Below are 57,671 nucleotides of genomic sequence, written 5' to 3'. Positions count from 1 at the left end.
ACCGATATCCGGATGGTGCAGACCGGCATCCTGAAACGCGGCCATGGAAGCGAGGTCCTCTGCGCCCTCGATTACGGGGCGGATATCGCCCGGGATCGAGGGATCACCCGGACGTCCGCGGGGTTCTTTGCCCTGCGCGACCGGATGGAGGATGCGATCGTGGTGATCGGGAACGCCCCATCGGCGCTCCTGGTCGTCTGCGATATGGTCCGTGAAGGGGTCCGGCCGGCGCTGGTCATCGGGACCCCGGTGGGGTTCGTGAACGCGGCGGAGTCCAAAGAGGTTCTTCGTAGCCTCGACGTGCCGTCGGTCTCGAATGCCGGGACCCGCGGCGGCACACCGGTTGCGGTGGCGGCGATGAATGAGATCGTGACGATCCTCGCCGAGCGTGCAGGTCATGCGGGACCCGGTTACTGATTTTGAGTACCCCGATGCGTGGGTTGCGGCCTGCCGCTCCCCCGACCTCCTTCCCGACGTCGAGCGGGGCTTAGTGGTCCTGACTGCGTCGGGAACCGTCCTCCGCCGGGGGTTCACTACCGGGACGACCGCGGCCGCGGCCTGCAAGGCGGCGGTCCTCTCGCTTTCCGGGGGTGAGGTGACGGAGGTGGGGATCACCCTCCCCTGCGGGATCACGGTCAGGATCCCGGTGGACGCCTACCAGGGGCGGGCGTCGTGCTGGAAGGACGCCGGGGACTACCCGTCGGACGTGACCGCCGGGCTCGAGTTCGCTGCGATGGCGGTCCCTTCCCTCTCGGGGGGTGTCCAGTTCGTCCCCGGCGAGGGTGTTGGGAGTTTCTCCCGCGACACGCACCGCCACCTGCAGGGGACGCCGGCGATCAGCGCCCCGGCGCTCGACTGCATCCGGCGCTCGATCGACGAGGCGGTGGAGGAGGCGGACCTCTCCGGGACAACGGTCATCCTCACGATCCCCCGGGGGGCGGAGGTGGCCAGGAAGACCCTGAACCCGAAGGTCGGGGTGCACGCCGGGATATCGGTCCTCGGGACGACCGGATTCGTAGAGCCCTGGGACGATCACATGGAAGAGGGGGTGCTCGACCGCATCGACCGGGCTCCCGGCGGCGTCGTGCTGACGACCGGCCGGCTTGGCTTGCGTTACTCCCGGCTCCTCTTCCCCGAGCGGGAGGCGATCCTGGTCGGGAACAACCTCGCAGAAGCGCTCCGCGTCGCGGGCGACGATACTGTTATCTGCGGGCTTCCCGGCCTGATCCTGAAGTTCATCAACCCGGACGTGCTCGAGGGGACCGGGTATGCGACGGTTGAGGAACTCTCGACGACCCCGCTCTGGGAGGAGGCCGTCCGCCGGGAGCTTGCCGCGTTCCGGACCCGCCACCCCCGCGTCCGGGTGGTGATCGTCGACCGCGACGGCCGGGTCATCGGGGAGTCGCCGTGAAGATCGTCGGCGTGGGCTGTGGCCCGGGGATGCTGACCGCGGAGGCGGCGCGTGTTATCGCGGGCGCGTCGCTCATCTACGGCTCGGACCGGGCGATCGCGCTTGCCGGGGAGGCCATCACCCCGGGGTGCGAGGTCCACGAGATTGCGGATTACCGGGGCCTCCGACTCCTCCCGGACCATGCCGTCGTCCTCTCGACGGGGGACCCGATGCTTGCGGGCCTGGGCTACCTCCCCGGCGATGTGGTCCCGGGGATATCCTCCCTCCAGGTCGCCTTCGCCCGCCTGAAGGTCCCGCTGACGAAGGCGGCGGCCGTCTCGGCCCACGGAAAGGACCATGCCCGGTCGATCGCCGAAGCCTGCGATGAGGTCCTCCGGGGCAGGGTGGTCTTCCTCATCGCCGACCCGGCCTTCTCGGTCGAGGCGCTCGCGGCCGCCCTCCCGCCGGAGACCCGGCTTGCCGTCTGCGAGGACCTCGGCTACCCGACAGAGCGGATCGTCGTCGGGACAGCGGCAAAACCCCCGGCCCCCCGGGGAGATCTCTTTGTCGTGGTGGCGGGGGAGTTTTAGGGGTTACAGCGCGGGAGACTGCAGATCTCCCACAGCGCACCGGCCCGGCTCCTCCTTCCTGAACTCATAGCCCGACCGGAGGAGGTCGAGGAAGATCGCCTGGTATATTCCCCGTTCGCAGAGTTCGAGGTGGTAGCGGTGCACCGTCGACTTCGTCCCGTACTCCGCCGGCACATCGCTCCAGGCGCACCCGGTGGTGAGGACATACAGGATCCCGTTGAAGAGGTGCCGGGGGTCCCGGCGGGGTCTGCCGATGTGCGGTTTCCGGGGCGGGAGGTGTCGCTGAACGATCTCCCAGAGGTCGTCGTCGATCTCCCGGAATGCCATAGACCTCGCATAGAGTTTGGAGAATTTATAGTTTTGGGATGGGCGGAGCCTGCTCCTTCTGCGTCATACCGTGCCGTAGTTCGTGACGATGATCTCGTGGATTTTGCCGCGTCTCATCCCGTCGCAGTTGATCATTCTCCTCGCCGGAACCCGGTCGATCTGGTATCCGGCATAGAGATCGTCGAAGAACCCGTCGTCCGGGTCGGTGTTCCTCGGGTCGGAGTTGCTCAGCATAAGCCTCGCGCCTCTCGTGTTGCATCCCCGGTAGAATGCGGCAAGACGCCTCTGATCCTCGTCGGTAAACTGGTTTCTTGAGTACTGCGTGAACGAGGATGTCCGGTTCAGCGGCCGGTAAGGGGGGTCGAAGTAGACAAAGGCTTCTTCTGATATGTACGGTTCTGAGAGCGTGAAGTCGCCCAGGTGGATGGTTGTATTCTGGAGCAGAGCGGCGTCGGCCCGGAGCACGTCTTCATGCAGGATCTTTGGATTCTTATACCTGCCAGACGGGACATTGAACTCGCCGCGGGAGTTGACCCGGTAGAGGCCGTTATAGCATGTCCGGTTGAGGAAGATGAACCGGGCGGCCCGTTCTATCCAGTCCGCGTCGTACCGGTTGAAGTCGATGCCTTCTTTTGTGCGGTTGAACCGATCCCGCGTAGCATAATAGTACTCTTTGCGTCCCGCGTCGTCCCGGGGGAGGAAGTCGTCGGAGAGATCACGCAGGCAGTCGATGAGGCGCTCGACATCGTTCTTCACCACACGGTATGCGAGGACCAGGTCCTCGTTGATGTCGAAGAGGTGGCACTCCCGAAACCCGAAGATGCTGTTGAAGTAAAAGTAGACCGCTCCACCGCCCATGAACGGCTCGACGAAGACCGGCAGGGTTCCCTCGCAAAGTTCCCGGGGAACCCTGCTCGCGAACGCATCGAGCAGCTGCGCCTTTCCGCCCGCCCACTTGAGGAACGGTCGTGCGCTGGTCGGGGGTGTTGGTCTCATTCCGTAGTTACTTCGCGATGCCGGCAAAAATGTGTTTTGGGCGAGCGAATAATCATCTCCTGCCTCTCCGTTCAGCCTGCTCCGACCCGAAGAGTCCCTGTTCCCCCCGTGAACAACCGGCACCGGCGAGGAGGGTAATGTTAATACCGGTCGGGTTGACACCTGTTGAGGTGCAGATAGAACTGCTCCGGTTTTTCAGATGGCGGCGTATTCCGGGGAGAAACAGCCCTTGCCCTGCTCAAGGACGGGTGAGGGCGAGCAGGAGGCCTCTGTGATGAGAGAGCTGCCGGCAGACGGGCGCCTGGCGGCGCTCCTGGCAGAGAACGAGGCCCTCCGGGCCGAGAACGTGACCTTGCAGTCTACGAAGAATGCTCTGCTGGAGAGCGAGGTACGTTATCGACGGCTGTTTGAGAACGATCTCACCGGCGACTTCGTCACCACGAAGGATGGCCGGATAATCGCCTGCAATCCCGCATTTGTCAGGATCTTCGGGTTTGCCTCCGTAAATGAAGCCCTGAACACCAGCATCCTGGACCTCTACGAGGACCCCGGCGACCGGGAGGCGCTCCTTCTACGCCTCCGGCAGGAGGGAAAGATCGAGAACCAGGGCCGAACCCGAAAACGCCGGGACGGCACCCGTATCCACGTCGTCGAGAACCTGGTCGGGCGCTTCGATGCGAACGGAGAACTGATCGAGATCCAGGGCTACACCTACGACGACTCCGAGCGAAAAAGGGCGGAGGATGCCCTGCGGGAGAGCATGGAGTGGTTCCGGCAGACGCTCGATAACCCGCTCGTTGGCTACGCTCACTGCCGGATCATCACCGATGCTTCCGGGCGGGCTGTTGATTTTGTTTTTCTAGAGGTTAATGGGGCATTTGAAGCGTTCTCCGGGAGATCCCGGGGGGTCGTCCTGAACCGGCGGATAACTGAAACCTTTGACCTGGTGGAGGTGGCCGATCTCATTACCATCTACGGAGATGTGGCGTTGACCGGCAGGTCGGTGACGTTCGAGTACCGGATGCCCTCTCTTGAGAAGTGGCATGAAGTCACCGCCTTCTCGATCCGGCCGGGATACACCACAGCGTTCTTCACCGACATCACGAAGCGGAAGCTTGCAGAGAATGCCCTGCGCGAGAGCGAGGAGCGGTTCCGGGCGGTCCTCGAGAACTCGCTCGATGCAGCCTACCGGCGCAACCTGCAGATCGACCGATACGACTACATGAGCCCGGCGATCGAGGAGATCCTCGGCTTTACCCCGGAGGAGATGGCCGCGATGGGGATCGAAGAGGTCATGGACCGCATCCATCCCGACGATCGCCCGCTGGCTGAAGCAACGATCAGCGACGCGATCGCATCGGGAAGGGGGCTTCTCGTATACCGTTTCCGGGCGAAGGACGGCGAGTACCGCTGGCTCGAAGACCATTTAACGGTGACCTGCGACCCGGCCGGCCGGCCGCTCTACCGGGGCGGCATCGTCCGCGACGTCACCGGGCGCAAGGAGGCAGAGAAGGAGCTTGAGTCCGCCCATCGGGAGGCGAACCTCTACCTCGACATCCTGACCCACGACATCGGGAACACCGAGAACGTCTCGAACCTCTACGCCGAGCTCCTCCTCGATTCCCTGGACGGGGAGGCGGCCTGCTACATGGCAAACCTGAAACGGAGCATAGCAAAGAGCATCGGTATCCTCGGCATTGTCTCGAAGATCCGGCGGATTCACGCAGGTCCGCCCGACATCCGGCCGGTCGACCTCGATGCGGTCATCCGGGGGGAGATCGCTCATTTCCCGGATCTTCCCATCCGGTACGAGGGAGCCCCCTGGCAGGTTCTCGCCGACGACCTCCTCTGCGAGGTCTTTACGAACCTGATCGGCAACGCGGTCAAGCACGGAGGTCCCGGCGTCGAGGTCTCCATCCTGACGGAGGATGCGGGGGGGGTTGTCCGGGTGATGGTCGCGGATACCGGCCGGGGTGTCCCGGACGCCCTAAAAGAAGAGATCTTTCACCGCTATGAGAAGAAGCAACGGGGCGTGGGCGAGGGCCTCGGCCTCTACCTGGTGCGGATCCTCATCGAGCGCTACGGCGGCAGGATCTGGGTCGAGGACCGCATACCGGGCCGCCCGGAGGAAGGAGCGGCGTTCTCCTTCTTGCTCCCGGAGGCGGTTGGGTAAGCCGTACCGGCTCGCCCCCGTCGCAGCATGGGAAGCCGGGAGTCCTCTCCGGCGCCTCTCCCTGCTGTCCTGCGCCCTGTCTGTTGCTCCTCAGGTTCCGGGACGCATGCCCGCCAGTTGCATTGCCCCCGGTCGTGTTCTCCTCTCCCATGTAGGAGATCCGGTAGATCACGCCGTTCGTGTCGTCACCCACGAGGAGAGAACCGTCCTCTGCGATCGCAAGGCCGCAGAGCCTTGTGGAGAAGGCGGTCTCGTTCTCATGCAGGAACCCGGTCATGAAGTCCTCGAACCCCTCTGGCTCACCTGCGTCGTCGAAGAGGACCCGCACCACCTTGTAACCAATCGGCGGGCAGCGGTTCCATGATCCGCGGAGGGCTAAGAAGGCATCGTTCTGGTCCTCCTTCGGAAGCTGCGTCTCATTGTAGAAGACAAACTGCATCGGCGGGCTGTGCGCCTGGTACTCGAGCACCGACGGGACGCTTATGGCGCAGAACTCCTCCCGCGTCATGTTCGGCGGGTCCTGTGCGATGATCCTGTCGATCTGCTGCTTCCCGCAACGCCATGGCCATCCGTAGTTTCCGCCATCCTCGATCCGGTTCAGTTTTTTGGGAGGCAGGTCCGGGCCCCGCCAGTCGGATCCCTGGTCGATCCCCCAGAACTTGCCGGTCTCCGGGTGCCAGCCAAAGCCGATGGTGTTCCGCAGCCCTTCGGCATAAATGCGGTACTCGCTGCCGTTGACCTGCACTGCGCCGTCAGCCTGGGCGAGCACCCCTGCCGGGAGAATGCAGAGGAGGGCCAGAACAGCCGCGAGCACAAGATGTTCCGGTGCGTATTTCATCTCTCAAACACCCGGGATGCCGCAGGCTGGCGCCCGCATCGTCGGCCCGAGAGTCCCTGGCGGATCCGGTGTTCTGTGCCGGCAGAGCAGAATCTCCCACCTGACCGGCCGCGCCGGTGAGAATACGGGATCGGTCATAGGTTTGGATGAGTGGGGACCTCGCTTCCTGCTGTAGCCGGATGCCCGTTGCGGACCTCGCATCGCTCCGGGATCGGCCCGCCCGGCCACGATGGGGAGGATCGATCCGGTGGGTCTTATCTCCTCTCCCGGAGCAACCTTTTAGTGATGAGCGAGAGCGGGCCGGAGCGCCGCCGGGTCAGGATCCCGGTCAGGACCAAGTTCCTCCTTGTATTCCTGGGACTGTCTACGGCCGCCCTGCTTCTCGCCGGTTCACTTGCTTTCGTCCAGATGGACGATGTCAGCCGGTACGCGCTCGAGCGGAGCACCGACCTCGGGGTCCGCGCGGTGAATGACAGCACCGCCGCGCTCGAGCGCAATACCGGTGAGTCGCTCCTCCGGCTTGCCCAGGACCAGGCCTACATCAGCAACATCCTCTTTGAGCAGGTGAGCGGGGACCTTGAGGTCATGGAACGCTACGCCGCAACCATCATAGCAAATCCATCCATGGTCCGGCAGCGCCACTTCTACCTGCAGGATGAGGAGCCGGCGGACCGCCGCGCCACCTCCGTCCTCTTCCTCTCGCCCGGCATCGATGCCGGCCGTCTTGCCGAGGAGCGGAACGCCGCGGGGATGATGGACGACATCTTCATCCCCATCGCCGCAACGAACCGACACCTTGCCGGTGTCTACGTCGGGACGGGCTCCGGGATGGCGATGATCTATCCCTGGACGACCGGGCTCGACGCCACGTGCGATCCCCGGCTCAGGAGCTGGTTCGTGCAGGCGAGTGAGACGGGAGGACCGGTCTGGTCCGAGCCGTATGTCGACCTCATCGGACACGGCCTGATGGTGACCTGCTCGCGGCCGGTGTACAGCCCCGACAGGGACTGGGTCTGGGTGGTCGGTGCGGACGTCACGATCGAGACGATCAACCAGCAGATCATTGGGACGCAGGTGGGCGACCGGGGGTATGCCATGCTGGTCGACCGGCACGGGAACGTCATCAGCCGTCCCGGTCTCACCTCGGGTGACCTCCGGTGGGACGAGTCGTTCGTCACCGAGAACCTGCTTTTGAGCTCGAACCCGGACCTCGCCGCGGTCGCCGGGAAGATGATCGCGGGGGAGACCGGGATCGCCCGGGTCGGGCTTGACGACGGCGAGCGCTTTGTCGCGTATGCCCCTGTCCGGAGCGTGAACTGGAGCGTCGGGGTGGTGATGCCGGTCGACGAGGTGCTCGCGCCGATAGAGGAGACCCGGGCGAGCATCCTCTCGGCATCGGAGGATACCGCCCTGCATATCGGCACCCAGCAGGACCGGATGAAAGCCGTCTTTACCGGGGTGTTTCTCGTCCTGCTCGTTGTCGTGGCCCTCCTGACCCTTGCCGTCACCCGGTACTTCACCCGGCCCATCGAGGAGCTGCAGAAGGGTTCAGAGGCCATAGGCCGGGGCGAACTCGAACACCGGGTGGAGGTGGCGACCGGGGACGAGTTTGAGGATCTTGCCCACTCCTTCAACAGGATGGCGGCCGACTTGCGCGGGCACATCGAGGACCTCCGGCAGACAACCGCGGAGAAGGAGCGGATAGCAAAAGAACTTGAGATCGCAAAGGAGATCCAGCAGAGCATCCTCCCGGAGTCGGCGCCGGTGCTCCCCGGGTTCGACCTCGCGGGCTTCAACCTGCCTGCCCGGGAGGTGGGGGGGGACTTCTTCGACTACATCCCTGTCGGCGAGGGCTGCTGGGGCGTCGAGATCGCCGACGTGTCGGGGAAAGGTGTTCCGGCGGCCCTCTTCATGGCTCTCTCCCGCACCCTCGTCCGGGCGAGTGCCTCGGCGAACCCGGACCCCGCCGGGTCGATCCTGGAGGCGAACCGCTACATCTGCATGGACTCGAAGACCTGCATGTTCGTCACGCTCTTCTATGGTATCCTCGACACCCGGAAGGGGACGTTCACCTACGTCAACGCGGGCCACAACCCTCCCCTCCTCTTCAGGGCGGGATCGAGCGCGGCGGTCCTCCTCCGGGGGAAGGGGATTGCTCTCGGCATCTTCGACGATATCGAGCTCGAACTCGTGGAGCTCCGGCTGAACCCCGGCGACACGGTGGTCTTCTACACCGACGGGGTGACCGAGGCGACAAACGAGCGTGACGAGGAGTACGGGATGGAGCGGCTCACAGCGCTCATCCCGGGGCTGCTCGATCGTGGGGCACGGGAGATGATCGACGCGATCGTGAGGGATGTCAACGTCTTTGCCGGGGACCGGCCGCAGTTCGATGACATCACGCTCGTGGTGCTGAAGGTTGGGTGACGGGAACCAGGGGCGAGATCCCTCCCGGTCCCTGTATTTTACACCTCCCTGCCCCTCCTGCACCGGACAATAACGGCACGTTTATTATGACCAACGTTAGAAGAACTTCTGTGGGCTGGAAGGCGGTTCGTAACAGTTTAGCATTCTCTATCCTGTTCAAACCATCCGCAGGCAGCGGATCCTGCCGATTTTGACCTCCTCCGGTAACGCATCATGCGGAATGGGGATCTATCATGATCAAGCGAACGGCATTTCTGGCGGCGGTTGCCGTGGTCCTCATGGTCGTGCTGGCTGCTTTTCCGGCTACGGCACGAAGTGTTGACAACGGCGGTACCATCTATGCGGGTGAAGAGAACCTTGACCTGAGCGCGGTCTTCAATGCTGCTCCGGTCATTCTTTCCGAAGAGGGAACTCCGCCCGATCATCCGGGAAGTGAGGTAGGGGCATCTTATGAAAGCCAGAGCGTCTCGTCCGGAACCCTGGTCTACTACAGCAGCATCTCGACTCCGACATCCGGAACTGTCGGACAGACTATCGCGGTAGCCGATGTCTCGAACTTTGAACTGACCGCATCTGCGGTTGGAACGGCGACCGGTACCTGGTATGCGTTCACCGACGGCACCCCCTTCTTCGATCCAGGCCGGGCTGCCGGTGTTGTCGTCATCGCGACCCCCACGGCCGATCTTGATGTTCTATTGAACGGCACAATCACCTCGGTGAACTGGCAGTCCGTGTCCCGGGCAAACGACATTCAGTTCCGGATCACTCATAATGTCGGACCCCTCCCCGGGGCTGCCATGGAGGTCAGGGTTACCACACCTGCCGGAGGTACATTGACGGTATTTGAGGGCGTGGATCTCAGAAGTGTGGTTCTCGCCGGCAACCAGCAGAGCACCACCGCCCCTATACCGCTACGAGGCGCCGGGGAAGGAACGTATGTCGCACAGGCTGTCTGGCCCGCTGCTTCCGACTTCTATGGGAAGGGTTTCGACACCAATACCGTGACCTTCGAGGTCATCACTCCGCACCTCTCTCTATCAACTAATAAGGAGACCGTCATCCGCGGCAACAGTTTCACTGTGACCGTCGTCGGTGAGCTGAACCGGGAGTACCGTCTCTCTGTCAGGGATGTCGGCGGCTTTGCCCCCGGAGAGTTCCCGGTGATCGCACCCGGTCAGGTCGGTGTCACCGCCATCACTCCCGCGGAGGCAGAACTCATGACCACCGCCGCCGGCACCCGATCCGTCCTGTTCAACACCAACCAGAGTACCAGGGATACGAGTTACACCATCTGTGTCACCGACCCCCTTGATACAACCCTCTACGATGAGGTCACGGTCTTGGTCGAGAAGGGCTCTGTCACCGTCACGGCATCCGGTACCGGTGCCTACGCCATCGGCGAGGAGATCGTCCTCTCCGGGACCAACACCGACAGCGACACCACCTACCTCTTCCTGACCGGCCCGAACATCGATCTCAACGGTGCCAGGCTTGAGAATACCAGCGTGAAGGCCCGAACCGGGGACGAAAGCACCTTCACCCGGGCTACCGTCCAGGCTGACGGCACCTGGTCTTACCGGTGGAACACCGCCGAAGTCGACCAGATCCTCGATGCCGGCATCTTCACCATCTACGCCGTCTCGCAGCCCTGCGCCAGGGAGAGTCTCGACGTCGCCCGGTCCTCGACGACCACATTCCTGCTCCGGTCCCCGACCCTCACCGCCGAGGCCTCCGGCGCCACCCTTGTTCCGGGCGACAAGTACCGGATAGGTGGAACGGCGACGGGAGCGCCGGGTTCTGTCCAGGTCTGGGTCATCGGGCCGGGCTGCCGGATACTCGGAGACCGGACGCCGGTTGAGGGCGACGGCACCTTCGAGTATGTCATCGATGGTGCACGGACCCAAAAATTCATCCAGAGCGGTCCGTACTACGTTGTCGTCCAGCATCCGGGGACCTACGGAGGATTCGGGGTTGTTGCCAACGAAAGCGGTTTTCTGTCTGGACCCGGCATAAACCCCGCAGATCTCTCGAAACTTTCAGAATCTGACGCGGTGAACGCGCTGCTCGGCGCCTTTGACCTCCGGTACGTCGATGATTTCTACACCAAGCTCTCTTTTAGTGTGGTGAAGGCGTCCTGGATCTGGATTGATCCGATCGACGATCGGGCATACGGGGAGATTGTCACGGTCGCCGGCGATACCAGTTACCCTGCAGGCACGGTGCTGGCCTACCATATAACCGCAGAGGAGGGTGGGGCTCGTATCCTCACCGGGGAGGTTGTCGTAGCCGACAGGGGTGCGTGGAGTTTCGATCTGGAGGCTGTGCTCAAGCCGGGCGCTTACAGCGTCCGGGTTCTCTCCCCTGACGGACAGGTCTCGGAGACCATGTCGTTCAACGTCTGCGACGACATCATCCACCCGACCACCCCGGCAGGCGCCACCTACACGATAGAGAGTATCCGGACGACCCCTCCTCTCGATGAACTCTCTTTCGGTGAGAGCCTTGCCCTTGCCGTCGTCATCGATACTCCCTGGGCCGAACACCTGGCGGGCCTTGAGTTCTCCACCGATCTCGAAGACCCGTACTGGTCCTATGATATCGAACTCGGCGGGGCGATGGTCTCTACCGGGTCCCGGTACTCCCGGTCGTTCGGGCTCTCGGCGTTCGAGCTCGATTACGGGCAGGATGTCCGCCTCCGTGTCTTCCTCGACGGCATCGTGCCGGCGGGGGGAGCGGAGAGCCCGGTACTACTCGGTGTCCTTGAACGCGGCGCTAAAGGGGAGGTCGTGCCAAAGAGCGATTACCGTCTCCTCTTCATCCCCGGCGTAGACCAGCCCGGCCTCACCCTCGTCCCGGGCTGGAACTTCGTCTCGATCCCCCGGCCGCTTGCGGCCGGGAACGACACTGCGGGGATCTTTGCTGGTGTCAATAGCGGCGGCCGCTCGATTCTCCGCTACGATACGGCTGCGGGGAGTTGGACGAGGCTCGAGATGGAGGACCGCCTCGCTCCCCTTGAGGGATTCTGGATCTACTCGACAGAACCCGCGACCATCCCGCTCACCCTCTCGACAGAATTACCCATCCCACCGATGGAGCGCGGCCTCGTTACCGGCTGGAACGCTATCGGAACCACCGGCACGGGCCCGGTGACGGCGAGGGATGCCCTCCTCTCTGTCCGCGGGCAGTGGACGACCCTGATCGGGTTTGATGCCGGGACGCAGGCCTTCGAGACGGCGGTCATCAACGGCGGGAGCGGCGCATATGCCGACAGCCGCCAGGTCTATCCCGGCCGGGGCTACTGGCTCTACATGACCGGGCCGGGCACCCTCTGCGCCGTAGGAGCGTGATGCGAGTGAGACGGATCCTTGTGGTGCTCCTCCTCGTCGCGCTCGCCGGGACGGCGTCGGCTGTCCCCCTCCTCCCCGCGGAGTTCTGGGGCACGGTCAGCGTCGGCGAAAGCCCGGCACCGGCCGGGACCATCATCACTGCCCGGATCGATGGCCGCGACTGCGGAGAGTTCACGACGACGGCCGCCGGGGTCTACGGCGGTGAGACACTCTTTGATGAGCGCCTGATCGTCAGCGGGGGGGAGGGAGATGCCGGGGAGACGATCACGTTCCTTGTCGGCGGCGCTGCCGCCGGGACGGCAGTCTATGCACCCGGGACCTCTACGCACCTCGATCTCATGACCGCGGGTGTCAAGGGCGATTTCGATGGGGACGGCGAAGTGGATATCGGCGATGTCGCCCATGTCGCGTATATGATCGTCGGGAAGTCGGCGGCCAGCCCTGCCGCTGACTTCAACGAGAACGGCGCGGTCGACATCGGCGATGCGGCAAAGATCGCTTATTACTACGTCGGGATGGTCCCGGCGCTGTGAAGAGCGCGTCTGCGTCCTCCTGGTGCAGGACATTTCCTGGTTTTTATGAACAGCAAGCATCTCCAACATCGTGATGCGCTGGATCTGAGAAATATCCGTTCTCTGCGGTGTCTTCGGGGGAAACGGTCCGGAAATGCAGGCAGTAAAAGGGAAACGCTTTTCATAACCGGAAGTTACTGTTATTCAAGGATACCCGATGCCGATCCGGTGCCCTGCGAGACTGATCACCCTAGACGAGAAGCATTCACCGACCCGCCCCTGATTCACTTCAGGTTTCAATATCACCTGCTCAGCGACCACTCTCTCGTTTTCCTGTGAGCGGGAGCGCATGACCCAAGGCGGCACCGCGGATGTGATGAACATGAAGCAGACGGTCTTTCTTGTAGTAGTAATGCTGGCCGCGATGGTGCCGGCGGCGCTTGCCTCGGATGATTGCCAGGTTGAACGAGTGGACTCACCTATGGTGCCCCTGGCCCCAGATGCCGGGTTGGGTCTGAATTTTCAGCAGGATTCGGGCACCCTGGAGTACACCTTCGTGACGAGCTGGGGAACGAAGGCCTATGTGAAAGATGGTGCTTTAGATAGGCCGTCAGGTATTGCGGTTGATGCTGCCGGCAATGTATATGTAACTGATACACAGAATAGCCGCATCCAGAAGTTTGATAGCTCCGGCAACTTCCTTGAGAAATGGGGTGACTGGAGCCTTGAAAGTGGCGGTTTCCAGCTTCCCGTCGATATCACAATTGATGTTGCCGGCAATATCTACGTAGTCGAAGAGATCAATCATCGGGTTCAGAAATTTGATAGCTCCGGCAATTACCTCACGATGTGGGGATCAGAAGGTTCAGGAGATGGCGAGTTTCAGTGGCCAAGCGGTATTGCCGTTGATACTGCCGGCAATGTCTACGTGGCAGATCCTACAAATTGTCGCATCCAGAAGTTCGACAGTTCCGGCAACTTCCTTGAGAAATGGGGGGGGTCCTGGGGATGGAAAGATGGAGAGTTCAATTACCCGACCGATGTTGCCGTCGATGTTGCCGGAAACATCTATGTGGCGGATCATTATAACCGTCGCATTCAGAAATTTGATAATTCTGGTAGATTTCTCATAAAATGGGATTTAAGCCACTCTGGTGACGAAAAACTTAAATGCACCAGCATTACAGTTGATTCTCTTGGCTACATCTATGCATATAATGGAGATCGCATCCAGAAGTTTGATGATTCAGGTAATCTCCTTGCAACATGGGGATCACAGGGTACCGGCGATGGTGAGTTCATATCATCATCGAGATATGTTGGCATTGCAGCTGACTCATCCAATAATATCTATATAACCGATTCTGAGAATCACCGCGTCCAGAAGTTCAACAGTTCCGGCAAATTCCTCGATAAGTGGGAATCCGAGGCTCCCACGAATGACGAGTTCCTGGATCCATGTGGTGCCGCAATTGATGCCACAGGAAGTATTTATGTGGCGGATACATGGAATCACCGCATTCAGAAGTTTGATGATTCCGGTAATTATCTCTCAACGCTGGGATCACTGGGACTCGGTGACGAAGAGTTTAAATATGAGGTTCCCGACATCGGGATTGATGCCGCGGGTAATATTTACGTGCTCGAAGGGATTCGTATCAAAAAGTTTGATAGTTCCGGCAATTTCCTCACGAAATGGGGATCAGAAGGTTTTGGAGATGGCGAATTTGGATGGCCACAGGGCTTTGCCGTTGATGCTTCCGGGCATGTCTACGTAGCCGATACACAGAATCACCGTATCCAGAAGTTCGATAGTTCCGGCAGCCTCCTCGCAATGTGGGGGTCAGAAGGTTCAGGGGACGGGGAATTCCAGTACCCATGGGGCGTTGGTGTCGATGTTGCCGGGGATGTCTATGTGGCGGACACATACAACCACCGTATTCTGAAGTATGATAGTTCCGGCAACCTCCTCGCAACGTGGGGATCAGAAGGTTCAGGAGACGGGGAGTTCCAGTTCCCATGGGGCGTTGCCATCGATGGTTCCGGTGATATCTACGTGGCAGACAATGCGAATCATCGCATCCAGAAGTTCGATAGTTCCGGAAACTTCCTCACGGCATGGGGTTCACGCGGCTACGCGGATGGAGAGTTTGAGTGGCCAACGAGCATCGTAGTTGATAATTCCGGCAACGTCTATGTGGTAGACAACGGCAACCACCGTATCCAGAAGTTCGCACCAGCAGCCGCGACCCCTGCCGCTTTCACCGCGAACGTCACCGCCGGGGTGGCACCGCTCACGGTGCAGTTCACTGACACCTCAACCGGCGACCCGACGGCATGGCACTGGGACTTCGGGAACGGAAATACCGCCGCCGACCAGAGCCCGGTGTATACCTACACCCTCCCCGGCATCTACACCGTGAACCTGACCGTCAGTACTCCAGACGGCTCTGCCACGCTCTCCCGACCTGACTTCATCACCGTCACGGCTCCGAAGGGCGACTTAAACGAGGACGGCGTCGTCGACATTGCCGATGTCGCCCATGTCGCGTATATGGTCGTGGGGAAGGCGGCGGCCAGCCCTGCCGCTGACTTCAACGAGAACGGTGCGGTCGACATCGGCGATGCGGCAAAGATCGCTTATTACTACGTCGGGATGGTCCCGGCGCTGTGATGAGAGCGGAAGGACGAAACTCACTTTTTGGGGGAGGTCGCCGATATCTCTGGGGCTGTTGTTGAAATATCCTTTTATCCGGATAGAAAGGGCATAGGAGTGCAGCCTTTTCATCGAGGTTTTCGGGATGATTGCCATTGCAGGGATGTCAGGCCTTTTTCTGATCCGGTTTGGCGCGATCATCCGTGTAATGCCTGTTACATCATCCCAACCCCTGGGTTCAGAGATCGAGCGAACTCCTGGCACTCTTCTGGAATGATCATTGACAGTGATGAGGGATACCATATCGAATGTTTTTAAGGGAGTAAAAAAGCCGTTAGAAAGATTTAATGCAGTCTCAACCAACAAAATGTTCATATGGCATGCATGGGTTTATCGGCAGCTAACGCTCGACGCTGCTCCGCAGTACACAAGGGTATGCTGGCGTTGTCTGATCAGGGCACGCCAATTCTTCTGTTGAAATCCATCCGTTCCGGGGTTCTGTGATCCTCTATGACAAAGTCTATTACTGCGTTGTTCTTCTTTGGACTCATCTTCTGTATGGGTTTTATCTCAGTATCGGCTGCTGCGGACGGTGAACCATGGGAGTGGTACGGTTCAGGGAGCTCTGCCGGCCAGATTGTCCTCTCGCCTGAGGCGCTCGAACGGTTCGAGAGACCGATGATGCACACGAATACATCAGGAGAAGGTGAGGTCGATAGGTCCGATGTACGAATGAGTACAAAGCCGGAAAAAGGTGCAGCCCTGTCTCTCCCGGCAACTGCCACGGGAAGGCCACTTTATGACCCGGGATCGATCATCGTCCGGTTCAAGCCGGATGTGGCAAGTTCACCGTCCCGGTTGTCGCGGGTGTCGGAGACAACCCACTCTCAAACCGGTTCGATTGTGATCATGGACTACAGCGATATCGGCCTTTCAGGCATGCAGATGGTGCAGCTGCCGGAAGATCTGTCGGTAACCGATGCCGTCAATGCCTATTCCCGGAACCCGGATGTCCTCTACGCCGAGCCCAACTACTATTATTATGCCGATGCCGTGCCGGACTTCACGCCTACACCCACGCCCATCCCGGGAGGGGGAGGAGGAAGTGGAAGCGGAGGGGGCCGTACCCCGAACGATCCTCAGTTCAGCAACCTCTGGGGGCTGTACAACACTGGGCAGACAATCAATGGGAAAACCGGCACTGCAGACGCTGATATTGATGCACCAGAGGCCTGGCCGATCACCACGGGATCCCGGAATGTGATCGTTGCCGTCATTGATTCTGGAGTCATGTACACTCACCCGGATCTTGCTGCAAACATCTGGACAAATCCGGGGGAGGTCCCGGACAACGGAGTCGATGACGACGACAACGGGTATATCGACGACGTCTACGGCTGGGACTTCTACGATGACGACAACAACCCCGGTGACCTCAACGGCCACGGAACGCATTGTGCCGGGACCATTGCCGCTGTCGGAAACAATTCCCTCGGCGTTGCCGGAGTGATGTGGGATGCAAAGATCATGCCCCTCCGGTTCCTTGGCCCGGATGGGAAGGGAGATACTGAAGATGCAATCCGCGCCATTAAGTACGCAACCATGATGGGTGCGGACGTCATCAGCTGCTCCTGGGGCGGGGGCGGTTACAGCCAGGCGTTAGCAGATGCAATCGCTGAAACTCCGGCACTGGTCGTCTGTGCTGCGGGAAACGATGCCCTGAACAATGATCTGAATCCTCACTACCCGTCGTCATATGCGAGTGAGAACATTCTCGCGGTCGCCGCAAGCACCAACACTGAGCAACTTGCATCGTTCTCGCACTTCGGCGCGACATCCGTGGACGTTGCAGCGCCCGGGGAGAACATTCTCAGTACCTGCGTCACCAAGGTGACAGCCTTCTCCGACGCCATGGACTCGCTGGATACATGGGACGTCGAAGCGCCGTGGGGGTTGAACAGATCCTATTACACGAGCGCCCCATCCGCAGCGGACGACAGTCCTGCCGGCTATTATTCACCGAATACAAATGCATGGCTGACCACGAAACAGCCCATCGATTTAGGGGAGTTGCAGGGGGCGACACTCTCCTTTAACATTAGATGGTATCTGCAAGACGGTTATGATAAACTCCATGTCATCTCATCCCCGGATGGCGTGAACTATTATTCACATGGCAACCTTACCGGCTCAAGTGAGGGGAAATGGTATACTGTTACCGTGCCGCTCAGCATGTACGATGGAAATCCAGTATATATCGGATTTGCTCTTACAAGCGATGGTTCAGTCCAGAGGGACGGTGTTCTCATCGACGATGTTCGCGTTGTGGGTGTAGACCCGGTCTCTGCAGGTTACGCGTATAAGTCCGGAACCTCGATGGCTACTCCCCACGTTTCCGGGGTGGCCGGACTGATTCGATCGGTCAATGCATCCCTGAGTGCAACTGAGATGAAAGAGATCATCCTCGATACGGTGGATACAAAATCGGCATACCTGGGAAAGATGGTCTCAGGGGGAAGGGTCAATGCATACGAGGCAGTGAAGGCAGTTGCCCCGGTAACCGTTCAGCCACCTTCAATTGTGTCCAACAAAGACAGCGTGATCCACAGTTATCGTTTCGCCGTAACGGTCTCGGGTGAGCCGTCCAGTCCCTACTGGCTCTACGTCAGGGACGCTGGTCTCCCCACGGCGGCGGAGTATCCCCTGATCACACCCGGGCAGCTGGGGGTAACGCCTGGCGTGGAGATGGCTGACATCACTGACGCTGCAGACTTCACCGATACCCGTGCTCAGATCATCACCAGCGCAGGGGGAACCCGCACGGTTGAGTTCAATACGACCCACGCCACCAGAGTCCAGAACTTCACGATCACGGTCGTCGACCCGGCTGACACCACCCTATCCGACGACGTTGTGGTAACGGTTGAGCAGGGTTCCGTCACCGTGACCACCTCCGGCACCGGTCTCTACTACATCGGTGAGGAGATTGTCGTCTCCGGAACGAACACCGACAGCGACACCGTCTACCTCTTCCTGGCCGGCCCGAACCTCAACACCAACGGTGTCAGGCTTGAAGACCCTGGCGTGCCGGTGACGGACGGCACTCCGGCAACCTTCATCCGGGTGGATGTCGAGGCCGATGACACCTGGTCGTACCGGTGGGACACCGCCAGCCTCAATGCGACCCTTAACTCCAGTGGCTACACGATCTACGCCGTCTCTACCCCGCGGGACAAGGCTCATCTCTCCAATGCCGTCTACGCCACAACCACCATCCAGCTCAGACCCGCCTTCATCACCGCAGAGGCTTCCAGCAGCGCCCTTACCTCAGGCGACGAATTTCGGATCACCGGGGTCGCCGGGGGAGCGCCGCCCAACGTGAACATCTGGACCTTCGGCCCGGACTACTATGGTGGGCACGGTGGAGCGCTGGGGGCACGGGCCGTCAGCGTTGAGGCCGATGGCACCTTCGAGTACGTCCTGGGGGATGCTGAGACCTACGCTCTGCAGGAGGGGCAGTATTACATGGTCGTCCAGCACCCGGTGGATTATGACTTCGGGGTCATGGCCGACACCGCCACGGGAGCGATATACGGAGAGGGCGTCGCCAACGTGACACTCACTAATCTCTTAGCCTACGACGCTGCAATCGCTCTCATCACTGCCCTGGACTCACCAGGTGTCGATGACATCTACACCCGTCTCAACTTCGAGGTCATTGACGCAACCCTGCTGGCGGACTTCGCTGCCAACACCACCGCCGGCACCACCCCGCTCACCGTGCAGTTTAATGACACTTCAGCCGGTAGTCCAATGTCGTGGTCCTGGGCGTTCGGTGACGGCAACACCTCGACAGAGCAGCACCCGATTCATGTCTACAGAACCCCGGGCACCTACACCGTGAACCTCACGGTCAGCACCGGGAGCGACTCGGACGCATTCTCCCGGCCTGACTACATCACCGTCACAAACATGAAAGGTGATTTCAAAGGAGACGGCAAGGTGGACATCGGCGATGTCGCCCTCGTCGCGCATATGGTCGTCGGAAAGGCGGCGGCCGACCCTGACGCCGACTTCAACGGGAACAGTGCGGTCGATATCGGCGACGCGGCAAAGATCGCCTACTACTACGTCGGGAAGATAGGGGAACTCTAACCCCTAACCTGCCCCGGCCGGATTCCACCTTTTAATACGGGTTCGCTCTCCTGACCCCGACGCTGGGAGAGCAGATGCCCCGGGATGAAGACCGCCCGGCACCGTGATCACCCTTGCCTCCGGCGAGTGACTGTCCGGCCCGTCATCGCGAGGCTCACGATGGGCCAGGTCTCTTACAGGGGGGCGAGGGGAGCCCTAATCCTTCGGCCGGCCCCCCGGACCGACAGGAGAGTGCGCAGGAGAGATCATCCCGCCTGTTGTTCGACAGGGCTCTACGGCATCTTTCTTCGATCTATGGGGCATTGGATACGAGTATTTTCGATGGAACTTGTTTTTCACCGAAGTGATGTGAGAGAAAAGTTTATACCTGAATGGAGACATTACCGTGCATAGCCAGATAGCCGATCCGGCATCACGAGGGACCGACTTCCCCGACCGAGAGGAATTCATCGACCATCGCCGTTATCCCGGCATTCCGGGCATTCTGATACCCCCGCTTCGCATCCCTCTCTCGACTCCCGGGCAGGCAAGGAGCTCGCCGGCAGGAACGGCATCAAGGATGCGTGGTCATGATGAGATTGATACTCTCGCTCGTAGTTCTTATTGTACTGGCAGCGTTGCTGCCAGCGGCAGCGGCGGCGGATGCAGAAACGGGTGATACACCCCCGGTTTCTGAGATTGATGCCGGAACAAACTATCGACTGCTCAGCTCAGGTTTCATCCCGAACGTCGGCCAGTGCGACGGTGGGGTGGAGTATCTCCTGCAGCACCAGGGAACGATGGTCCTCTTTACGCGAGACGGGCTTGTGCTGGTCCATACCCCGGGAAGCGCGGACAATGCCTCGGTAGACGTTATCCGGCAGTCGTTTGCCGGGGCGTCCCCGGACACGCATCTCGCGGCGAGGGGCCCGCGTCCGGGGGTCATGAACTACTACGTCGGGAACGATTCGTCGAAGTGGCCGAACGGCATCCCGATATACTCCGGGGTCGTGTATGAAGACCTGTATCCCGGAATCGATCTCATGTATACCGAGGAGAACGGCAGGCTGAAACGTGAGTTCAGGGTGTCACCCGGTGCAGATCCCTCGCGGATAGAGCTGCTCTACGAGGGGGAGAACGAGCCCCATGTGGATGGGAACGGCGTGCTGCGGTTCGCGTCGCCGGCAGGGGAGATGCTCGAGAGCCCGCTCGTCTGCTGGCAGGTGATCGGCGGGGAGAAGGTCGACCGGGCCGCGGAGTACGTCGTCGACGGGCGATCGGTTCGCATCGATGTGACGGAGTATGATGCCGGGCATGAGCTGGTCATCGACCCCGAACTGGTCTACTCGAGTTATCTGGGTGGTTGGGATTGGGATCTGGGGTATGCCGTTACGGGTGACGGCTCCGGCGGGGCCTGGGTCACGGGGTATACGGCCTCTCCTGACTTCCCGGTTCTGGACGACTCCAATGGAAAATATGGTCACATTGCTTTCGTCTCCCACTTCGGACCGAACGGCACCCTCCTCTCCTCGACCTGCCTGGGCGGAGGAGGGGGTGAAACGCGTTCTGATTACGGACACGTCCTTGCGGGTGACGACGAGGGAGGGGTCTGGGTCATGGGGACGGCGGGCCCTGGCTTTCCGGTCCTGAACGCATCCCAGGAGGTCTGCGGAGGTGGTGGGGATCTCTTCATCTCCCACCTCTCGTCGTCCGGCACCCTCCTCTCCTCGACCTACCTCGGCGGAGGGGGAGCTGAACTCGACAATGCTCTTGTGGGTGACGGCACCGGTGGGGTCTGGGTCGCGGGGCTTACGACCTCAACCGACTTCCCGGTCACGGATGGTGCATACCAGAGCGACTATGGAGGGGGTTCTGGTGATGCCTTCGTCTCCCACTTCTCATCGACCGGCGTCCTCCTCTTCTCGACCTACCTGGGCGGAGAGAATTATGATTATGGGTCGGCCCTTGCGGGTGACGGCGCCGGTGGTGTCTGGGTCATGGGGGGTAACCAATATGGCAACTTCCCGGTCCTGAACGCATACCAGAGCACCAACAAGGGGGGGTGGGATGTCTTCGTCTCCCACTTCTCGTCGGCGGGCGCTCTCCTCTCCTCGACCTACCTCGGCGGATCGGATCACGATGACGGATCTGCCCTTGCAGGCGATGGCGTTGGAGGTGTCTGGGTCACGGGGGAGACCCGGTCAGTGCACGTGCCGGACTTCGACACGGGCTTCCCGGTCAGGAACGCATACCAGGGCAACAACAGAGGTTATTACGATGCCTTCGTCTCCCACCTCTCATCGGAGGGCGCTCTCCTCTTATCGACCTACCTGGGCGGAGACGAACACGATTCCGGGTATGCCCTTGCTGGTGACGGTTCCGGCGGGGTCTGGGTCACGGGACGTACACGCTCTGCTAATTTCCCGGTCGAAAACGCCTACCAGAGCACCTACGGGGGAGTGTCCACCTATGGCGATCGCTTCGTCTCCCACTTCTCATCGGAGGGCGTTCTCCTCTCCTCGACCTACCTGGGGGGAGAGGCGGATGATTGTGATGGGGGTAGAGGGAGAGAAGATGATTACCGGTATACCCTTGTGGGTGACGATGCTGGAGGTGTCTGGGTCACGGGACATACAGGGTCTACTGACTTCCCTCTCCTGTGGGCATACCAGAGCAGCTACGGGGGAGGTATTCATGATGCCTTCGTCTCCCACTTCTCATCGGAGGGCGTTCTCCTCTTATCGACCTACCTGGGCGGAGAGGATTATGATTATGGAAATGCCCTCGCGAGTGACGGCGCCGGTGGCGTCTGGGTCACGGGGTATACAGGGTCTAATGACTTCCCTCTCCTGTGGGCATACCAGAGCAGCTACGGAGGGAATAGCGATGTCTTCGTCGCGAAGTTCAGCGTTGACGCTCTGGTGCCTCCGCCGGTCGCAAACTTCACCGCGGACGTGACCGCCGGCACTATCCCGCTCGTGGTCCGGTTCACCGACACCTCAACCGGCGACCCGACGTCGTGGTCCTGGACCTTCGGCGACGGCAATATCTCGACCGAGCAGCACCCCACTCACACCTACAGAACATCGGGCAACTACACCGTCAACCTCACGGTCAGCACCATAGATGGCTCCGACACTATCTCCCGACCGGGATGCATCAATGTCACCCGTGTCAGGGGTGACTTAAGCGGGAACGGCGTCGTCGACATCGGCGATGTCGCCCTTGTCGCGCATATGGTCGTCGGAAAGGCGGCGGCCGACCCTGACGCCGACTTCAATGAGAACGGCGCGGTCGATATCGGGGATGCGGCAAAGATCGCCTACTACTTTGTCGAGAAGATCCCGGCGTTGTGAGACCGGCCGTGAGGGGCAAAAACCCCCTTTATTCTCCTCTGCGACAACTCGGGCGGTTCTGGCACCTGCCGTGCTGTTTGCCGGGCTCATAAAGCGTAACGGTAATATCAGACCAACCTGAAAACGAATATCACCGAGGTCGATAGATGAGATACTCTACTCTACTACTAATCTGTCTGGCAGCATGTCTCCTGGTTGGAAACGCGAGCGCAGAGACCCGGATTGTGGCTCCGGGCGGCTCCCTTGAGGACACCGCCGATCTTCCCCTCATCATATCCGGGGTTACGGCGGCGACCGGCGTGGGATTTGAATTGTTCTACGATCCGGACGTCGTCCATATCGAGAGCATCACGGCAAGCAGCGAGGTTCCGGGGTCGAACGTGGTGCCCGGGATCTATAACGACGCGGGGTTCGCAAAGGTGGCCGTCACCAGCACAGAGGGGATCTCCGCACCGGAGCCCGTTCCTCTCGTTATCATCCGGTTCACCCGCGTCGGGCCCGGGGAGAGTTCTGTGACCCTCCAGGAGCCCCAGTGGAGCGATGCGCAATTTATGTCGTTCGATTTTGATGCTGCCGAGGGCGGCATCATCACCTCCCCGGAGACCGCAACGCCGGCGACGCCCACGCCGTCTTCGGGTTCACAGAGTACCTCGTCATCGTCCGGCGCTCCTGCAGCAACCCCGACGCCAGAGCGTACCAAGACCCCGGCGGTCACCACCGCCATCCCCGGGGCGACGACGATGCCGCCGACATCTCCGGCCGGGACCGTCGAGACTCTCCCCACCGCATCCCCGGGTATGACCCCCGGGAGTACGCAGCCGCCCCGCACTCCTGAGGCGGCTCCGGGCTTCGGTGCGGCGACCGTTTTTGCGGCGGGCGTCGTTGGCGTCGCGCTTTTGATGTATCGCCGCTCATGATCAAGTAAGAGAGTTGCGTTCCCCCACCTCTCTTCTTTCTTCGGATGATCTTTATTAACTATGAAACGTCCTCCTCCCGGCGCAGAGATGTGTCATAACACTCTCACGATGATTTACACTATTTCGTTTTAAAACGGGTCCTTTTTTTCAAATCGCTGTTATTATAACCTGGAGCAAATAGAATAAATTTATATGTCCAGAATGGGACAATTTCCTGTATAGCCAATTTGAACGAGGCTGACGTAGAAGGGCGATGAACTGGGCCTGAGCTCCACTGCAGCCCGAATGGCTGTAAGCATACGCATGTGCGCCGGGTAACGGGCGAGGCGTTCCAGAAAGCCCCCTAAAAAAGTGGGTAACGCCCGAACTGACGTATGGATCGAAACATGGACGGAGAAACGCGAAGAGACTCTCACTGAGAGGTTGACTATTATGAGAAAGCATATACTGTTGGTATTATTCTGTGCACTCTGCATGCTGGCTACGGCAGCAGGTGCTGCATCGATCGTCGCTCCGGGGCACCCCCACGGGGGGCTCCTGCCGCCGGGCTCGACCGGGGTCTTCCCGGTTGCCGTCGGCGATCTTGAGAACGCTGAAGGAGTTACCTTCAACCTGACGTTCGACAACACCCTGTTATCGGTGGAGGGCGTCGTGGCCAACGACACCATCCCGGGTTCAGAGGTCGTGCCAAACATCGACAACATTCACGGGTGGGTGAACGTGAGCGTCACGAACTCGCAGGGCATAACCGCCGGGGAAAACTGGCCGTTGCCTCCGCTTGTCGATATCACGTTCCGTGCTACCGAGAACGAGGGTGAGTCGGCGGTGGAGTTTGCGGGGACCCCGACCTACAGCCAGAACTTTGAGCCGGTGTATTTCGATTCGGTTTATGATGACGGCTCGATAGCGGTCAGGGACCCCTCGACGATCTGGGCACCCTCCGGCACGCTGGCCTACGGGCAGCCTGGCACCTTCGCCGTCGGCGTGGACAATGTCACCGGTGCGACGGAGATCTCGTTCGAATTGATGTATGACGGGTCGTACCTTATCGTCGATGATATCGCGATTGCACCGGATCTACCTGGTGCCGTAATCACCTCTGCTCAGGCAATGAACGGCGTCCCGAGTGAGTATGGCCCATACGAACTGGGGGAGTTCGGCCTGGAGTCCGTCCCGGAGGAGATACGGCAGAACATTCAGCAGACTCCTCACCATTACAACTTTGCGTGGGTGACTGTGGAGATCCCGGACGGCCTTACCGTCACGGATTACACCGAGATCGTCGATTTCACGTTCCGGCCGACCAACCTGACCGGCACGAGCGAAATCACTACGTATGCCAATTGGGATGTGGGTGAGGAGTGGCATTACTTTGATCTCGAGATCCCCGGCCAGATCGCAACAAGCGGCGGCGGCAGTTATCCGGGCCTTGGGGAGCTCAGAGCTCCGTCAGCCACCATCGACGCCGGGTCACAGAAGGTGCTCCCGCTCATGGTCCGGTCCCTGAACGCCGCTGACTCTGCGTACGTCTGGGCTGAGTGGAACTCTACCGTGATCAACGTCACATCGGTATCCCTGAATGCAACCGCACAGGGCGCAGGCGTGACGCTTGATAACTGCTGGTATGGTTCATACTATAACGAACCGACCGGGTACCTGAACGCCTACCTCGGGAACATGTCGAACCTCAACACGGCGTCCTGGACCCCGGTTCTCGACCTCATGGTAAAGGCGAACACCACGTCGGGCCAGACCCCGATGACCATATCGGGAACGGCGTACACGATCCCCCGGGAGAACGTCCTAATCCTTCATCCGGCAGCTACGCTTGAGGACGGCGTAATTTCGGTCGTCACCGCGCAGAAGGCGGACCTGAGGGGGACCCTCATCGACCCGCTCCGGTACGTGAAGAAGTATGCCGACGACAGCCTGCACTTCACCCAGACGATGGTCATCGAGAACATCGGTGTCAAGCCCGTCACCGAGGATTTCAAGATCCAGGGTGAGTTCGGGTCGAGCAAGGCCGACATCACCGTCTCGGACGACATAGCCCCCGGGGCGAACATCACCTACCACATGACGGTGCATGTCGTTCCCGGCTACGGCGAGACGGATATCATCCTGACCGATAAAGGTGCTGTGAAGGAGTACGAAATCACCACCGCCGGAAATGTCGCTGTTGGAGACTATTCGATCGGGCTCGGCATCGATGTCGACAACACCGTCGACGAGATCAACGAGGAGAACAACTACGTCCAGACGCGGGCAGAGATCACCCGTCCCGACCTGGTCCCGGTCTGGGAGCCGGTAGGACTCGTCAGCGGGATCCCGTCGAGCAACACGACCATCCTTGAGGCATCGCTCGCCCCCGGCACCTGGACGGTCAAGATCGGGGCGAGGAACGACGGCAACGTCTATGCCCTCCCGACCACCCTGCATTACTCGGTGAACGGTGGAACTCCAAAGCCCTACTCTGTCCCGAGGCTGGAGCCCGGCGAGAACTGGACGACGACGGTCAACATCGACGTCGGCCGTACGGCCAAAACCTACCGCGTCGAGGTCAACGTCAACCGGACTGAGGAGGCGGAGACGGATTATACAAACAACGTCTATACGGGTTCAGTTGGCTCCGGAGCCCCGGTAACGGTGGTCCTTCCTGAAGTCTTCGGCTCGAGCGCCGACGGTGCCGAGGTGGCGATCTGGATCACGAACGTCTCGTCACCAGTCACGGCGTTCCAGATCCCCCTGATCTACGACCCGACGGTCTGTTACAACTCGTCGCCGGTCGAGACGATCCAGGGCGTCACGGTTACGACCTCCTACGGGAGGATCACGCTCACCGGAACCGATCTGCCGGCGCTCACGAGCGATGCTCAGATTGCGACGTTCACGATGAAGGCCCGCACGGACTCCGGCAGGACGTCGCTCCTCGACTCGCAGACGAATGCATACGTAAAGACGACCGATGGCGCATACCTCGAGCTGGAGATCGTTCGCGGCAAGTTTGTTCAGGAGAACAAGACCGACGCTGCCGTCTCCGTCTTCGCTTCACCGAGCGGATCTGCCAACCAGAGCCAGACTATTTCGGTGACGGTCCAGAACCGGAAGTCAAACCCGGTCACTGTCACCGCCAACCTGACCGTGGATAACGGCCAGATCTGGGAGATGCAGGATATCAGTCTCGCCGGGCGTGCAAGCAGGACGTTCACCGTCAATACCTGGAAGCCGGCTGGAGGCACCTACACCCTGAACGCGGCCATCACCGGGGATGATGACCCGGCCGGCAATACCGCTTCGCGGAACATCGTCATCGACAATTACGATCTAGAGGTCACCGACCAGAACAAGCAGTATTGGGGTTACTGGTACGACTATAACAAGTCCGTCCTGAAGAACGAGTACTTCGTGCTCGGAACCTACTTCACGACGAACCAGGCGGGTATGGTGAATGCAACCGTTGCCGTTACGTATCCTGACGGGACGCCGGTCGACCTGACCGATAACTCCGTGTTCGAGTTCCACTATTATTATCCTGCAGAACAGAGCGTGTACGCCTACAACTCTGAGTGGAACAGCGTATCCTGGTATTACATCCAGCCAAAGCAGCTTGGAACGTTCAACTACAGCATCACACTTGAGGCAAAAGGTAAGAGCGCTTACGTCAACGGCACAATCAAGGTCAGGGAGCCCAACGTCGATATCAAGGTGATGAACACCACCCTGGTCACGAATGAGGCCTCAAAGACTCTTGAGTTCCCGGTGTTTGCCCGGACACCATCCGAAGGCCAAAAGGTGCAGCTCCTTCTCGGGGCCGGTGCTGACGGCAGGACCATTCAGGGGCTGACGTCGCTCATCGGCTACCCGCACGGCTGCCCTGAACAGACGATGAGTCCGGCGTTTGTGGCACTCCGTGTGAAGCAGTACTATGCAGAGCGTGGTGCTCTGACCCCTGAGATCAACCAGACCATCCTGCAGACGATGCAGAACGCGCTCGACCGCATGAACGTACCCAACGGCGACAACGCCCAGCAGCTTGCAGGCCAGTCGTATGGTGACGGTTCCGGCGGATGGGCATGGGGCAAGAGCGACTGGTCGACCCCCTCGATGTTCTACACGTTCTACACGAATTACGTGATCACCGAACTCCTGATGGACATGGATGCCGATCCCGGGTTCTGGAACGTCGATACGAACATGAACGGGATCGACCTCAACGCGAGCGCGAACTGGCTGATCCAGAAGCAGAAGGTGGACGGGAACTGGCAGGACTGGGGCTACATCTCCAACGACGTCGAGTGGACCGGATTCATCTCCGAGAACCTTGTAAACGAGTACCCGTATCTGAACGAAACCATGCAGGGTGAGGTGAATTCATCGCTTCAGAGGTCCTGCGCCTGGATGCAGACCTACGATTATTCAGATGAAGACACCCAGGCACTTTCGTACGCAATCCTTGGGCTTATCGCGATACGCGACCATGGCATCGGGGACGCCGCAGCGATCAACGTCAAGATCGATGAACTGGAACTACAACTCCAGGGTAAGAAAGTCATATCGGGAACCGAGTCCTACTGGAATGATGAGACCAAGTGGGACACGTATGAGCCGACAGCAAGTGCGGTTCTCGCCCTCTACAGTGCCGGTGTCGATCCCGCTGACCTGTCGAGCAGCATCAGCCACCTGATCGGCAACCGCGCCGGTCGCTCCTACTCCGGTGGATGGGGAAGCACCCGCACCAGCGCTGCGGTCATCAACACGCTGACCAATGTCGTGCCGCAGGGGAATGTGGACTTCACCGTGGATGTCGAGATCAAGAATCCGGCTGACGTGACGGTCTGGTCCCGTAACGACATCTCCTTCAACCAGAACTCGTTCAGTTTCGTCCATGAACTGACGGAGGAGGAACTGGGCACGCTGTATGGGTTCGGCGCCCCGAACGGCACTGCAACCGTTATCATCTCCGGGAAGACTGATGCCGATCCGGCGAAGATCGCGAAGTTGAGCGTCTCGATCGACAGTTTCGAACAGGTCCCGGAGAGCATCGCGCTTGCGACCATCCCTGAGAAGTACATCGACCCGATCGCGACCGACTTCGATCTACAGATCGTTGCCCCGGCGCCGGGTGATCTGGAGGAAGGAGACTCGTGGGACGTCGGGTTTACCGTCAACAACAACTATGCTGACTCTATCGACCAGAGCGTGATGATCATAGAGATCCCGATCAGCAACGCGGTGAACTTCACCGGCAGTGCTCTCGGATCGGATACCGCGTACTATCTCTCCGGCGGTGAAACGAAGCGCATCTCGCACATGTACAACGCTACCGCGAAGGTGCTCTACATCTACCCCGGCTCTGATGATGAGTCCAGGCCGAGCGTTCTTGCAGGCGAGTCCAAGACTTTCTTTGTCCCGCTGAAGTTCGGAACCTCGGGCAACATCACGGTCGAAGCGCGGGTCTACCCGATGTATAATGATACCTGGATGGCGCTCGGCAGCGGCGGCACCTACGTGATGGGATACGGCAACGTCACCCTCGCGGCGGTGGACGAGAATGATGCACCGGTGAATGCTGAGTTCTATGTGAACGGAGCATCCGTTGCATCCGGAGTAAGCACATATAACGCCCGGCTGCTTGAGGACACCTATCCGGTTGCGATCCGGAAAGACTCTGTCTGGATCAACTCCTCGGTGAACGTCGCACCGTCTGAGAGCGTCACCTACACGGCGCACTTTGCGAGCGACACCTCCGTCCCGTACATCGCGCAGGCGGAGGGCACGGCAGGCGAGATCCGGATCATGCCCCCGGCGATCGAGGACACCACGGACAATGCCAGCACGAGCCACTGGAATGCAGCGACAAAGGCAATGAAGTCGTTTAATTCGACCATTGCAAGCAGCGGTGGCCGTGCGACCATCTCGGTCGAGATCCCGACCCTCACCCGGAACATCGGAACGGCCGAACTGAACGATACCGTTGTGGTTATGGTCCACAACGCATCCGGATGGTTCACGGTCCCGTCGAGCGGGTACAGCCTTGCCGGCGGCGTCCTGACGCTGTTCAACATTGATACGGCGGATGTCGACGAGATCTCCATTGGGTTTGAGGGAAGGCTGCTTGGGGATGTCACTAAAGACGGCAGAATCCGTCTGAATGATGCCATTGCCATTGCACAATCGCTTGTGCCCGGTGAGGGAGGACTGACGGGCAACGCCAGAATCTACGGTGATGTCGACAATTCCGGCAACTTACGGTTACAGGATGCAATCACCATTGCACAGTATCTGATCCCGGGTCAGTACGACGACAACTATCAGCCTCTCTGACGAGGCACGAGGATTGAGCCTATGAGCAGAACAGCCCTCATTTTTTTACTCACACTTGCACTTGTTTCAGTGACGTCGGCGAACGAGATTGTCATCGAGAGCGGGGATGACCAGCAGTATCTCACCTTTATCGCCGGCAGCACCAAGGACATTGCAGGGTACAACATTCAGTTGAACTACTCCGCAGACACCAGAATCCTGAGTGTTGAACCGCTTGAACCATACACTGGTGTATTCAAGATCGAGAACGATGCAGGGTGGACGCGAATAATCGGGTTTACCGGTGGGGATACCTACTCTGCCCGGCTTGCCGGGTTCACCTACTCCGGGAAGGGAGACTTCTCGATCATCGTGTATGAGTTGTACGACAGCGAGCTCAATGATGTGACGGTATCCAACACAATGGGTATCGTGCCCGAGGCAACTGGCTCACCAACGCCCACGATCCCCGAGTACCAGCCGGGCCCCGGATACGTGTCTCCCACCGGGACTGCGAGCGGGTCGACACCCGTTACCGGGGGATCTGCCGGCCTGCCGGTGGTGCCGAGTCCAACATCCGTACCCTCTCCGGAGCCCACGCCGCCGGTAGCTCCGTCCCTGTCCCAATCTCCGTCTCCTGCACTTACGGAGGGGAATACGGCGACGCCAACGGTGACTCTGGAAACAATGACACAAAGTCCCTACTCCGAGTCAACCCCTAAATCCCCGTTTGGTGCGATGCTCGTAATTTGCGCCATATTAATTGCAGCATTTGGCTTCGCGAGCATAAGAAAACATATTTAAGTTTACAAAACTTTTTATCTGATGATCGACTCGATTTCAAGAGGAGAGAGAGATGTCACAAATGCGCAAAGTCTGCTTATGCATTAGCATACTACTACTTCTCTCCGTGTTTACCGTTTCCGGAGCATCTGCCGCGAAGGAGTTGCAGGTGTCTTCTGCAACGGGGACTGGAGGGGTTGAGATATTCGTAACCTGTAACGGTTCGGATCAGCTCAACGGGTACAACTTAAACATCACATGGGACCCGGCAGTGATGAACGTCACGGCCATTACGGACTATTCTGAACTGGGGGGGTTCTACGGCTCGCCAGTTCCACTAACTCAGGGTTTTGCCTACGTCCGGGATTTCTCCACTGGCACTAGGAGTATTACCGGCAATCAGGCACTACTATCTCTGACCTGCAATGCACTCGTCCACGATGGAACTTCTACCGCAATCACCATCGATGGTGGGTACATGAACCATGAGGTCGATGAGAAGGTCGGCGGCGATGTGACGAACGAATACGTTCTCGTTTCTGGCACATTCACCACCACCGACCTCACTTCACCCACGATCGCCATCACCGCCCCCACCGACGGTGCAACCGTCTCCCAGACGGTGAATGTCGCCGCGACCATCACTGATGCCGGCGGTGTCGACCAGAATTCCATCAAGGTCTTCGTCGGCGGTGTCGAGGCATTAAACCCGACTATTACCCAGATCGTGGGCGGTTTCTCCGTGACCGCTCAGCGGGATAGCGTCCCTGTCGGCAGCAATGTACCGGTCGAGGTCTATGCAAAGGATCTTGCTGGTAACGAAAACACAACGACCCACCATGTGACGGTAGCCACGGCGGGCATAACGTTTGCGTCCCCGGTCAACGGTACGTATACGAACGAAACCCAGCCGGCTATCCTCGCGAACTTCGTGAAGGTAGACTGTAGCACAATCAAGATGTTCATCAACGATGTCGATGTCACCGCATCCTGTGTAGACACCGGGGTCGGATCCGACGGCACGATCGCGCTCGACTACGCCTCCTACGGCGCGCTTGCCGACGGCGCGTATCATGTCGTCGTGAACGGCACGAGCTCGCTTGTCCCGGGACAGGTGGAGTCCGACGAGGTCTACTTCGTCAAGGATACCGTCGCGCCTATCGTCTCGATCACCGGTATCGATGACAGCGACGGCGACGGGTTCCCGGAGGCAGGGGAATCTCTCTGCGTCCACTACACTGCGACCGATGCCAACCTTGACGACGTGTGGTTCGGCGGTGTATACAACACCTCCCGCCAGAGTCCGGGCTGCATCGATCTCACTGTTCCGGCAGGGAACCAAGAGATAGTTGCATACGCAAGCGACCTTGCCGGCAACGTCGGCACGAGCACACCTGTCCACATCTACAACAACAACCTCGCGTACTTCGACGACCCCTCGCTCGGATCCTTTGCAGGCCTTGACCTGACGAAGACGGCGCTATACGACGTCTTCTCGACCGCAAAGGCATTTACCCTGACCGGTCCGAACAAGCAGGCGACGGTGCCTACGCTCGGCCAGCTTGAGAAGCGTATCACCGCCGGCAGCAACGTCACCCTTGACAACCGCAAGGACAACCCGATCCCCGCGGGCACCCTGCCGGCAACCATCGGCATCTACACGGCACCGTCCGGAACCCTTGACTTTGCCGTCACCGTGCCGAACGTCACCAGCGCAACCCTGATGATTGCGAAGGCAAACAGCACGCTCATCGACCAATTGGTCAAAAACCCGTCGAGGAGTTCGCTCACCCCGGGCATGCTCCAGGATCTCCTCGACTCGAAGACGATAGTGCTCTATGGCAAAGGCCCGGCAACGAACGGGTATGCGATCGTCAGCATCGACGGTAACGGCGGAGTCACCATCAAGGATCAGGTAGGACAGGTCTCGGTCTCGTCGGGCAACATGCCAAAGACCATCCGCGACAACTACGTCGACCTGTCGACCGGGTTCAACACCGCGACTGCGCCTGGATTAACGCCGCTCCAGATCAGCGACCTCGGGCAGGGAGAGTATGCCCTTCTGGCAGTCTGTATGGATAATGACCGCTTCGGGATCATCGCGGCGACGACCTTTGAAGTCACTGCCAGGACCGGGGTACTCTCGACAAGCGCCGGGACCTACCTCATCGGGCAGCCCGTGGTCGTGAACTCGGCAGAGCAGGGAGACGTCCTCTCGGCAGTGTTGCTCAACAGCGCCACGACCTACACCGGCAACGTGACGCTGGACTTCTCCACGCTCGGGAAGGATACGTTCAAGTCCGCTTACCTCCTTGCCAACGGGAACCAGACCGTTGTGAAGCCTTATGGCAAGGCAAACGTCTGGTTGACGCAGGGATATGGCAACGCGAGCGCAAAGAAGGACGCAACAACCCTCAGCGTCCCCACGGACGGCCTGCTCCCTGGAACCTATCGCGTGTACATGCTCCTTGAGAACGAGGGCAACGTGACGTCATACGAGGAGGCCATCATCACCCTCACGACCGTGACGCCCACCCCGTCTCCCACCTCCGCTCCCTACCACGGCGGTGGCGGCGGCAGCAGCGCCCCGACCACCTACACCGGGACCGGCACGCTGAAGGTCAACAACGCGGGCACGGTCCTCAAGTCCGTCCGGATTAACGCTGATGACGGCATCGGAAGCCTGCTCATCCCGATCGGCACGACGGCGCTCGACGCCGACGGCAAGCCGCTCTCCAGCATCGACATCGACCCCCTCTTCGAGATCCCGGCGGTCCCGACCGGTTCCGTCTTCCAGTTTGCCGGCTACGCCTACGAGGTCAGCCCTGCAGGCGCCACCTTCAGCCCGGCGATCACCCTGACGTTCACGATCCCCGATGACGTCTGGAAGACGCTCGACCCCGCCACCGAACAGTTCACGGTGAAGTGGTACAACGCGGAGACCGGCCTCTGGGAGGACGTGCCGGTAACCGTCAACTCCGGCACCCGGACCGTGACGGCGACGGTGGCACACTTCAGCGTCTACGCGCTCTTCACCGAACCGGGGTCGACGCCGGTCACCCCGACCGAGACGGCGACCACGACAACGACCACGACCACGACCACGACGACCACCGGGGGCGAGCCATCTGAAGGCCTGCCCGTGATGATGATCCTCGCGATCTTCGCCGTTGTCGTCATCATTGCAGCGGCCGGATACTTCTTCATGATGAGGAAGTAATCCCGTCACTCTTTTTTTAGTCCTGCAATGGGCAGGCCCCGGGCCCATCTGTACCTGTCTTGCCACCCGGCTCATTCGACGAAATGGATACAGCCGTACTGTGTTGTGCTGCCACCACGGTGCAAGCGGTCGCCGGCAGATGGGAACCGGGCCGGGCAAGGGAGTGCTCCCTGACGGTCATCCCCCGGTGCGGCGCCCTTCGCGGGAGAACACTTTGTGGCGAGGAGAACAGCAATCTCGCCCCAATCTTCACCGTCCCGGCCCTGCTACGGTGGGTTGGGTGACACACCTGGAGTTCTCCTATTCGGGTGCACCGCCTGCTATTACGACGATGTTGGCGGGTACTGGCTTTTTTCACCAGGAGCATCAATACGATGTACCTGATTGCAGGATGGCCATGTACCATGCCACTACGGCTGATTTCCGCCCCATGTTTCAATTTTTCGTCAAGGGGTAAAGTTTATTTACGCCAAAAAGTATCGTCCACCGCATGAAGAGAATGTTTGGTATCCTTGCGATCATGGTGATCGCGAGCATCATGATCGCAGGGTGCGTGCAGCCAGCGGGTAACGCGACGGCGACCCCCGGTATGACACCGGGAGCCACCGAGACCCCGATGGGAACTGAGACCCCGGTAACGACCGGGACTCCGGTGGGAACTGAGACTCCAATGGTGACTGAGACCCCGATGGGAACTGTGATTCCGACAACGGCTGAGACCCTGATGGGAAATGAGACACCAATGGTGACCGGGACCACGCCAACGACCGCCGCTGCGGGCGCGACAGAGACCCCGCCCGGACCGCCGGCGGCAGCCGTCGCCGATGAGATGATCTCCATCACCGATGGCGGATTTACGCCGAGTACGATCACCGTTCCCACGGGCACTACGGTGGGCTGGACCAACGACGGCGAGATGAACCAGACCGTCACGGGAACCGGGGCTATGGGTTTCTTCGACTCCGGGATGCTCCAGCCGGGCGAGTCATTCACTTACAACTTTAGAGGCACGGGGAACTACACCTACACCTCACAGACGTCCGGGGCCAGTGGGGTGGTGATCGTCACCGCCAACACAACCACTTAATCCCTTTTTCCGCCATCGGCTGGCGCAGGGAGCCAGAACCTGCCTTACGTCCGCCGGTATGCCACGGCGGCCCGGACCAGGCTCCCGGTCAATCCTTCTGTAAAGTAGGCGTGGGTATACTGCCCGATCGTGTTCTGCACGGTGAGCCCGTCCCGCGCACCATCGATCCCCCGGCCCCGGAGGAGTTCCAGGGCGAATCGGGCATCCGGAGCAGAGTCCAGGCGTGAGTAGTGGAACTCGTGGCCCCGGAAGGCGGAGCCCGGTGCAAGGACCGGCGCCCCACCGACCACCCGGGCCTCCACATAACCGAGGCCCTGGATGCGGCTCGTCATCGCGGCCGCTGCCGGGAGGACGCCCACCATCGGGCAGTTGCCCTCGTCGGTCTCCAGCCGCTCCGTGAGGTAGATGAGCCCGCCGCACTCCGCGTAGACCGGCATGCCGTCGTCGACCGCTCGTCGCACGTCTCCCCGGCAGCGAGAGGCTGAGAGCGCTGCCGCGTGGAGTTCAGGGTAGCCTCCCCCGAGATAGAGCAGGTCCACGTCCGGGAGCCGGTCCGTCATGGGTGAGAAGAAGACCAGATCCGCCCCGGCCCTGACGAGCCGATCGAGGTTGTCCTGGTAGTAGAAGCAGAACGCCGCATCGTTCGCGATGCCGACCCGGACCCCGGCCTCCGACCGGTCAGGGGTTTCCGCCGGTGCCAGGAGGAGCGGGGCCGTCCGCGCGAGGTCCAGGATTCCGGGAACATCGCAGAACTCCTCCACCACCGGTCCGAGACCGGCGAGTGCGCCGGTCTCGGCGGCCATCGCGAGACCGAGGTGCCGGCTCGCGACCACAAGATCGTCCCGCCGCGGGACCCATCCGTAGACCGGGAGGCTCTGCGTCGCCTCGATCAGAGCCCGGTGGCGGGGACTCCCGACCCGGTTGAAGACGACTCCGGCGACCCGGACCTCCGGGTCGAACCCGGCAAACCCCCTGACCGTTGCGTGAACGCTCCGTGACGCCCCTTTTGCGTCGACCGCGAGGAGGACCGGGGCGTCGAGGATCTTTGCAACGTGCGCCGTGCTCGCTGTATCGGTCCCGTCGAGGCCGTCGTAGAGCCCCATCACGCCCTCGACGATGGCGATGTCGGCACCGCCGCATGCGCGAAGAAACGTCTCGCGGACCCCCGTCTCCCCCATCATGAACGGGTCGAGGTTGCGCGACGTCCGGCCGCAGATGGCCGAGTGATGCGTGGGATCGATGAAGTCCGGACCGACCTTGAAGGGCTGGACGGCGAGCCCGCGGGCGGTGAGCGCCGCCATCAGGCCGCTTGCAAGCGTGGTCTTTCCGCAGCCGCTCTGGGTTCCGGCGACGACGATACGTGGGATCTGGCGCATAACGTTCCTGTAGTGTTGAATACCGCAGAAGATAAATATGACCGGGGATAACCACAATCTATCAGATGGTTTTGTCTTATAACAAATTAATCTGATCTACCGGGACGGCAACGCTCCACAGGTGATTATTATGCACATCATGGAAGGATTCTTACCAAGCCCCTGGTGGCAGATCTGGTTTTTGATCTCTCTGCCCTTCATCGTCATCGGGCTCTACCAGTTGAATCGGCTCGTAAAAGAGAAACGCGAGGCCCTGCCGCTCCTTGCGGTCGCAGGCGCTTTTGTCTTCGTCCTCTCCTCACTCAAACTCCCCTCGTTCAACGGGAGTTGCTCCCACCCCACGGGGACGGGGCTCGGCGCCATCTTCTTCGGGCCCTGCATCGCCGCCGTCCTCGGTCTGATCGTCCTCGTCTTCCAGGCGGTCTTCCTCGCGCACGGCGGGATCACCACCCTCGGGGCGAACGTCTTCTCGATGGGGGTCGCGGGACCCATCGTTGCCTACCTCATATACAAAGCCGGGACCCGGGTGGGCGCGAACACCTATGCGACGGTCTTTTGTGCCGCTGCCCTTGCCGATCTCACCACCTACGTCGTCACCTCGGTCCAGCTCGCGCTTGCGTTCCCCGGGACCGTCGGGCTCATTGGGGCGTTCTCGGCCTTTGCCGCTATCTTCGCAGTCACCCAGGTTCCGCTTGCCATCATCGAGGGTGCGGTCATCGCGCTGGTCTTCAAGTACATCGTCCAGCTCAAACCCGAGATCCTCACGCGCTTAAACCTCCTCTCTGAGAGCACCGTCAAGAAACTCCGGGAGGCCGCAGTATGAAACACGGCCTGGAGATCGCGGTCGCCGCGCTCATCATCATCTTTGCTGCCGTCTTCCTCTTCCAGGATGCCGCGATAAAGGCCACCGGGGAGGAGGCCTGGGGTGGGGCGGATGGCGCGGCCGCCGGCCTCATAGAGGCCTCCGGCTACGAGCCCTGGATCGAGCCCTTCTGGGCACCCCCAAGCGGCGAGATCGAGTCGCTCCTCTTTGCCCTGCAGGCGGCCATCGGCGCCGTGATCATCGGTTACGTCTTCGGCTACTGGCAGGGTAGCAGGAAAACCGCCTGATTTTTTTGGTGAGCCGGCAAATCTACTAAGAGAACGGAGGACTCGCGTGCACGATATTCTCGAAGAGTTTGCCCAGGAAAATGGCCTCCGGGAGGTGAGCCCGTCCCTCAAGCTCTTCATCGGGCTTGCGAGCATCCTTCTCTCAGTCTCGTCTCCTGCCCCTGTCGCCCCCCTGCTGGTCGCGGCCGCGATGAGCGCCGCCACCCTCGGCCTCGCGCGTATCCCTGCGCGGTTCTACGCACGCCTCCTCCTCATCCCGGCCTCGTTTGCGGTGATGAGCATCGCCGTAGTCCTCTTCATCACCGTCGGCGGTGCGGTGCTCATCGAGGTCCCCGGCACCCCCCTCGCGGTCACGGCGGATGGTGCGAACCTTGCCCTCCTCCTCCTCGCCCGGGTCTTCGGCGGGATGTGCTCGCTCTACTTCATCACGCTCACGACACCCATGACCGAGATCCTCGATATCCTCCGGAAGATCCGGGCGCCCGCCGTCTTCATCGACCTCGCCATGCTCACCTACCGGTTCATCTTCATCTTCATCGAGGAAGCCGGCCAGATCTACCGCGCTCAGGTGATGCGCCTCGGTTATAGCCGGTTCCGCGAGTCGGTGCAGTCATTCTCGATGCTCGCCGGAGCACTCTTTATCCGGACCTGGGAGAGCGGCGAAGCCCTGGTTCTCGCCATGGATGCACGCTGCTACGACGGCAAACTCGGCATCCCCGGCGAGACGCGCCCCGTCTCTCTCCTCGCGCTCGTGACGGCCCTGGCTTACATCGGGGCCGTCTTCGGCGTCTCGCTCTCCACCGGAGGCCTGGTACTTGTATGACACCGCTGCTTGAGACCGACAACATCACCTACACCTACCCAAACGGCCCCGCTGCTCTCACCGGGGTGAGCGTCCAGATCGCCGGCGGATCGAAGACCGCCATCGTCGGCCCGAACGGCGCCGGGAAGTCGACCCTCCTCCTGATGCTGAACGGCATGCTCCGACCCACCTCGGGGGAGGTCCGCTTCTCCGGCCAGCCGCTTGCCTACGACACCCGGAGCCTCCGCGACCTTCGCCGCCGGGTGGGTTTCGTCTTCCAGAACCCCGACGTCCAGATCATCGCCCCGACCGTCGAAGCGGACGTGGCGTTCGGCCCGCTGAATCTCGGCCTCCCCCCTGACGCCATCCGGCGGGCGGTGCAGGACGCGCTCGGCTACGTCGGGCTCCGGGGTTACGAGAAACGGCCGCCCCACCACCTCTCCGGCGGCGAGAAGAAACGGGTTGCCATCGCCGGGATCCTCGCGATGGAGCCAGCGGTCCTGGTCTTCGACGAACCGACGAACACCCTCGATCCCGCGAGTTCCGAGGAGATCATGGAACTCCTCGACGAACTCGCCTCCGGCGGGCGGACGGTCCTCATCTCCACGCACGATGTCGAACTCGCCTATCGCTGGGCCGACTCGGTCATCCTGATGGAACGAGGGAACGTCCTCGCCCGCGGGCCGCCGGAAGAGGTCTTCTCGGACCACGGCCTCCTCGCGGCAGCCCGACTGAAACCGCCCGCCCTCCTCGACCTCTACAACGAGCTCGGCCTCCGGGACGTCATCGACCGGGGCGTCCCCCCGAAGAGCGTGCTCGAGTTCACCGACCGGATCGAGCGGGAGCTGCGCGGTCACACCCCGGTCCGGGACGAAGTCGGGACGATCTACCTCTGCAACGCTGACCAGACCAGCGGCGATGCGATCCGGCGGTTGATCGAGCAGGGCGCGGTCGAGCATCTCGGGGCGATGGGCACTCGTGCGAAGGAGTTCGCCAACCGGGAGCGGATCCTCCTCGACTACACCTACGGCGTCATCGACAAGTGCATCCTGAAAGCTCTCATCGGCGAGAGCTCGCTCATCATCACCACCGGGGGGATGGTCGATCATGTCCACCGCCGTATCGGCGAGTACAGCGCCGAGAGCGGACTGGCACTCGCGGCGACCCCGGTGGAGGAGCCGACGAGCCATCGCCCCGGCCTGGAGGGTGCCCTTGAGTGATCTCGCTGGTATAGCCCCGGGAAGACGCATATATCTCTTTTCTTGTGATTTCTGTCCCGCCGTGCGAAGGTTAATCCGGTGCTGGCACCTGACGATACATGATGATGCTCGAAGAGACGTTGCAGCGGATATCCCGGCAGGCAAAACGGAGACGGATGGCCCTGCCCGACCAGAAGACCAAGATCGTCTGTACCATCGGCCCTGCATCCCGTTCCCCGGAGGTGCTTGCCCGGTTGACCCGGGCCGGCATGAGCGTCGCCCGGCTCAACCTCTCTCATGGAACATTCGATGAGCACCGGGAGAACATCAAGAACATCCGCGCCGCGGTGGAAGAGACCGGACTCCCCGTCACGATCCTGCTTGACCTCCCGGGCCCGAAGATCCGGATCGGCGATCTCGCACACGAGCCTCTTGAACTCCACAAAGACGAGACCGTCACCCTTACGACCGCCCCGGCGTCGAGCGATCCATCCCGGATCCCCGTTGACTTCGAGCAGTTTCCGCAGCTGGTCTCGGAGGGGAGCACCATCTTCCTCAATGACGGGTTCCTCCAGCTCCGGGTCGATGAGGTTGCCGCAAGCGAGGTCCGGGCGACGGTGGTCATCGGCGGCCCGCTCCTCTCCCGCAAGGGGATGAGCCTCGTCGGCGGTGGGGGGGTCGTTGCCCTCAGCGCCGTGACCGACCGGGACCTCGAGTGCATCGATTTCGGGCTCGGTGAAGGGCTTGACACCTTCAGCATCTCCTTCATCGAGCGGGCGGAGGATGTCCATAAGGCACGGGAGTATGCGGCCCGGTCCGGGAAGTCCATTCGGGTGATAGCGAAGATCGAGCGGCAGGAGGCGATCGCCAACCTCGACGGGATCCTCGGGGAGACCGACGGGGTCATGATCGCCCGGGGCGACCTCGGGGTCCAGACGCCGATCGAGGAGGTCCCCACGGTGCAGAAGCGGATCATCCAGAAGGCGAACATCCTCGGCCGTCCGGTGATCACCGCCACCCAGATGCTGATGTCGATGACCGACAACATCAGGCCCACCCGGGCGGAGGTGACCGACGTCGCAAACGCCATCCTCGACGGGACGGATGCGGTCATGCTCTCCGAGGAGACGTCCATCGGGAAATATCCGGTCGAGACGGTTGCGATGATGGCGAAGATTGCCCGATCGACCGAGGAGAAGCGCTCGCTCGTCGGTGCCGGGTGCAGCCCGCTCGCCTACTTCCGGCAGGGGAAGGGCAGGGAGAAGATCACCGTCAACGATGTCGTCTCGTTGAACGTCATCGAGGCGATAGATGCGCTCGGCATCCGGCTCGTGCTGACCCCCACCCGTTCCGGGAGCACCCCCCGGAACATCTCCCGGTTCAAGCCCGAGGCCTGGATCCTCGCGTTCACCCGGAATCCGAGCACCTTCAAGTTCCTGGCATTCTCCTACGGGGTCTGCCCGTTCCTGATCCGGAGCGAGAAGGAATACTGGCACGAGGCTATCCTTGACTCGGTCCGTGATTCCGGCATCATCAAGCCCGGGGAGCGCGTGGTCCTCACCGAAGGTGTCTCCCCGGGACGTGAAGGGACCGACTCGCTCATCATCCTCACGGTGGAGTGAGATATCCGGGACGGCGAAAACCCTATCCCGGCAGCGGACGAACACTCATCAAGTATGGGAGTGGTCGTTTCGAGTGAGCGGGATGCATCTGGCCAGGATGGCGTGCTGAAGGAGAAGACGGCGCGCCTCTCTGTTGTCTCGAACACGCTTCTTGTGGTGATGAAACTCGGCGTCGGTGTCGCGATCGGCTCGGTCGGCATCATATCCGAGGCGATCCACTCCGCGATCGACCTGATCGCCGCGGTCATCGCCTACTTCTCGGTCAGGCAGTCGGCCCGGCCCCCCGATGAGTGTCATTCCTTCGGGCATGGGAAGTACGAGAGTATATCCGGGCTCCTCGAAGCGGTCCTGATCCTGGTGGCCGCGGTCCTGATCGTCAACGAGGCGTTGAAGAACCTCCTCGGCGGGGAGGAGACGCTGAACGTCGAGGCGCTCGGGCTCGGTATCGGGGTCATGCTGCTCTCGGCCGTGGTGAACTTCTACGTCTCCTCCCGGCTGATGACGGTGGCGAAGAAGACGGAGTCGATCGCGCTTGAGAGCGACGCCTGGCACCTCCGGACGGATGTCTACACCTCCGCCGGGGTCGTGCTCGGGCTCGTCCTGATCCGGCTGACCGGCCTTGTGGTCCTCGACGCCCTCATCGCCCTCGTGGTTGCCGCGATCATCCTCCGGGCAGCATTCGATCTCATCCGGCGCTCGTTCGAAGACCTCGTCGACCGGAGCCTCCCCCCGGAGGAGGAGGCCCGGATCCGGGAGATCCTCAATGAACACTGCACGGACGTCATCAACTTCCACCGTCTCCGGACCCGTCGGTCGGGTCCGAACCGGTTCGTGGACCTCCACATGGTCGTCCCGAGGACCGCGACCCTCGACGAGGCGTATGGTGTCGTGAAACACCTGGAGACCGACGTCAAACGGGAGTTCCCCCGGACGAGCGTCACAATCCGGGTCCAGCCCTGCACCGGCGAGGACTGTTCCGTCTGTGAAACCTTCACCACCTGCCCGGAGTGCGACCGGTCCACGTTTCACCACGAAACGCCGCCCGGAAGATAGAACGGAGGTCTCCCGGGCTCTTTTAAAGGAGTGCCGTAAGAACAAGACAGGCAACGACCGGGATGACGAGGTTGTCGTCCACGGGGCTTACCAATTCTGCAAAGGCCGTGACCGCGGCTGTAGCAAGGGCGACCGCCGGCGGGACAAGGAAACAGAGGGCGGCCGCCGTCACCGCGACCCCGGCAACCGTGCCCTCGAGGGACTTGTGGTTGTAGATCCGGTTCCTGCCGAACCGGACGCCGGCAAGGGTGGTGACGCTGTCGAGGAGCGAGAGCACCACGAGTCCGATGAAGGCGATCTCTTTCTCAAAGAAGACGAGGCAGAAGGCGGCGCTGAGCGCGAAGAAGAGCGCTCCTTTTCCCGGAGCAGCGTCCCGCCGCTCAAGACCGGTGATGACCGCCGAGACGACCGGGATAGTGTAACCCCGGGAGACGGCGTCGGAGAGGAGGAACCCCACGAAAAGCGTGAGTATGAGGACAGAGAGGGTGAGGTCGCGGTCGAAGAGGAGGACAAACGCCGCTATCCCGAGGCCGAAGACGAGGTGGACGACCTGCCGAAGCGACTCGTTCATCTAAACGGGCAAGGAGACCCCACGCTTCAGGGTGGGGAGGAATTGCCCATCACCTCCGACATGTATTTCACCTAATCGTAACAATATATGATCGTGATTAGGACAATCACGTTCAAACTTCAGCTGCCCGATGGCGAGGCCACGGCTCTCCTCAATACGATGAGAGCCTATTCCACGGCGTTCTCTATGTCCGCACAATGGGGATTCGAGAACCGCTCGTGGAACAAAGTGGAGAACCACAAGGCGACCTACAAGGCTGTTCGTGAGTCCGTTCCTGATCTTCCGTCCTCCCTGGTGCAGAGCGCACGCGACTGTGCGTGTGAAGTGCTGAAAGCCGCCAAATGTGAGACACTGCCCGAACGGAAGCCGCTCGCCGCCATGCGGTACAACCAGCGGGTCATCACGGTAAACCTGATCTACGGTATCGTTACCATTGCATCGGTGCAAGGACGGATCAAAACGACGTTCCCGATCTCCGAGTATCACCGCCAGTACCTTTCGTGGAAAGTCACCTCTTCGACCCTCTCCTATGACCGGAGAAAGAGGGTGTTCTACCTTCACATTTCGATGGAGCATCCAGACATGGAGCCGGTGCAAGAGGTCAAGGTGCTCGGTATCGACCGGGGTATCGTGAACGTCGCAGTCTGCTCCGATAACACCTTTTTCAACTCCAAACGTGTCAAAAACGTGCGATCTAAGTACGCGCATCTTCGCAAGGAGTTGCAGTCCAAAGGCACCCGGTCGGCAAAGCGGAAACTCCGCAAGATCGCTAGACGGGAAAAACGGTTTGTGACTGACGTTAATCACCGCATTTCGAAGCAGATTGTCAATTCTGATTATACAGTTTTTGCTCTTGAAGATTTGAGCAAGATCCGTGTCAAGAAACGACGCAGCAAGTCGTTTCGGCGGAAGTTGAACAACTGGGCGTTCTACGAACTCGAACAATTCCTCCGGTATAAAGCCGCGGCTCTTGGGAAGCAGGTTTTCCTGGTTGATGCCCGGTACACTTCGCAGAAGTGTTCTGTGTGTGGGCACACCTACAAGGGTAACCGGGACGGTTCGTCGTTCAGGTGCCGCAGATGCGGATTTCAACTCCATGCAGACCTCAATGCTGCTCGTAACATTGCTCAAGCCGGTATATCTGGTCTGAGTAGGCTGCCTGTCAACCAGCCAAATGTAACGTGTCTCTGACATAGTTACAAGCCCCGTCCTTCAGGGCGGGGCAGTTGACTGCACCAGTGATTGTCGCGATGCCGGTTAAATTCTCTGCATGTGGAGCCGGAAGGTGGCGATCTCACCGCGAGCGGCAGTTCCGGATGAACGCCCGGGCCTCGTCGTCGGTGATCGCGTAGGTGGCCTGGAGATCGAGCGCGACCACCCGAAGGATGACCGCGACCTCGTCGAGGCGGCGCTTGTGATCGCCGCGGACATGCTTTCTCACCTCGCGCAGGGTTTCGAGCGCGGTCCCGACGTTCGCGATCGTGCAGAGCGCGCTCTCCCGGGTGCCGGTCTCGACGGCGGGGAGGGTGCGGGGCTCCCGGACGGCAGGAGTTGGGGTCATGCTCTGTATCCTCATCCTCAGGAGACTTGAACTTGCTGGAACCCGCACGGATAACGTATTATTTGGAGCCCTCAAACAGAACTGTAACATTTCCTCACCCGGGCGACCGACCCATGACCACGAACCAGAAGAGAACCACTTCCGAACCGGATGGCTGGAAAGCCCTCCTCGCAAATCCATACCTCGTAGGCGCCCTGAAGTTCATCCTCCCGCTCGCTATCATCCCGGCTGTCTTTCTGGGACTCTACCTGACCGAGCCCTATGAGCAGTTCCTCATCATTTCCGGGCTGATCGTCGCTTACTTCGTCCCCCCGGCCGGGAAGGAGACGATCATCCCGCTCGCGGTCGTCCTGGGTTACCCCTGGTGGCTCATCACGCTCGTGATCTTCCTCCTCGACGTGGCCGTCTCCCTCTTCGTCGTCTGGAACCTGGACCTGGCAATGAAACTCCCGCTCATCGGCCGGCTGATCGAGAGGGGGATGACGGCGGGCCGGAACTACACCGTAACTCAGCCCTGGCTCCGGCGGTTCTCGACGATCGGGCTCATCCTCTTCGTCTTCTTCCCGCTCCAGGGTACCGGGGCGATGAACGGGGCGATCCTGGGGAGGCTGCTCGGATTGGAGAAACGCCGGGTCTTTGGTTGCGTCTGCATCGGGTCGCTCACCTCCTGCCTCGTCTTTGCCCTCGGTGCCGACGTGCTCCTGGATGTCTACCGGCAGGACCCGACGCTCGGGATCGGCATCCTGGTCGCGATCATCGTTGCTGTCGTGGCCGGGGTTGTTGGCTGGCGGGTGCATAAGAGGCGGCTCCGGGGGCGGACGCCCTGATCAGGCGGACCGGGTCGGCACGGGCCTCCAACGGCGGGGTGGATGAGGGTCTCTCCCGAGAAAAAAGGTCTGGCCTAAAACGCTGGTTTTTGAGCGAAAGCGGTTTCGCAGGCTTTAAATCCTTTGAACCCAACTCCTCCCTCAAGTGAGGAAACGGATGAATTCTCAGTCATATCCCTGGATCATCGCGGTCGCAGCGATCCTCATCGCCGTCGCCGTCGGTATCTCGGCGATGAACCAGCCGGCGGCGCTGTCTGCCCCCGGAACCACCGAAGACGCGAGGGAACTTCTCATCCGCCTGCAGTCGGATATCGCTGTGGCGCTTGAGGCCGTCGACGGCCGCCTGACCCATGCGGCGTCCGATCTCGGGAAGACGGGCCTCAACGACACCGCCGCCCGCGGAATCCTCCTGAACCTGAGCATGAGCGATCCTGCGATCGTCGACTGCGTGGTCGCCGATGCAAAAGGCACGATCGTCGCGGCCGAGCCGGCGGCCCACCGTGGTGCCGAGGGTTCGGATATCTCCGGCCAGGAGCATGTCCGGCGTATCCTGGCAACGAAACGGCCGGCCATGAGCGAGATGATCACGGTCGTGGAGGGGTTCCCGGCGGTGGTCATCGCCGCGCCGGTCTTCACGAACGAGAGCCGGTTTGCCGGGTTCGTCGCCGCCGTCATCCGGCCGGAAGTCCTGATCGGGGGTGTCGCCGGCCCGGTAACGAACGGCACGCCCTTCCAGGTGATGGCCGTCCAGCCGGACGGGCGGGTGCTCTACGAGACCGATGCGGCCCAGGTCGGGCGGATGACGCTTGAAGACCCGTTGTATGCGGACTACCCGGACCTGCTCGACGTGGCCCGCCGGACCGCGACCGAGCGCTACGGCACCGCCACCTACGGGTTTGAGGTCGACGGAGAGGCGGTGAGAAAGGAGATCGTCTGGACGACGACTGGCCTCCACGGGACTGAGTGGCGGGTAGCGGTGATCCGGGCGGTGGGGTGAAGGACTCCGCTTCTCCGGCATCTTCGGCAGGGTCCTGAGTGTACCTGATCGGCAACAGGACCCACTCTATTTATAACCCGGGGCGGATAGGGTGAGCCATGGCGGGACTGGAGACGCGCAGGTTCGGGAAGACCGGCCGGGAGGTCACTCTCGTGGGGCTCGGCGGCGAGGGGGTCCTCAGGACATACGGGCGGCATGCGGAGGCAGCGGCCGTCATCGCCGAGGCCCTCAATCAGGGGATCACCTATTTCGACTCGGCAAAGGCCTACGCGGGAAGCGAGGACTACTACGGCGAGGTCTGGCGGGGCCGTCCCGACCTCCGGGAACAGGTCTTCCAGGCAAGCAAGTCGACGAGCCGGCTCCACGCGGAGGCCGAGATGGACCTCCAGGCGACCCTCCAGCGGATGAGCATCGAGACCCTCGACCTCTGGCAGATCCACGATGTCAGGACCTTCGCCGAGATCCGGGAGATCGAGGGGGCGAGCGGCGCCCTCGATGCGTTCATCGAAGCGAGAGAGTCCGGCATCGTCCGGCAGATCGGGGTGACGGGCCACCATGACCCCGACGTCCTCTCGCACGCGGTGGAGAACTGGCCGGTCGACGCCGTGATGATGCCCGTAAATCCGGTGGAAGGCGCACCCGGGGGGTTCCTCACGACGACGCTTGCGACCGCGAAGGAGCAGGGTGTCGCCGTCATCGGGATGAAGGTGCTCGGCGGATCGAACTACATCGCCCCCGGCACGGGGGTGACACCGGAGACCCTTATTCGCTACGCCCTCTCCCGGGATATCTCCGTCGCGATCGTCGGTTGTTCGACTCCTGCGGAGGTGCAGACACTTGCTACTGCCGGAAGGAGCGGCCCCTTGCCCGACGACGAAGCGGAGACGCTCGTCGAAGCGTTCCGCCCCTACGCCCGCGAGCTTGCCTATTACCGGGGGGTATGGTGAGCAGGCCCCGGGGCCTGCTACTGATATATGCTCCCGGCGCGAACCTACAGGGCGGGAGAGCGGCACCGTGGATACGACGGCGGCCGCCTGGGAGAGATACTGTCATGGCAGCCCTGGAACCGCAACGACTCCGGGACCGCATCGCCGCATCCCCGGACGCGGTCCTCGTTCTTGTCGTGCTCGTCATCTTCATGGATATGATGATCTACGGCCTCCTCATCCCGGTCTTCCCGGAATACGCCCCCCGGTTCGGCGTCGACGAATCGGTCATCGGGATCGTCTTCGGGATCTACGCCGCCATGCTCCTCCTCTTCTCTATACCGATGGGCCTCCTCTCCGACCGGGTGGGGCGCCGGCCTCTCATTGTCGCCGGGATGCTCCTCCTCGCTCTCGCGACGGCCCTCTTTGCCTTCTCAACCACGATCACGCACCTGATCGTCGCCCGGGCGGTCCAGGGGATATCGGCCGCGGCCACCTGGTCAGCAGGACTTGCGCTCCTCTCCGATACCTGCGATCCCGCCCGGCTCGGGGAGAGGATGGGCATCGCGCTCTCGGCGGTCGCGTTCGGGACCGTGATCGGGCCGGTCGTCGGGGGGCTGCTCTTCGAGTACCTGGGCTACACTGCGACTTTCCTCATCCCGGCAGCGCTGGCGACCGCGATCGGTCTCGCGGTCTTCGCCGTCCCGGTGCGCACCTGCAGGCAGGAACGGTCGGGGGTGCTGCCCCGGGGCTCTCTCTTCCCGCTCGCCGCCGCTGCGGCCGTGGTCGTCGCGGTCTCGGGTACCTATGGAGTTGTGGACCCCTACCTCCCGGTCTACCTGCACGCCGCCTTCTCAGCATCCCCGGCGACGATCGGCCTCGTCTTCGCGGCGCTGGCGGTCGCCGCCATCATCGCCCAGCCGGCCGCAGGACGGGTCTACGATCGACACGGGGGCAGCCGCTACCTCGTTAGCGGCGGGCTCCTCCTCTCGGGTGCTGCGCTCGTTGCCGTCATGCAGGCACCAGACCTCCTGCTCGTCGCTGTCGCCGTCTTCGCGCTGGGGGTCACGCTGAGCTGCGCCCTGGTGCCGGTGATGCCGATCGTGGCCGGGATCTATCGCGGTCAGGGCTCTCAGGGTGCCGCATATGGCATCTACAACACCTTCTACTCACTGGGGCTCGCGGCCGGGCCGTTTGCGGGAGCGATCCTCGTGGCCCGGTGGTCGTTCTCAGCGATCTTCCTCGCGACATCGGCGGTCCTCGCGGCTGCGGGGGTGCTCACCTGGGCAGTCATCGGGAGGCTGCACTGGCGGTGAAGCGTGCATCACGTTCATCGTCTCGCCGGACCAACCGATACCGCACAGTCTGATATTGAACCGAGGAGATCATGTCGCTTGAATTCTGCCGTCGTCACACTCCCGAACTGCTGATCGCCGTCTTCGGCCTCATCTCCCTCGTCGCGGTCTCCGGGGCCGTTGGCGGGGAGGTGGGCTCGTTTCTCTTCGCCTCGCTTGATGTGGCGCTCTTCGTCGTCCTCGCGATGCTCGTCTACCTCGCCGAGGACCGGCACCGGGCGTTCGGGTGGGCCGCCGTCTTCTGGCTCCTCGTTCTCATCGGGGGGGTTGCGGCTGCTGCAGCCGGCATGGGCGTCATAGCGATCCTGCCTGTGGAGGTGCTCGGGGGCGAGGATATCGAGGTCCCTGACCTCGCTCTGGCAGCAGAGGTGGCACTCCTCCTCCTCGGCGTCCTTCTCGCAAGCCTCGCGAGTCTCATCGGGTTCTCCCGCCGGTTCAGGGTATGGCTCGCCCGGTACCTTCCGTTCGACCCGGACTCGCTCCTCCATACCACTGCGCTCGTCGTCATCCTGGCCCTGATCCTCATCCCGCCCATACCGCTCCTGGTGACGGGGGGTCCACCCTTCCTCTCGCCGCAGTTCCTCGACCCCCTGCTCGCTTCCGGGGACCTCCTCGCGGATACGGTCACGTTGAACGCCTACACCCTCTTCTGGACGCTCATCGGCTCGTTCTTCATCGCCGGGGCGTGCGTCCGGCGAACCCCCCGCCAGGTCCTGGAGCGGCTCGGGCTTGTGCGGCCGACCGGAAAGGAGATCGTTCTCGCCGTTGCGGTAGCCTTCGCGCTCGTGATCGCGTTCCACTTCATCGACCCGGCGCTCGCTGCGCTGGTGGGCTGGCTCGGCCTCCCCGTCACCGATCTTGGGGCCGTCAACCTGCTTTTTGCCGGTTCGCTTACCCTGCCCGGGATCATCGTGGCGTCAATCGCCGCGGGGTTCGGCGAGGAGGTGAGCATCCGCGGTCTGCTCCAGCCCCGGTTCGGGATCCTCCTCCCGGCACTCCTCTTTGCATCGCTCCACGCGTTTCAGTACAGCTGGGACGGCCTCATCTCGGTCTTCCTTGCGGGGCTCGTCTTTGCGTATATCAGGAGGTACTCGAACACCACGACCTCGGCGATCACCCACACGGTCTACGATCTGGTGCTCTTCGCGATGCTTATGGTTGGGGTATCGTTCTGATGGGCGAAGCCCTCTGCCCTCATTCTGGATGATCCCCGTGCCCCATCCCGGGCCTTAACGTTCCACATGGCTTCCGTCGCAGAAGGGTTTGTTCCCCGATCTCCCGCACCGACAGAGGGTGACCCGGTTCCTGATCGTATAGACCCTTCCTTCGGCAGATTCGATCGGGATCCCGCCGCGGACCCAGAGCGGCCCATGTTCGCCCCTGACAGGATCTTCGACCACGACGATGGACGTATCAAGAGCAGGCTCGATCGTCTCACCGGTCTTTTGGTCGCGGAGAACGAGCCGACCGGAGGGGCAATTGCATGCTTCCTCTACCGCCGTGCCCCTGGCTTCCGGAGAATCGGGTTGTTCTGTGAGGTTCCAGATCCCCCTGGCCCGCAGGCAGAACCGTGCACGCGCACAGAGCGCTTTATAATCGGTCAGTTCCAGTTCCGGTCCCCTGACAATGGTCGGGCTCTGGAGATATGGTTCGTTTCCGGCAGTCTCGGTACCGTCAAAGTGGATCGTTGCATGCGTCCCGTCGCAGAAGGGTTTGTTCTTCGACCCTCCGCAGCGGCATAGGGTATACCGTTCCCGCAGGGGATACTCCCGCACCTTCTTCCACGACCGGCAATCGCCCCCGTCATCGTAAGAGATCTCCATCATCATGAGCGGGATGCTCCCGGTCACGATGTAGGGACCATTTCTGCTCACCCGGATCTTCATGGCCATGCTTTCCTCGGTTTTCTGGCGATCTGTCACCGTCGTTCTCTCGTGATGGAGGGTGGTGATGAGTGTTCCCGAGGGTATCACGAGCGCGGATAAATAATTTGGGCTTCTCTCAGTCATCGATCTGGAGAATATAAAACGACGTTAAACCGTCGAATCCTCTGCCTGATGGCGCTTTAGGTGCGCAGGTCGAAACCATCGAGGAAGTGGCGTGGTAACGGCAAAAATGAGAAACATCACTTGAAAAGAAACGCTGAGGGGGAGATTTGAACTCCCGAGGGGCTCAACGCCCCACGGGCTTTCCAGGCCCGCGCCTTACCGGTCTAGACTACCTCAGCACAGAACGTGCATCATTAGTTGGTGGGATAGTCTATTAATAATATCCTCCCCGCGGGCCGGTATACTCTGTTCAGGATGACGATCATGAGCGCTCTTGCGCCCCGGTGTGCGTCTTCCATCCCCGGGGGTAGGTGCCTGGCTGCATCAGGACGGTGGTGGGTGCGACGACGAACCCGGGTTCCCCGGGTTTCAGCGCCGACGAGTTGACGAGACCCTTCCCGAGCCCCACCAGTTCGCCGCGTTCCGTCACGATCGCGACCGTTTCACCCTTCGCAAACCCACCCACCTTCGCCGTGACCCCCACCCCGGCGAGGACCGCGCCGTGGCAGACGGCATCGACTGCGGTGTCGCGGATGACGACCTTCGGGAGGTCGCCGACCGCGGCGTCCGGGGCGAGGATCATCCCACGGAGAGGTTCCGGGTCGCCGTCCCGGGCCGCTGCGCAGGCGTCGGCAAGGCCGTGAAGCGAGACCGCCGCCGTCTCGTCGAACGCGCCCGAGCGTATCCTCCGGAGTTCCTCCATGTGGGCGCAGACCCCGATCGCGTAGCCCATGTGGACACAGAGCGTCCGGATGTAGGTTCCGGCGTCGCACCTGACCCGGAAGAGGACAAGCCTGCCCTCCATATCCAGGATCTCGAGCTCCTGAATCTTCCGGATCCGGAGGTTCCTCTTCACCGCGCTCTTTCGGGGCGGCCGCTGGTAGATCCGGCCGGAGAACTCCGCCGCCACCCGGTCCACGGCCTCCCGTGGCGCATCGGCGTGGAGCCTCATCAAACAGACATACTCCTTGTTGTGCGAGAGGAGGACCGGGGCGAGCCGGACGGCGCCGCCGAACATGACGATGAGCACCCCGGAGACCTGCGGGTCGAGCGTCCCGGCGTGGCCCACCCGCCGGCCGAGGAGATCGCCGACCCAGGCGGTCACCTGGTGGCTGCTCGGCCCCCGGGGCTTGTCGATGACGACGATCCCCGAAGCGGGGAGAGAGCCGCCGCAGGGGTTATCTGGATCGTTCGTACTCGCCTTCATCCTCTCACCGGTCCTGGCGGCGGTTCAGCGCTTGAAGGGTTCCTGCAAGCGACCCGTCCCCGACGACCGCCGGGGGGTGCCCGCCGGCCTGCATGGCATCGGCGGTGATCTCCCCGATGGCGACGAAGAGGAGACCGTCCCGGGGCCGCCACCGGGCCTCGCGGTAGGACATGGCGCTCGTGAAGAGGACGGCGTCGGCAGCGTCGAGCGCGAGTTCGGTCCCCGTGGGGACGAGGGCGTAGACCCTCTCCTCCCGGAACGTCCCCCCGAGAGCCGTGATCGCCTCCTTGAGGCCCGGGTTCGGGACGTCGGCCCGGGGGATCCCGACCGTCCGCCCCCGGAGCCACTCCCCGAGGTAGGGGGCGAAGTCCCGGGAGTAGAACGAGGGAAGGACCTCCGCCTCGATCCCGGCTTCAAGAAGGGTTTCTGCCGTCTTCGGCCCGATGGCGATCACCCGGGGCCACCGCTCAAGCCTCGGCCCGACGATCGCGGCCGGGAGGGCGCTTGAGAAGAAGAGGCAGTCGAATTCGCCGCGGTGGACGGCCTCGACGAACGCGGTGACCCTGTCCATACGCAGTTCCGCCCGGAGGGGTGAGACCGTGTAGCAGTCGTGGCCGTAGGAGGCGCAGAGGGCGCGGTCTCCTGCCGCCTTGTTTTCAAGCCGGGTGATGGCGATCTTCATCGTCACAACGTTCGTCCCGGTGGAATATGACTGTATCTGTAGGGATGCTTCCTCCTCGCTCCTGCCGGGCACGATTCGGTTGGTTTATCCCCGCCTGCTTCGACCGTAGATCAACGTGCTCGCAAGTATCGTGCTCGGGGCCGTCATCGGCATCGGCTGCGGCGTCGTGAGCGGTCTCGTCCCCGGCATCCATGCCAACACCGTGGCAGGCGTCCTTCTCTCGCTCCAGGCGCTCCTCCTCGTCTGGTTCGACCCGGTGGTCCTCGCCTCCGCGATGTTCTCCACCCTGGTTACGCATACGTTCATCGACAACGTCCCGAGCACGTTCCTCGGCATCCCCGATGCCGACACATCCCTCGCGGTCCTTCCCGCGCACGCCCTCTGTCTCGAAGGGCGGGGAGAGGAGGCCGTCCGGATATCTGCCCTTGGGAGCGCCGCCGGCGTCGCCCTCTCCCTCCCGCTTGCGCTCGCGTTCGTCCTGGCTCTTCCGGCACTTCAACCGGCGATCGACTGGGGCATCGGGCTTGTCATCCTCGCCGTCGCCGGCTACCTCATCGTCGTCTCCGAGTCGCCGGGGTGGGCGCTCGCCGTCTTCTCAGTCTCGGGTCTCCTTGGCCTCTTCTCCCTCGGCTACTCCTTCCTTGCCTGGCCGACCGGCGGCGAGTCCGGGGTGCTGATGCCCCTCCTCTCCGGGCTCTTCGGGATCGCGGTCCTCCTCAAGGCGTCGCACGGGGTCATGCCCGAACAGCGTTTCACGGGGATCGACCTCTCGGCCGGTGCGGTCCGGCGGGGCTCCCTCCTCGGCTCCGCCGCGGGCGCTCTCGTCGGCTGGCTTCCGGGCCTCTCGAGCGCCACGGCAAACGCCCTCCTGACGTCGGTCATCGGCTACGACTCCAACCCGCGCGAATACATCCTTGCGACCAGCGCCGCAAACACCGTGAACGCCTTCCTCGGGCTTGCGGCCTTCTATGCCATATCCCGGACGCGGAGCGGGGTGATGGCGGCTATCGGGGCGCTCGAGGAGGTTCCGCCGGCAACCGCCATCCTTCTTGCAGGCGCCATCGCCGCGGTCGGCGCCTACCTCCTGACCCTCCTCCTCTCCCGTGCGGCCTGGTGGTTTTCGGGCATCAACGTCACGAAGATCAACCACGGCGTCATCATATTCGTCGCCCTCCTCTCCCTCTTCCTCTGCGGCCCGTTCGGGGGGCTCGTCCTCCTGCTCGCGACGGCGGTCGGCTATGTGCCGACTCTCGTGAACATCCGCCGGGTCTACTGCATGGGGGCGATCATGGTCCCGGTGATGGTCTACTCGTTCGGCATCGCCTGACCACCCGGGTTATATCGCCAGAGTTCCAATACCGTACCATGCTACAGCGCTACTGGTTCGGAGACGTCGATGAGCAGGGGTGCCGGGCCGCCGGCACCGATCCGGCCGCGCTCGCCGGGCGGGCTGCCACGATCCGCACCGGTATGGAGTCCTACGTCCCCATCGACTGGGAGGTTGCCCGGGACTGCGGCGTTGTCCGGACGCGGGAGGAGTACGTCGACCTGCTCCGGTCCGTCTGCACCACCCTTGCCCGGGAGAAGATCGCCCGCTCATACCGGGAAAGAGACGTCGAGCTCCTCCAGATGGTCAGGATGCTCGACGAACTCGACAACGTCATCAACCTCCTCCAGGAACGCGCCGCGGAGTGGTATCAGGTCACGAACCCGTCGTTCTCCCGGAAGTACCGGTCGCTTCCGGCCAGAAAGATGCTCAACCTCATCCAGCGGGGGGCCCGTGGTGGTCTTCTCGATGTCTCCGGTGAGATCGAGCGGCTCACCGTGACGAGGAGCCGCCTGATGCGGGAGGTCTCGGCCCGGGCCGACGAGGTGCTGCCGAACACGAGCGCCCTCATCGGGGGGCTGGTCGCGGCCCGGCTCCTCTCCCGGGCCGGGGGGCTTTCCGCGCTCGCAAGGATGCCGGGGAGCACCATCCAGGTCCTCGGCTCCGAGCGTGCGCTCTTCTCGCACCTCCGGGGCGGGACGCCGCCGCCGAAGCACGGGATCATCTTCCAGCACCGGCGGGTCCATAACGCCCCTCGCGAGGTGCGGGGGAGGGTGGCCCGGGTGCTCGCGGCAAAACTTGCCATCGCCGCCCGGCTCGATTACTACCGGGGAGAGGCGGTGCCGGAGTTCCTGAACGCTGCCCAGGCACGGATCGACGAGGCGGGGGTCACGGCATGATCCGGCTCGGGAACGTGCTCGTCTCGCCCGGCGAGGGCGGGGTCTACGGGGAGCGGACACTCGACGGCTACCGGGTCTGGGACCCCTACCGGAGCAAGCTCGCGGCGCTCTACACCCTCGGCGGCGGGCTGAACCTCACCCCCGGGATGCGGGTGCTCTACCTCGGTGCGGCGAACGGGACGACGGTCTCGCACGTCGCCGACTACGTTGAGACCGTCTACGCGGTGGAGTTTGCGCCCCGACCGATGCAGGACCTCCTCGAGGTGGCCCGCCGGAGGAAGAACATCGTCCCGATCATGGCCGACGCGAACCGGCCGGAGGAGTATGCCCCGTTCATGGAGGCGGTCGATCTGGTCTACCAGGACGTGGCACAACCCAACCAGGTCGAGATCGCGGAGCAGAACCTCGTATTCCTCAAACCCGGCGGTCACCTCATCCTGATGCTCAAGACCCGGAGCGTGGACGTCCGGCGCGACCCGGCCGAGGTGCTCGCTGAGGCCCGGGCCGGGCTCGAAGAGCGTCTCGACGTGGTGGACGTCCGGTGGCTCGAGCCATACCACCATGACCATGCCGCCATCGTCTGTGCCCGCAGTATATATTAGTGGGAAGGGCAACTCCTTCATATGGACCGGGTAGTCTTCAATCCCTTCTCTCCCGTGGCGCTCCTCCTCCTCTTCGGGCTGCTCATCCTTGTCGGGCTCGCCATCATCGTCTTCCCGGTCATCTTCCTGACAGCGATAGGGGCAACGTTCACGAAGCTCGGGTTCTCCTGGTGGCAGGCGCTCCTCATCCTCTTCCTGACCCTTATCGGGAGTTTTGTCAATATCCCCATCAGGACGATCGAGGGCCGGCCGGCGACGCCGATCTATGACCGTTACGTCGCCATGTACGGGCGGTTCTACCGCATCCCGCAACAGGTGCCGCGGACGGTCCTCGCGATCAACGTCGGCGGCGCCGTGATACCGGTCGCTCTATCGCTCTACCTGCTCTACGACTCGGTCGTCCTCAGCGGCGGCTACCTGCTCCTCGGGCTCGCGCTCCTCGGGGTCGGGGTCGTGACGGTCGTGACGAAACTCGTCGCCCGCCCGGTGCCGGGCCTCGGGATCGCGACGCCGTTCTTCATTCCGCCGCTTGCGGCGCTCTTTGCGGCGCTCATCCTCTCGCTCTTTGCGGGAGACGTCCCGGGCGCGGCGGTGATCATCGCCTACGTGAGCGGGACGTTCGGAACCCTGATCGGGGCGGACCTCTTGAACCTCGAGCATATAGCAGAACTGGGGGCGCCGATGGCGAGCATCGGCGGGGCGGGGACGTTTGATGGGATCTTCTTAACCGGGATCATCGCGGCGCTGTTGGCGTGAGGGGCGTCGGCCGGTTGTGATTACCAGCTCATGGGCGCCCAGGTTCTGCGGTGCCCGGGCATGCCGCGATTTGCTGTAGCGTTGGACCTGAAAGGAGGCGGTGCGGTCCCGTCACGCAGCCGACTGCAAGAAGAGTTCAATTTCCCGCCTGAAGAGAGAAAAGTCATCGATATGCTCCTCCAGTATGGAGAAGGCAAGAGCGTCGTCGATTGCCCCGTAGCGGTGCACGACAATGTTCCGGAACCCCTTCATCGCCTTCAGGTTCTGCCGCATCGCCGGGGCGAGCACCCCGTGCTGCACGAGGTTCTCAAGGATATCCTCATCGGTGCCGGGGACACCGAGGTGGAGGTCGGCGTTCAGAATAGCACATATGTCGAAGACGTTCTCGATGGCGTATTCGGCGCGTTTGTAGATCCCGTCTTTCACGATACCGAGCCGCACGAACGAATCGGCTGAGCCGGGGAGGTGCTCTTTGACTATATCGGTACTTTCCGTCATCTCCTGGAGTTTGATGCGGATCGCCGTATCCCGGACCCTTCCCGTCATGCCATCGTCTCTTTGCCGATATAATCGTACAGCCGGTGCTTGAAATCGTCGAACTCCTGGATCGTCTGGTACGCGACGTCGTAGAGGAACCGCTCATCGGGACAGTAGATCACCTCTCCCCGGAGGATTTCCACCCTGACATAGAGCGGCAGGTGGGAGAAGATCTGGATGTCGTAGCGGTCGTCGCAGAGTTCGGAGAGTACCGCAAACCGGAACCGGGACGCCTCCTCATGATCTCCGTCGTAATAGATGCAGAGATCGACATCAGACCCTGCCCTTGCCCGCCCTTCGGCAACAGAACCATAGAGGATGATGAAGCGGACCTTTTCGAACCCCTCAACGGTTTTCATCCGCTCAAACGCATGCTGGACAGAAGGATTCACGTGCTCTCACCCCGGGGCGTGCCCGTAGTTCTAGATGGGGATCGTTCTCTCATTAACGTTTCCCGTGGCAGAGAAGGAGATTGTTTGAATGGGTGTCTGCCTCTCTGGCACGGCCCCTCAAATCCCGGGGCCTGGAGGTTCTTCACGAGTTGATTCCATGAGATGGGTGTCAACTACCCCTCCTCGCGTCGGGGGCATGATACCATGAGTGGCACCATGCTCTTTACAGGCTTGCGATTCCACCTCTCCCCCTGCGTCGGGGGAGCAGACCGCAATAGGCCGGTTGACAGCGGCCCTGGTAGCGATATTCTTCGCTGCGTTGATGTCGGCGTTCTCGGTATGCCCGCAGGCGCAGCAGCAGAACGCTGCCTGGGTCTGGCGGTTGTCAGGGTGAACGAACCCGCAGGCACTGCACTGCTGACTCGTATACGCCCCGTCGATCACCTGCACTACGATCCCGGCCCGGCGGGCCTTGTACTCGATGAAGGATCGGAGTTGATGGAACGCCCATTTGTGGTGTCGCTCGCGCTGCCCCTTCGTAACCGTGGTCCGCAAGAGGATGCCCTTCAGGTCTTCGAGAGCAATCCCCCGCTTCGTGCCTTGTGCCGCGCAAACGATCCGTTTGCTGATGACGTGGTTGGTGTTGGTCTTAAACCGGCGTTCTCTTCCGGAGATCTTCCGCAGTCTCCGTTTGGCAGATTTGGTGCCGGTCTTCTGGAGAACCCCCTTGTGTCTGCCGTACCGCTGCCGCACCTTCTCGGTGGCG

General features: G+C 61.7%; 44 protein-coding genes and 1 tRNA gene (2 of these 45 only partly in view). 31 read left to right on the top strand and 14 right to left on the bottom strand.

Annotated elements, in window-relative coordinates; all coding sequences use genetic code 11:
• The 3 genes in view from V6K60_RS10090 to V6K60_RS10080 are tightly spaced (each overlapping or abutting the next) and all read left to right on the top strand, a layout consistent with a single transcriptional unit that may run on beyond the window.
• Positions 1-417: the 3' portion of a precorrin-8X methylmutase gene (locus tag V6K60_RS10090; protein WP_332450393.1), read on the top strand. The gene continues 264 nt to the left of window position 1, outside the view; only the last 417 of its 681 coding nucleotides appear in the window; its start codon lies off the left edge, out of view; the stop codon is at positions 415-417.
• Complete coding sequence (locus tag V6K60_RS10085; protein WP_332450458.1) at positions 398-1,411, top strand: cobalt-precorrin-5B (C(1))-methyltransferase; 1,014 nt, start codon at positions 398-400, stop codon at positions 1,409-1,411. Before V6K60_RS10090 ends, V6K60_RS10085 begins: the two co-directional genes overlap by 20 nt.
• Entirely contained in the window at positions 1,408-1,980 is a 573-nt protein-coding gene (locus tag V6K60_RS10080; protein ID WP_332450392.1) for a cobalt-precorrin-7 (C(5))-methyltransferase, read from the top strand. The genes V6K60_RS10085 and V6K60_RS10080 overlap by 4 nt, the downstream gene beginning before the upstream one ends.
• 3 nt (positions 1,981-1,983) lie before the next feature.
• Here the strand turns inward: V6K60_RS10080 and V6K60_RS10075 are convergent, their stop codons facing one another.
• Together V6K60_RS10075 and V6K60_RS10070 are read right to left on the bottom strand one after the other, a co-directional pair.
• Entirely contained in the window at positions 1,984-2,307 is a 324-nt protein-coding gene (locus V6K60_RS10075) for a transposase (RefSeq protein WP_332450391.1), read from the bottom strand.
• Positions 2,308-2,370: 63 nt separating this feature from the next.
• A complete protein-coding gene (locus V6K60_RS10070; RefSeq protein ID WP_332450390.1) occupies positions 2,371-3,303 on the bottom strand; it encodes a DNA adenine methylase in 933 nt (310 codons plus the stop codon).
• A gap of 274 nt (positions 3,304-3,577) precedes the next feature.
• Here V6K60_RS10070 and V6K60_RS10065 point away from each other — a divergent pair, with 274 nt between their 5' ends.
• Positions 3,578-5,476 carry a PAS domain S-box protein gene (locus V6K60_RS10065; RefSeq protein ID WP_332450389.1) on the top strand — a complete coding sequence of 633 codons (1,899 nt, stop codon included), beginning with the start codon at positions 3,578-3,580 and terminating at the stop codon, positions 5,474-5,476.
• Here V6K60_RS10065 and V6K60_RS10060 read toward each other — a convergent pair.
• The gene (locus V6K60_RS10060) at positions 5,373-6,314 is read right to left on the bottom strand and encodes a PQQ-dependent sugar dehydrogenase (RefSeq protein WP_332450388.1); all 942 of its coding nucleotides are present in this window, start codon (positions 6,312-6,314) and stop codon (positions 5,373-5,375) included. The genes V6K60_RS10065 and V6K60_RS10060 overlap by 104 nt on opposite strands.
• A 285-nt stretch (positions 6,315-6,599) precedes the next feature.
• Here V6K60_RS10060 and V6K60_RS10055 point away from each other — a divergent pair, with 285 nt between their 5' ends.
• From V6K60_RS10055 to V6K60_RS10040, 4 genes are all read left to right on the top strand, one after another.
• Positions 6,600-8,741, top strand: coding sequence for a SpoIIE family protein phosphatase (locus V6K60_RS10055; protein WP_332450387.1), 2,142 nt, complete (start codon positions 6,600-6,602; stop codon positions 8,739-8,741).
• A gap of 233 nt (positions 8,742-8,974) precedes the next feature.
• Positions 8,975-12,088, top strand: coding sequence for a DUF3821 domain-containing protein (locus V6K60_RS10050; protein ID WP_332450386.1), 3,114 nt, complete (start codon positions 8,975-8,977; stop codon positions 12,086-12,088).
• On the top strand, positions 12,088-12,621 hold the full coding sequence (locus V6K60_RS10045; protein WP_332450385.1) for a dockerin type I repeat-containing protein: 534 nt from the start codon (positions 12,088-12,090) through the stop codon (positions 12,619-12,621). The genes V6K60_RS10050 and V6K60_RS10045 overlap by 1 nt, the downstream gene beginning before the upstream one ends.
• 328 nt (positions 12,622-12,949) lie before the next feature.
• Positions 12,950-15,274 carry a 6-bladed beta-propeller gene (locus V6K60_RS10040; RefSeq protein ID WP_332450384.1) on the top strand — a complete coding sequence of 775 codons (2,325 nt, stop codon included), beginning with the start codon at positions 12,950-12,952 and terminating at the stop codon, positions 15,272-15,274.
• A 434-nt stretch (positions 15,275-15,708) separates the two neighbouring features.
• Here the strand turns inward: V6K60_RS10040 and V6K60_RS10035 are convergent, their stop codons facing one another.
• Complete coding sequence (locus V6K60_RS10035) at positions 15,709-16,041, bottom strand: hypothetical protein (protein ID WP_332450383.1); 333 nt, start codon at positions 16,039-16,041, stop codon at positions 15,709-15,711.
• Between V6K60_RS10035 and V6K60_RS10030 the strand changes: the two genes are divergently transcribed.
• The 7 genes from V6K60_RS10030 (at position 15,935) to V6K60_RS10000 (ending at position 35,056) form a co-directional block, all read left to right on the top strand.
• Entirely contained in the window at positions 15,935-19,411 is a 3,477-nt protein-coding gene (locus V6K60_RS10030; RefSeq protein WP_442919568.1) for a S8 family serine peptidase, read from the top strand. The two genes, V6K60_RS10035 and V6K60_RS10030, sit on opposite strands and share 107 nt — an antisense overlap.
• Positions 19,412-19,980: 569 nt before the next feature.
• Entirely contained in the window at positions 19,981-22,746 is a 2,766-nt protein-coding gene (locus tag V6K60_RS10025) for a DUF7948 domain-containing protein (RefSeq protein WP_332450381.1), read from the top strand.
• 146 nt (positions 22,747-22,892) lie between these two features.
• A complete protein-coding gene (locus tag V6K60_RS10020; RefSeq protein ID WP_332450380.1) occupies positions 22,893-23,663 on the top strand; it encodes a cohesin domain-containing protein in 771 nt (256 codons plus the stop codon).
• Between the two features lie 474 nt (positions 23,664-24,137).
• A complete protein-coding gene (locus tag V6K60_RS10015) occupies positions 24,138-29,987 on the top strand; it encodes a CARDB domain-containing protein (RefSeq protein ID WP_332450379.1) in 5,850 nt (1,949 codons plus the stop codon).
• A 21-nt stretch (positions 29,988-30,008) separates the two neighbouring features.
• Positions 30,009-30,770 carry a hypothetical protein gene (locus V6K60_RS10010; RefSeq protein WP_332450378.1) on the top strand — a complete coding sequence of 254 codons (762 nt, stop codon included), beginning with the start codon at positions 30,009-30,011 and terminating at the stop codon, positions 30,768-30,770.
• A 457-nt stretch (positions 30,771-31,227) separates the two neighbouring features.
• Positions 31,228-33,969, top strand: a complete 2,742-nt coding sequence (locus V6K60_RS10005) for a hypothetical protein (protein WP_332450377.1) — start codon at positions 31,228-31,230, stop codon at positions 33,967-33,969.
• Positions 33,970-34,459: 490 nt separating this feature from the next.
• Positions 34,460-35,056, top strand: coding sequence for a cupredoxin domain-containing protein (locus V6K60_RS10000; protein WP_332450376.1), 597 nt, complete (start codon positions 34,460-34,462; stop codon positions 35,054-35,056).
• A gap of 44 nt (positions 35,057-35,100) precedes the next feature.
• Here V6K60_RS10000 and V6K60_RS09995 read toward each other — a convergent pair whose 3' ends face one another.
• The gene (locus V6K60_RS09995) at positions 35,101-36,432 is read right to left on the bottom strand and encodes a cobyrinate a,c-diamide synthase (protein WP_332450375.1); all 1,332 of its coding nucleotides are present in this window, start codon (positions 36,430-36,432) and stop codon (positions 35,101-35,103) included.
• A 130-nt stretch (positions 36,433-36,562) separates the two neighbouring features.
• On the opposite strand from V6K60_RS09995, the gene V6K60_RS09990 reads away from it, so the two are divergent.
• From V6K60_RS09990 to V6K60_RS09965, 6 genes are all read left to right on the top strand, one after another.
• Positions 36,563-37,255, top strand: coding sequence for an energy-coupling factor ABC transporter permease (locus V6K60_RS09990; protein WP_332450374.1), 693 nt, complete (start codon positions 36,563-36,565; stop codon positions 37,253-37,255).
• On the top strand, positions 37,252-37,542 hold the full coding sequence (locus V6K60_RS09985) for an energy-coupling factor ABC transporter substrate-binding protein (protein ID WP_332450373.1): 291 nt from the start codon (positions 37,252-37,254) through the stop codon (positions 37,540-37,542). The genes V6K60_RS09990 and V6K60_RS09985 overlap by 4 nt, the downstream gene beginning before the upstream one ends.
• A gap of 46 nt (positions 37,543-37,588) precedes the next feature.
• On the top strand, positions 37,589-38,365 hold the full coding sequence (gene cbiQ, locus V6K60_RS09980; protein ID WP_332450372.1) for a cobalt ECF transporter T component CbiQ: 777 nt from the start codon (positions 37,589-37,591) through the stop codon (positions 38,363-38,365).
• Positions 38,362-39,564, top strand: coding sequence for an energy-coupling factor ABC transporter ATP-binding protein (locus V6K60_RS09975; RefSeq protein WP_332450371.1), 1,203 nt, complete (start codon positions 38,362-38,364; stop codon positions 39,562-39,564). The genes cbiQ and V6K60_RS09975 overlap by 4 nt, the downstream gene beginning before the upstream one ends.
• 98 nt (positions 39,565-39,662) lie before the next feature.
• Positions 39,663-41,165, top strand: a complete 1,503-nt coding sequence (gene pyk / locus V6K60_RS09970; RefSeq protein WP_332450370.1) for a pyruvate kinase — start codon at positions 39,663-39,665, stop codon at positions 41,163-41,165.
• Positions 41,166-41,219: 54 nt separating this feature from the next.
• Positions 41,220-42,218 (top strand): cation diffusion facilitator family transporter, encoded by a 999-nt coding sequence (locus V6K60_RS09965; protein WP_332450369.1) that lies wholly within the window; start codon positions 41,220-41,222, stop codon positions 42,216-42,218.
• 22 nt (positions 42,219-42,240) lie between these two features.
• Here the strand turns inward: V6K60_RS09965 and V6K60_RS09960 are convergent, their stop codons facing one another.
• A complete protein-coding gene (locus V6K60_RS09960) occupies positions 42,241-42,789 on the bottom strand; it encodes a diacylglycerol/polyprenol kinase family protein (protein WP_332450368.1) in 549 nt (182 codons plus the stop codon).
• Between the two features lie 93 nt (positions 42,790-42,882).
• Here V6K60_RS09960 and V6K60_RS09955 point away from each other — a divergent pair, with 93 nt between their 5' ends.
• Positions 42,883-43,980, top strand: coding sequence for an RNA-guided endonuclease InsQ/TnpB family protein (locus tag V6K60_RS09955; protein WP_332450367.1), 1,098 nt, complete (start codon positions 42,883-42,885; stop codon positions 43,978-43,980).
• Between the two features lie 103 nt (positions 43,981-44,083).
• Here the strand turns inward: V6K60_RS09955 and V6K60_RS09950 are convergent, their stop codons facing one another.
• A complete protein-coding gene (locus tag V6K60_RS09950) occupies positions 44,084-44,350 on the bottom strand; it encodes a hypothetical protein (RefSeq protein WP_332450366.1) in 267 nt (88 codons plus the stop codon).
• A 113-nt stretch (positions 44,351-44,463) separates the two neighbouring features.
• Here V6K60_RS09950 and V6K60_RS09945 point away from each other — a divergent pair, with 113 nt between their 5' ends.
• The 5 genes from V6K60_RS09945 to V6K60_RS09925 all read left to right on the top strand — a co-directional run bounded on the left by V6K60_RS09945 (position 44,464) and on the right by V6K60_RS09925 (position 49,630).
• Positions 44,464-45,177, top strand: coding sequence for a small multi-drug export protein (locus tag V6K60_RS09945; RefSeq protein WP_332450365.1), 714 nt, complete (start codon positions 44,464-44,466; stop codon positions 45,175-45,177).
• Positions 45,178-45,334: 157 nt separating this feature from the next.
• A complete protein-coding gene (locus V6K60_RS09940) occupies positions 45,335-46,174 on the top strand; it encodes a cache domain-containing protein (RefSeq protein WP_332450364.1) in 840 nt (279 codons plus the stop codon).
• Positions 46,175-46,272: 98 nt separating this feature from the next.
• Entirely contained in the window at positions 46,273-47,121 is an 849-nt protein-coding gene (locus tag V6K60_RS09935) for an aldo/keto reductase (protein ID WP_332450363.1), read from the top strand.
• Between the two features lie 104 nt (positions 47,122-47,225).
• Positions 47,226-48,416: an MFS transporter gene (locus V6K60_RS09930; RefSeq protein WP_332450362.1), complete on the top strand. Its 1,191-nt coding sequence runs from the start codon at positions 47,226-47,228 to the stop codon at positions 48,414-48,416.
• Positions 48,417-48,487: 71 nt separating this feature from the next.
• A complete protein-coding gene (locus V6K60_RS09925) occupies positions 48,488-49,630 on the top strand; it encodes a CPBP family intramembrane glutamic endopeptidase (protein WP_332450361.1) in 1,143 nt (380 codons plus the stop codon).
• Positions 49,631-49,684: 54 nt separating this feature from the next.
• Here V6K60_RS09925 and V6K60_RS09920 read toward each other — a convergent pair whose 3' ends face one another.
• The 4 genes from V6K60_RS09920 to V6K60_RS09905 all read right to left on the bottom strand — a co-directional run bounded on the left by V6K60_RS09920 (position 49,685) and on the right by V6K60_RS09905 (position 52,392).
• Positions 49,685-50,347: a CDGSH iron-sulfur domain-containing protein gene (locus V6K60_RS09920; protein WP_332450360.1), complete on the bottom strand. Its 663-nt coding sequence runs from the start codon at positions 50,345-50,347 to the stop codon at positions 49,685-49,687.
• Between the two features lie 248 nt (positions 50,348-50,595).
• Positions 50,596-50,682: transfer RNA gene (locus tag V6K60_RS09915), tRNA-Ser, on the bottom strand.
• 83 nt (positions 50,683-50,765) lie between these two features.
• Positions 50,766-51,710: an RNA-guided pseudouridylation complex pseudouridine synthase subunit Cbf5 gene (locus V6K60_RS09910; protein WP_332450359.1), complete on the bottom strand. Its 945-nt coding sequence runs from the start codon at positions 51,708-51,710 to the stop codon at positions 50,766-50,768.
• A gap of 4 nt (positions 51,711-51,714) precedes the next feature.
• Positions 51,715-52,392: a uroporphyrinogen-III synthase gene (locus V6K60_RS09905; RefSeq protein WP_332450358.1), complete on the bottom strand. Its 678-nt coding sequence runs from the start codon at positions 52,390-52,392 to the stop codon at positions 51,715-51,717.
• A gap of 115 nt (positions 52,393-52,507) precedes the next feature.
• On the opposite strand from V6K60_RS09905, the gene V6K60_RS09900 reads away from it, so the two are divergent.
• Genes V6K60_RS09900 through V6K60_RS09885 form a run of 4 tightly spaced genes read left to right on the top strand, consistent with a single transcriptional unit; the run spans position 52,508 to position 55,976 of the window.
• Positions 52,508-53,719: a tripartite tricarboxylate transporter permease gene (locus V6K60_RS09900; protein ID WP_332450357.1), complete on the top strand. Its 1,212-nt coding sequence runs from the start codon at positions 52,508-52,510 to the stop codon at positions 53,717-53,719.
• Between the two features lie 38 nt (positions 53,720-53,757).
• A complete protein-coding gene (locus V6K60_RS09895) occupies positions 53,758-54,618 on the top strand; it encodes an RNA-processing protein (RefSeq protein ID WP_332450356.1) in 861 nt (286 codons plus the stop codon).
• Entirely contained in the window at positions 54,615-55,220 is a 606-nt protein-coding gene (locus V6K60_RS09890) for a fibrillarin-like rRNA/tRNA 2'-O-methyltransferase (RefSeq protein WP_332450355.1), read from the top strand. Before V6K60_RS09895 ends, V6K60_RS09890 begins: the two co-directional genes overlap by 4 nt.
• A 21-nt stretch (positions 55,221-55,241) precedes the next feature.
• Positions 55,242-55,976 carry a DUF1614 domain-containing protein gene (locus tag V6K60_RS09885; protein WP_332450354.1) on the top strand — a complete coding sequence of 245 codons (735 nt, stop codon included), beginning with the start codon at positions 55,242-55,244 and terminating at the stop codon, positions 55,974-55,976.
• A gap of 111 nt (positions 55,977-56,087) precedes the next feature.
• Here the strand turns inward: V6K60_RS09885 and hepT are convergent, their stop codons facing one another.
• The 3 genes from hepT to V6K60_RS09870 form a co-directional block, all read right to left on the bottom strand.
• Positions 56,088-56,522 carry a type VII toxin-antitoxin system HepT family RNase toxin gene (gene hepT / locus V6K60_RS09880; RefSeq protein WP_332450353.1) on the bottom strand — a complete coding sequence of 145 codons (435 nt, stop codon included), beginning with the start codon at positions 56,520-56,522 and terminating at the stop codon, positions 56,088-56,090.
• Positions 56,519-56,872 carry a nucleotidyltransferase domain-containing protein gene (locus V6K60_RS09875; protein WP_332450352.1) on the bottom strand — a complete coding sequence of 118 codons (354 nt, stop codon included), beginning with the start codon at positions 56,870-56,872 and terminating at the stop codon, positions 56,519-56,521. Before V6K60_RS09875 ends, hepT begins: the two co-directional genes overlap by 4 nt.
• Positions 56,873-57,022: 150 nt before the next feature.
• A protein-coding gene (locus tag V6K60_RS09870; protein ID WP_332450351.1) for an RNA-guided endonuclease InsQ/TnpB family protein crosses the window boundary here: on the bottom strand, positions 57,023-57,671 show its 3' portion. Its footprint extends 614 nt past the window's final position; the window shows 649 of its 1,263 coding nt (coding positions 615-1,263); its start codon lies off the right edge, out of view; its stop codon occupies positions 57,023-57,025.

This window comes from Methanoculleus sp. (assembly GCF_036677455.1).
GTDB lineage: Archaea > Halobacteriota > Methanomicrobia > Methanomicrobiales > Methanoculleaceae > Methanoculleus.
This window is presented reverse-complemented; position numbering and strand designations above follow the sequence as displayed.

Excerpts from the sequence above, each read along its gene's own strand:
- V6K60_RS09890 (WP_332450355.1), top strand. The coding sequence starts at position 54,615 with ATGATCCGGCTCGGGAACGTGCTCGTCTCGCCCGGCGAGGGCGGGGTC.
- V6K60_RS09905 (WP_332450358.1), bottom strand. The coding sequence starts at position 52,392 with ATGAAGATCGCCATCACCCGGCTTGAAAACAAGGCGGCAGGAGACCGC.
- V6K60_RS09960 (WP_332450368.1), bottom strand. The coding sequence starts at position 42,789 with ATGAACGAGTCGCTTCGGCAGGTCGTCCACCTCGTCTTCGGCCTCGGG.
- V6K60_RS09875 (WP_332450352.1), bottom strand. The coding sequence starts at position 56,872 with ATGAAAACCGTTGAGGGGTTCGAAAAGGTCCGCTTCATCATCCTCTAT.
- V6K60_RS10025 (WP_332450381.1), top strand. The coding sequence starts at position 19,981 with ATGATGAGATTGATACTCTCGCTCGTAGTTCTTATTGTACTGGCAGCG.
- pyk (WP_332450370.1), top strand. The coding sequence starts at position 39,663 with ATGATGATGCTCGAAGAGACGTTGCAGCGGATATCCCGGCAGGCAAAA.
- V6K60_RS09985 (WP_332450373.1), top strand. The coding sequence starts at position 37,252 with ATGAAACACGGCCTGGAGATCGCGGTCGCCGCGCTCATCATCATCTTT.
- V6K60_RS09950 (WP_332450366.1), bottom strand. The coding sequence starts at position 44,350 with ATGACCCCAACTCCTGCCGTCCGGGAGCCCCGCACCCTCCCCGCCGTC.
- V6K60_RS09885 (WP_332450354.1), top strand. The coding sequence starts at position 55,242 with ATGGACCGGGTAGTCTTCAATCCCTTCTCTCCCGTGGCGCTCCTCCTC.
- V6K60_RS10085 (WP_332450458.1), top strand. The coding sequence starts at position 398 with ATGCGGGACCCGGTTACTGATTTTGAGTACCCCGATGCGTGGGTTGCG.
- V6K60_RS10060 (WP_332450388.1), bottom strand. The coding sequence starts at position 6,314 with ATGAAATACGCACCGGAACATCTTGTGCTCGCGGCTGTTCTGGCCCTC.
- hepT (WP_332450353.1), bottom strand. The coding sequence starts at position 56,522 with ATGACGGGAAGGGTCCGGGATACGGCGATCCGCATCAAACTCCAGGAG.
- V6K60_RS10030 (WP_442919568.1), top strand. The coding sequence starts at position 15,935 with ATGATGCACACGAATACATCAGGAGAAGGTGAGGTCGATAGGTCCGAT.
- V6K60_RS09895 (WP_332450356.1), top strand. The coding sequence starts at position 53,758 with ATGCTACAGCGCTACTGGTTCGGAGACGTCGATGAGCAGGGGTGCCGG.
- V6K60_RS09945 (WP_332450365.1), top strand. The coding sequence starts at position 44,464 with ATGACCACGAACCAGAAGAGAACCACTTCCGAACCGGATGGCTGGAAA.
- V6K60_RS10010 (WP_332450378.1), top strand. The coding sequence starts at position 30,009 with ATGAGCAGAACAGCCCTCATTTTTTTACTCACACTTGCACTTGTTTCA.
- V6K60_RS09930 (WP_332450362.1), top strand. The coding sequence starts at position 47,226 with ATGGCAGCCCTGGAACCGCAACGACTCCGGGACCGCATCGCCGCATCC.
- V6K60_RS09935 (WP_332450363.1), top strand. The coding sequence starts at position 46,273 with ATGGCGGGACTGGAGACGCGCAGGTTCGGGAAGACCGGCCGGGAGGTC.
- V6K60_RS10000 (WP_332450376.1), top strand. The coding sequence starts at position 34,460 with ATGAAGAGAATGTTTGGTATCCTTGCGATCATGGTGATCGCGAGCATC.
- V6K60_RS10045 (WP_332450385.1), top strand. The coding sequence starts at position 12,088 with ATGCGAGTGAGACGGATCCTTGTGGTGCTCCTCCTCGTCGCGCTCGCC.
- V6K60_RS10070 (WP_332450390.1), bottom strand. The coding sequence starts at position 3,303 with ATGAGACCAACACCCCCGACCAGCGCACGACCGTTCCTCAAGTGGGCG.
- V6K60_RS09940 (WP_332450364.1), top strand. The coding sequence starts at position 45,335 with ATGAATTCTCAGTCATATCCCTGGATCATCGCGGTCGCAGCGATCCTC.
- V6K60_RS10015 (WP_332450379.1), top strand. The coding sequence starts at position 24,138 with ATGCTGGCTACGGCAGCAGGTGCTGCATCGATCGTCGCTCCGGGGCAC.
- V6K60_RS10055 (WP_332450387.1), top strand. The coding sequence starts at position 6,600 with ATGAGCGAGAGCGGGCCGGAGCGCCGCCGGGTCAGGATCCCGGTCAGG.
- V6K60_RS10050 (WP_332450386.1), top strand. The coding sequence starts at position 8,975 with ATGATCAAGCGAACGGCATTTCTGGCGGCGGTTGCCGTGGTCCTCATG.
- V6K60_RS10075 (WP_332450391.1), bottom strand. The coding sequence starts at position 2,307 with ATGGCATTCCGGGAGATCGACGACGACCTCTGGGAGATCGTTCAGCGA.
- V6K60_RS10005 (WP_332450377.1), top strand. The coding sequence starts at position 31,228 with ATGAACCATGAGGTCGATGAGAAGGTCGGCGGCGATGTGACGAACGAA.
- V6K60_RS10065 (WP_332450389.1), top strand. The coding sequence starts at position 3,578 with ATGAGAGAGCTGCCGGCAGACGGGCGCCTGGCGGCGCTCCTGGCAGAG.
- V6K60_RS09925 (WP_332450361.1), top strand. The coding sequence starts at position 48,488 with ATGTCGCTTGAATTCTGCCGTCGTCACACTCCCGAACTGCTGATCGCC.
- V6K60_RS10020 (WP_332450380.1), top strand. The coding sequence starts at position 22,893 with ATGAGATACTCTACTCTACTACTAATCTGTCTGGCAGCATGTCTCCTG.
- V6K60_RS09975 (WP_332450371.1), top strand. The coding sequence starts at position 38,362 with ATGACACCGCTGCTTGAGACCGACAACATCACCTACACCTACCCAAAC.
- V6K60_RS10040 (WP_332450384.1), top strand. The coding sequence starts at position 12,950 with ATGACCCAAGGCGGCACCGCGGATGTGATGAACATGAAGCAGACGGTC.
- V6K60_RS09920 (WP_332450360.1), bottom strand. The coding sequence starts at position 50,347 with ATGGCCATGAAGATCCGGGTGAGCAGAAATGGTCCCTACATCGTGACC.
- V6K60_RS09995 (WP_332450375.1), bottom strand. The coding sequence starts at position 36,432 with ATGCGCCAGATCCCACGTATCGTCGTCGCCGGAACCCAGAGCGGCTGC.
- V6K60_RS09910 (WP_332450359.1), bottom strand. The coding sequence starts at position 51,710 with ATGAAGGCGAGTACGAACGATCCAGATAACCCCTGCGGCGGCTCTCTC.
- V6K60_RS09990 (WP_332450374.1), top strand. The coding sequence starts at position 36,563 with ATGCACATCATGGAAGGATTCTTACCAAGCCCCTGGTGGCAGATCTGG.
- V6K60_RS09965 (WP_332450369.1), top strand. The coding sequence starts at position 41,220 with ATGGGAGTGGTCGTTTCGAGTGAGCGGGATGCATCTGGCCAGGATGGC.